Origin of the sequence: Streptomyces sp. Ag82_O1-12 (assembly GCF_900182715.1) — a bacterium.
Lineage (GTDB): Bacteria > Actinomycetota > Actinomycetes > Streptomycetales > Streptomycetaceae > Streptomyces > Streptomyces massasporeus.
Window position 1 is genome coordinate 7,434,479 of sequence record NZ_FXUW01000001.1, and the last position, 55,684, is coordinate 7,490,162.

Annotated in this window: 58 protein-coding genes, 1 pseudogene and 1 riboswitch (1 of these 60 only partly in view); of the genes and pseudogenes, 40 read left to right on the forward strand and 19 right to left on the reverse strand. The window is 71.4% G+C overall.

Features of this window, described 5'->3' with window-relative positions:
* Positions 1-99 precede the first annotated feature (99 nt).
* The 8 genes from QOL88_RS33825 to QOL88_RS33860 all read right to left on the reverse strand — a co-directional run bounded on the left by QOL88_RS33825 (position 100) and on the right by QOL88_RS33860 (position 4,905).
* Positions 100-204 (reverse strand): VOC family protein, encoded by a 105-nt coding sequence (locus tag QOL88_RS33825; protein WP_218892926.1) that lies wholly within the window; start codon positions 202-204, stop codon positions 100-102.
* A gap of 120 nt (positions 205-324) precedes the next feature.
* Complete coding sequence (locus tag QOL88_RS33830) at positions 325-711, reverse strand: nuclear transport factor 2 family protein (RefSeq protein WP_097222038.1); 387 nt, start codon at positions 709-711, stop codon at positions 325-327.
* Positions 712-892: 181 nt separating this feature from the next.
* A complete protein-coding gene (locus QOL88_RS33835) occupies positions 893-1,327 on the reverse strand; it encodes a VOC family protein (RefSeq protein WP_097222039.1) in 435 nt (144 codons plus the stop codon).
* Positions 1,328-1,368: 41 nt separating this feature from the next.
* Positions 1,369-2,112 (reverse strand): SDR family oxidoreductase, encoded by a 744-nt coding sequence (locus QOL88_RS33840; protein WP_097222040.1) that lies wholly within the window; start codon positions 2,110-2,112, stop codon positions 1,369-1,371.
* 82 nt (positions 2,113-2,194) lie between these two features.
* A complete protein-coding gene (locus QOL88_RS33845) occupies positions 2,195-3,304 on the reverse strand; it encodes an NADH:flavin oxidoreductase/NADH oxidase (protein WP_097222041.1) in 1,110 nt (369 codons plus the stop codon).
* A 64-nt stretch (positions 3,305-3,368) separates the two neighbouring features.
* Complete coding sequence (locus QOL88_RS33850; protein ID WP_097222042.1) at positions 3,369-3,803, reverse strand: SRPBCC family protein; 435 nt, start codon at positions 3,801-3,803, stop codon at positions 3,369-3,371.
* Positions 3,803-4,204, reverse strand: a complete 402-nt coding sequence (locus tag QOL88_RS33855; RefSeq protein WP_097222043.1) for a RidA family protein — start codon at positions 4,202-4,204, stop codon at positions 3,803-3,805. The genes QOL88_RS33850 and QOL88_RS33855 overlap by 1 nt, the downstream gene beginning before the upstream one ends.
* A gap of 50 nt (positions 4,205-4,254) precedes the next feature.
* Positions 4,255-4,905, reverse strand: a complete 651-nt coding sequence (locus tag QOL88_RS33860) for an NAD(P)H-binding protein (protein WP_097222044.1) — start codon at positions 4,903-4,905, stop codon at positions 4,255-4,257.
* 94 nt (positions 4,906-4,999) lie between these two features.
* Between QOL88_RS33860 and QOL88_RS33865 the strand changes: the two genes are divergently transcribed.
* Positions 5,000-5,683, forward strand: coding sequence for a GntR family transcriptional regulator (locus tag QOL88_RS33865; protein WP_097222045.1), 684 nt, complete (start codon positions 5,000-5,002; stop codon positions 5,681-5,683).
* Between the two features lie 348 nt (positions 5,684-6,031).
* Positions 6,032-6,175 (forward strand): annotated as a pseudogene (locus tag QOL88_RS33870) (DJ-1/PfpI family protein); the annotation flags it as partial.
* On the opposite strand, the gene QOL88_RS33875 reads toward QOL88_RS33870, so the two are convergent.
* Positions 6,162-6,917 carry an enoyl-CoA hydratase/isomerase family protein gene (locus QOL88_RS33875; RefSeq protein WP_097222046.1) on the reverse strand — a complete coding sequence of 252 codons (756 nt, stop codon included), beginning with the start codon at positions 6,915-6,917 and terminating at the stop codon, positions 6,162-6,164. The pseudogene QOL88_RS33870 and the gene QOL88_RS33875 overlap by 14 nt on opposite strands.
* 218 nt (positions 6,918-7,135) lie before the next feature.
* On the opposite strand from QOL88_RS33875, the gene QOL88_RS33880 reads away from it, so the two are divergent.
* Positions 7,136-7,642: an ATP-binding protein gene (locus QOL88_RS33880; protein WP_097222047.1), complete on the forward strand. Its 507-nt coding sequence runs from the start codon at positions 7,136-7,138 to the stop codon at positions 7,640-7,642.
* A gap of 24 nt (positions 7,643-7,666) precedes the next feature.
* Here the strand turns inward: QOL88_RS33880 and idi are convergent, their stop codons facing one another.
* The 3 genes from idi to galE form a co-directional block, all read right to left on the reverse strand.
* A complete protein-coding gene (gene idi, locus QOL88_RS33885; RefSeq protein WP_097222048.1) occupies positions 7,667-8,260 on the reverse strand; it encodes an isopentenyl-diphosphate Delta-isomerase in 594 nt (197 codons plus the stop codon).
* A 290-nt stretch (positions 8,261-8,550) separates the two neighbouring features.
* Positions 8,551-9,486, reverse strand: a complete 936-nt coding sequence (locus tag QOL88_RS33890; RefSeq protein ID WP_097222049.1) for a cation diffusion facilitator family transporter — start codon at positions 9,484-9,486, stop codon at positions 8,551-8,553.
* A gap of 146 nt (positions 9,487-9,632) precedes the next feature.
* A complete protein-coding gene (galE, locus tag QOL88_RS33895; protein ID WP_097222050.1) occupies positions 9,633-10,604 on the reverse strand; it encodes a UDP-glucose 4-epimerase GalE in 972 nt (323 codons plus the stop codon).
* A 279-nt stretch (positions 10,605-10,883) separates the two neighbouring features.
* Between galE and QOL88_RS33900 the strand changes: the two genes are divergently transcribed.
* The 20 genes from QOL88_RS33900 (at position 10,884) to QOL88_RS33990 (ending at position 32,257) form a co-directional block, all read left to right on the forward strand.
* Positions 10,884-12,698: a DUF5941 domain-containing protein gene (locus tag QOL88_RS33900; RefSeq protein ID WP_097222051.1), complete on the forward strand. Its 1,815-nt coding sequence runs from the start codon at positions 10,884-10,886 to the stop codon at positions 12,696-12,698.
* Positions 12,695-13,447, forward strand: coding sequence for a phosphocholine cytidylyltransferase family protein (locus QOL88_RS33905; RefSeq protein WP_097222052.1), 753 nt, complete (start codon positions 12,695-12,697; stop codon positions 13,445-13,447). The genes QOL88_RS33900 and QOL88_RS33905 overlap by 4 nt, the downstream gene beginning before the upstream one ends.
* Positions 13,435-14,496, forward strand: coding sequence for an iron-containing alcohol dehydrogenase family protein (locus tag QOL88_RS33910; RefSeq protein WP_097222053.1), 1,062 nt, complete (start codon positions 13,435-13,437; stop codon positions 14,494-14,496). Before QOL88_RS33905 ends, QOL88_RS33910 begins: the two co-directional genes overlap by 13 nt.
* Entirely contained in the window at positions 14,474-15,253 is a 780-nt protein-coding gene (locus QOL88_RS33915) for a CDP-alcohol phosphatidyltransferase family protein (RefSeq protein ID WP_078885076.1), read from the forward strand. The genes QOL88_RS33910 and QOL88_RS33915 overlap by 23 nt, the downstream gene beginning before the upstream one ends.
* A 5-nt stretch (positions 15,254-15,258) precedes the next feature.
* Positions 15,259-16,131 carry a glycosyltransferase family 2 protein gene (locus QOL88_RS33920; RefSeq protein ID WP_097222054.1) on the forward strand — a complete coding sequence of 291 codons (873 nt, stop codon included), beginning with the start codon at positions 15,259-15,261 and terminating at the stop codon, positions 16,129-16,131.
* A gap of 106 nt (positions 16,132-16,237) precedes the next feature.
* Entirely contained in the window at positions 16,238-17,167 is a 930-nt protein-coding gene (locus QOL88_RS33925) for an ABC transporter permease (RefSeq protein WP_097222055.1), read from the forward strand.
* Positions 17,160-17,939 (forward strand): ABC transporter ATP-binding protein, encoded by a 780-nt coding sequence (locus QOL88_RS33930; protein WP_097222056.1) that lies wholly within the window; start codon positions 17,160-17,162, stop codon positions 17,937-17,939. Before QOL88_RS33925 ends, QOL88_RS33930 begins: the two co-directional genes overlap by 8 nt.
* A 360-nt stretch (positions 17,940-18,299) precedes the next feature.
* Positions 18,300-19,202, forward strand: coding sequence for a squalene synthase HpnC (hpnC, locus tag QOL88_RS33935; protein ID WP_097222057.1), 903 nt, complete (start codon positions 18,300-18,302; stop codon positions 19,200-19,202).
* On the forward strand, positions 19,199-20,149 hold the full coding sequence (gene hpnD, locus QOL88_RS33940; protein WP_097222058.1) for a presqualene diphosphate synthase HpnD: 951 nt from the start codon (positions 19,199-19,201) through the stop codon (positions 20,147-20,149). Before hpnC ends, hpnD begins: the two co-directional genes overlap by 4 nt.
* 191 nt (positions 20,150-20,340) lie before the next feature.
* Positions 20,341-20,493, forward strand: a complete 153-nt coding sequence (locus QOL88_RS39025; RefSeq protein ID WP_373559359.1) for a DUF6380 family protein — start codon at positions 20,341-20,343, stop codon at positions 20,491-20,493.
* Complete coding sequence (gene hpnE / locus QOL88_RS33945; RefSeq protein ID WP_097222059.1) at positions 20,490-21,902, forward strand: hydroxysqualene dehydroxylase HpnE; 1,413 nt, start codon at positions 20,490-20,492, stop codon at positions 21,900-21,902. The genes QOL88_RS39025 and hpnE overlap by 4 nt, the downstream gene beginning before the upstream one ends.
* 65 nt (positions 21,903-21,967) lie before the next feature.
* Positions 21,968-23,035 (forward strand): polyprenyl synthetase family protein, encoded by a 1,068-nt coding sequence (locus QOL88_RS33950; RefSeq protein ID WP_179879031.1) that lies wholly within the window; start codon positions 21,968-21,970, stop codon positions 23,033-23,035.
* Positions 23,036-23,157: 122 nt separating this feature from the next.
* Positions 23,158-25,215 (forward strand): squalene--hopene cyclase, encoded by a 2,058-nt coding sequence (gene shc, locus QOL88_RS33955; protein WP_097222061.1) that lies wholly within the window; start codon positions 23,158-23,160, stop codon positions 25,213-25,215.
* Positions 25,215-25,856, forward strand: a complete 642-nt coding sequence (locus QOL88_RS33960; RefSeq protein ID WP_097222062.1) for a phosphorylase family protein — start codon at positions 25,215-25,217, stop codon at positions 25,854-25,856. Before shc ends, QOL88_RS33960 begins: the two co-directional genes overlap by 1 nt.
* A gap of 5 nt (positions 25,857-25,861) precedes the next feature.
* Positions 25,862-26,884: an adenosyl-hopene transferase HpnH gene (gene hpnH / locus QOL88_RS33965; protein WP_097222063.1), complete on the forward strand. Its 1,023-nt coding sequence runs from the start codon at positions 25,862-25,864 to the stop codon at positions 26,882-26,884.
* A gap of 5 nt (positions 26,885-26,889) precedes the next feature.
* Positions 26,890-28,047, forward strand: coding sequence for a flavodoxin-dependent (E)-4-hydroxy-3-methylbut-2-enyl-diphosphate synthase (gene ispG / locus QOL88_RS33970; protein ID WP_097222064.1), 1,158 nt, complete (start codon positions 26,890-26,892; stop codon positions 28,045-28,047).
* 27 nt (positions 28,048-28,074) lie between these two features.
* Positions 28,075-29,970, forward strand: a complete 1,896-nt coding sequence (gene dxs / locus QOL88_RS33975; protein WP_097222065.1) for a 1-deoxy-D-xylulose-5-phosphate synthase — start codon at positions 28,075-28,077, stop codon at positions 29,968-29,970.
* Positions 29,967-31,382, forward strand: coding sequence for an aspartate aminotransferase family protein (locus tag QOL88_RS33980; protein WP_097222066.1), 1,416 nt, complete (start codon positions 29,967-29,969; stop codon positions 31,380-31,382). Before dxs ends, QOL88_RS33980 begins: the two co-directional genes overlap by 4 nt.
* A 60-nt stretch (positions 31,383-31,442) precedes the next feature.
* Positions 31,443-32,141 (forward strand): helix-turn-helix domain-containing protein, encoded by a 699-nt coding sequence (locus QOL88_RS33985; RefSeq protein WP_257027969.1) that lies wholly within the window; start codon positions 31,443-31,445, stop codon positions 32,139-32,141.
* Positions 32,138-32,257: a DUF6126 family protein gene (locus QOL88_RS33990; RefSeq protein WP_037820178.1), complete on the forward strand. Its 120-nt coding sequence runs from the start codon at positions 32,138-32,140 to the stop codon at positions 32,255-32,257. Before QOL88_RS33985 ends, QOL88_RS33990 begins: the two co-directional genes overlap by 4 nt.
* 16 nt (positions 32,258-32,273) lie before the next feature.
* Here the strand turns inward: QOL88_RS33990 and QOL88_RS33995 are convergent, their stop codons facing one another.
* A complete protein-coding gene (locus QOL88_RS33995) occupies positions 32,274-33,071 on the reverse strand; it encodes a tyrosine-protein phosphatase (RefSeq protein ID WP_097222067.1) in 798 nt (265 codons plus the stop codon).
* 180 nt (positions 33,072-33,251) lie between these two features.
* On the opposite strand from QOL88_RS33995, the gene QOL88_RS34000 reads away from it, so the two are divergent.
* From QOL88_RS34000 to QOL88_RS34015, 4 genes are all read left to right on the forward strand, one after another.
* Positions 33,252-35,327, forward strand: coding sequence for an alpha-galactosidase (locus tag QOL88_RS34000; protein ID WP_097222068.1), 2,076 nt, complete (start codon positions 33,252-33,254; stop codon positions 35,325-35,327).
* A 308-nt stretch (positions 35,328-35,635) separates the two neighbouring features.
* A riboswitch (cyclic di-AMP (ydaO/yuaA leader) is annotated at positions 35,636-35,797 on the forward strand.
* Positions 35,798-35,801: 4 nt separating this feature from the next.
* Positions 35,802-36,716, forward strand: a complete 915-nt coding sequence (locus tag QOL88_RS34005; RefSeq protein WP_097222069.1) for a M23 family metallopeptidase — start codon at positions 35,802-35,804, stop codon at positions 36,714-36,716.
* A gap of 169 nt (positions 36,717-36,885) precedes the next feature.
* Positions 36,886-37,602, forward strand: a complete 717-nt coding sequence (locus tag QOL88_RS34010; protein WP_097222070.1) for a DUF6250 domain-containing protein — start codon at positions 36,886-36,888, stop codon at positions 37,600-37,602.
* Between the two features lie 145 nt (positions 37,603-37,747).
* The gene (locus QOL88_RS34015) at positions 37,748-38,533 is read left to right on the forward strand and encodes an SGNH/GDSL hydrolase family protein (RefSeq protein ID WP_097222071.1); all 786 of its coding nucleotides are present in this window, start codon (positions 37,748-37,750) and stop codon (positions 38,531-38,533) included.
* Between the two features lie 205 nt (positions 38,534-38,738).
* Here QOL88_RS34015 and QOL88_RS34020 read toward each other — a convergent pair whose 3' ends face one another.
* Together QOL88_RS34020 and QOL88_RS34025 are read right to left on the reverse strand one after the other, a co-directional pair.
* Positions 38,739-39,350: a TetR/AcrR family transcriptional regulator gene (locus QOL88_RS34020; protein WP_097222072.1), complete on the reverse strand. Its 612-nt coding sequence runs from the start codon at positions 39,348-39,350 to the stop codon at positions 38,739-38,741.
* A 96-nt stretch (positions 39,351-39,446) separates the two neighbouring features.
* Positions 39,447-40,625 (reverse strand): Glu/Leu/Phe/Val dehydrogenase dimerization domain-containing protein, encoded by a 1,179-nt coding sequence (locus tag QOL88_RS34025; protein ID WP_097222073.1) that lies wholly within the window; start codon positions 40,623-40,625, stop codon positions 39,447-39,449.
* Between the two features lie 128 nt (positions 40,626-40,753).
* On the opposite strand from QOL88_RS34025, the gene QOL88_RS34030 reads away from it, so the two are divergent.
* From QOL88_RS34030 to QOL88_RS34040, 3 genes are all read left to right on the forward strand, one after another.
* Positions 40,754-41,989 carry an MBL fold metallo-hydrolase gene (locus tag QOL88_RS34030; RefSeq protein ID WP_179879032.1) on the forward strand — a complete coding sequence of 412 codons (1,236 nt, stop codon included), beginning with the start codon at positions 40,754-40,756 and terminating at the stop codon, positions 41,987-41,989.
* 30 nt (positions 41,990-42,019) lie between these two features.
* Positions 42,020-42,169: a hypothetical protein gene (locus QOL88_RS34035; protein WP_373559327.1), complete on the forward strand. Its 150-nt coding sequence runs from the start codon at positions 42,020-42,022 to the stop codon at positions 42,167-42,169.
* Positions 42,170-42,267: 98 nt separating this feature from the next.
* Positions 42,268-42,807, forward strand: a complete 540-nt coding sequence (locus QOL88_RS34040; RefSeq protein ID WP_097222074.1) for a phenolic acid decarboxylase — start codon at positions 42,268-42,270, stop codon at positions 42,805-42,807.
* An 18-nt stretch (positions 42,808-42,825) separates the two neighbouring features.
* On the opposite strand, the gene QOL88_RS34045 is transcribed toward QOL88_RS34040, so the two are convergent.
* The gene (locus QOL88_RS34045) at positions 42,826-43,713 is read right to left on the reverse strand and encodes a helix-turn-helix domain-containing protein (RefSeq protein WP_097222075.1); all 888 of its coding nucleotides are present in this window, start codon (positions 43,711-43,713) and stop codon (positions 42,826-42,828) included.
* A gap of 171 nt (positions 43,714-43,884) precedes the next feature.
* On the opposite strand from QOL88_RS34045, the gene QOL88_RS34050 reads away from it, so the two are divergent.
* The 3 genes from QOL88_RS34050 (at position 43,885) to QOL88_RS34060 (ending at position 46,250) form a co-directional block, all read left to right on the forward strand.
* Complete coding sequence (locus QOL88_RS34050) at positions 43,885-44,475, forward strand: non-oxidative hydroxyarylic acid decarboxylases subunit B (protein ID WP_097222076.1); 591 nt, start codon at positions 43,885-43,887, stop codon at positions 44,473-44,475.
* Between the two features lie 43 nt (positions 44,476-44,518).
* Positions 44,519-45,949 (forward strand): non-oxidative hydroxyarylic acid decarboxylases subunit C, encoded by a 1,431-nt coding sequence (locus QOL88_RS34055; RefSeq protein WP_097222077.1) that lies wholly within the window; start codon positions 44,519-44,521, stop codon positions 45,947-45,949.
* Positions 45,950-46,019: 70 nt separating this feature from the next.
* Positions 46,020-46,250 carry a non-oxidative hydroxyarylic acid decarboxylases subunit D gene (locus QOL88_RS34060; protein WP_097222078.1) on the forward strand — a complete coding sequence of 77 codons (231 nt, stop codon included), beginning with the start codon at positions 46,020-46,022 and terminating at the stop codon, positions 46,248-46,250.
* 175 nt (positions 46,251-46,425) lie between these two features.
* Here the strand turns inward: QOL88_RS34060 and QOL88_RS34065 are convergent, their stop codons facing one another.
* The gene (locus tag QOL88_RS34065) at positions 46,426-46,836 is read right to left on the reverse strand and encodes a hypothetical protein (protein WP_179879033.1); all 411 of its coding nucleotides are present in this window, start codon (positions 46,834-46,836) and stop codon (positions 46,426-46,428) included.
* Positions 46,837-46,895: 59 nt separating this feature from the next.
* Positions 46,896-48,470, reverse strand: a complete 1,575-nt coding sequence (locus QOL88_RS34070) for a carboxylesterase/lipase family protein (protein ID WP_179879034.1) — start codon at positions 48,468-48,470, stop codon at positions 46,896-46,898.
* A gap of 133 nt (positions 48,471-48,603) precedes the next feature.
* On the opposite strand from QOL88_RS34070, the gene QOL88_RS34075 reads away from it, so the two are divergent.
* Positions 48,604-49,197 carry a TetR/AcrR family transcriptional regulator gene (locus tag QOL88_RS34075; RefSeq protein WP_097223306.1) on the forward strand — a complete coding sequence of 198 codons (594 nt, stop codon included), beginning with the start codon at positions 48,604-48,606 and terminating at the stop codon, positions 49,195-49,197.
* A gap of 550 nt (positions 49,198-49,747) precedes the next feature.
* Here the strand turns inward: QOL88_RS34075 and QOL88_RS34080 are convergent.
* Positions 49,748-50,020 (reverse strand): hypothetical protein, encoded by a 273-nt coding sequence (locus QOL88_RS34080; protein WP_097222082.1) that lies wholly within the window; start codon positions 50,018-50,020, stop codon positions 49,748-49,750.
* Positions 50,021-50,185: 165 nt separating this feature from the next.
* Between QOL88_RS34080 and QOL88_RS34085 the strand changes: the two genes are divergently transcribed.
* The 6 genes from QOL88_RS34085 to tdh form a co-directional block, all read left to right on the forward strand.
* Positions 50,186-52,459 (forward strand): ATP-binding protein, encoded by a 2,274-nt coding sequence (locus QOL88_RS34085; RefSeq protein ID WP_097222083.1) that lies wholly within the window; start codon positions 50,186-50,188, stop codon positions 52,457-52,459.
* A 68-nt stretch (positions 52,460-52,527) separates the two neighbouring features.
* Entirely contained in the window at positions 52,528-52,959 is a 432-nt protein-coding gene (locus tag QOL88_RS34090; RefSeq protein ID WP_031135180.1) for a roadblock/LC7 domain-containing protein, read from the forward strand.
* 2 nt (positions 52,960-52,961) lie between these two features.
* Positions 52,962-53,333: a DUF742 domain-containing protein gene (locus QOL88_RS34095; protein ID WP_031107809.1), complete on the forward strand. Its 372-nt coding sequence runs from the start codon at positions 52,962-52,964 to the stop codon at positions 53,331-53,333.
* Positions 53,311-53,940, forward strand: a complete 630-nt coding sequence (locus tag QOL88_RS34100) for a GTP-binding protein (protein ID WP_097222084.1) — start codon at positions 53,311-53,313, stop codon at positions 53,938-53,940. Before QOL88_RS34095 ends, QOL88_RS34100 begins: the two co-directional genes overlap by 23 nt.
* Before the next feature lie 61 nt (positions 53,941-54,001).
* Positions 54,002-54,574, forward strand: a complete 573-nt coding sequence (locus QOL88_RS34105; protein WP_097222085.1) for a GAF domain-containing protein — start codon at positions 54,002-54,004, stop codon at positions 54,572-54,574.
* A gap of 178 nt (positions 54,575-54,752) precedes the next feature.
* Positions 54,753-55,684, forward strand: partial view of an L-threonine 3-dehydrogenase gene (gene tdh / locus QOL88_RS34110; RefSeq protein WP_097222086.1) — the 5' portion only. It continues 97 nt past the right edge of the window; only the first 932 of its 1,029 coding nucleotides appear in the window; the start codon lies at positions 54,753-54,755; its stop codon lies beyond the right edge, outside the window.

Sequence of the window (55,684 nt, forward strand, 5' to 3'; positions counted from 1 at the left end):
CGGGTGGGTGTTTCATGAGCGGCCACCTATGAAGCAGGGGCTGCCCGATGGGATAGGCGGACAGCCCCCCCGAAAGCCCTCCACCGACCACAGAAGATGTCAGGCAGCGAACACTTGGGAGTCGTCGGCGAACGCCTTGAACTCCAGGGTGTTTCCGGCCGGGTCGAGCAGGAACTTCGTCCACTGTTCGCCGGTTTCGCTCACGCTCTGACGGAGCTGAGACGGGTGGGCTGCTGGCCTGGACGGTTCCTTCCACCTCAAGGTCAACTCACGCCACACGTCCACCGCGAGGGGGGAAGCTCATGCCCGCCCGGCCGTGTGCAGCTACGACTTCGGCGCGTCGTTGATGTGGAAGATCTTGCTGACAATGGTCCACGTGCCATCGACTTTCAGCAGGTTGAAGTAGTCGGTGAAGCACAGGCCGGAGACATCGTTGGTATCAACACGCGCGTTGGCTGCGGTGCCGTTCACGTTGATGTAAGCGATCACGGCGCGACCTTCCGGCGAGGGGTGGAAATCCCTGTCGATCCCCTCATAGAGGCCCGTGATCGCACCGCCGGAGAGCTTGCCGTTCTCCACGCCGAAAATCGTCGCCTCTTCGGCGAACGCGGGCTTCATGATCGAGCTGTCGGCCTTGGCTACGCCCTGGTTGTACTTTTCCAGCACTTCGGTGATGGCGATGTGGTCAGCGACATAGGTCGGTTTCGACATGTTGTGTCTCCAGTCTGAGGTTGCGGCGCGCTCGCGCCGGGTTGGTTGAGACGTGGATCAGTGGCAGCGGCGGCCTCTTGGTCGAGAACCGTGCTACGCCTGTCCCGGTACTGAGCCACCAGCCCATCGGCAGCTGGGGTACTGCCAGTTCACGGCCGGGGCGCGCCGCAGGGTCCCGGCGTCATGGCGTGGCGAACACTTGGGAGTCGTCGGCGAACGCCTTGAACTCCAGGGCGTTTCCGGCCGGGTCGAGCAGGAACATCGTCCACTGCTCGCCGGTTGCGCCTGCGAAGCGCACGTAGGGCTCGATGACGAAGGCGGTGTCCGCGGCGCGCAGCCGGTCGGCGAGCCGGTGGAAGGCGTCGATGGTCAGGATCAGCCCGAAGTGCGGTACGGGCACGTCGTGGCCGTCGACCGGGTTGTGTATCTGCTCGGTGCGGGCCGGGGCGAGGTGGGTGACGAACTGGTGGCCGTGCAGGTTCCAGTCCACCCAGGTGTCGGCGCTGCGGCCCTGCTCCAGGCCGAGCGTCTCGCCGTAGAAGCGTCGGGCGGCGTCCAGGTCGTCGACTGGGACCGCGAGGTGGAAGCGGGGAATGGGGGAGGCGAGACCGGACATGGGCCTGGGGTTCCTTCCGTGCGGCGTGGAGTGCCTGGCGCTTACCAGTTCTGGCGGGTGGGGGAGATGATCAGGTCGTTGACGGTGACGTCGGTGGGCTGGTCGAGGGCGTAGACGACGGCGTCGGCGACGCTTTGCGGGCTGATAGCGAGCTCGTTCAGTTCCTGGGCCGCCTTGCGGCCGGCGGGGTCGGTGACCCTGTCGGCCCAGCCGGTGTCGATGACGCCGGGGCTGATGGTGGAGGCCCTGATGCCTTCGCGGACGCCGAGTTCCCGGCGCATGGACTCGGTCATGGCCTGGACGAAGAACTTGGTGGAGCTGTAGACACCGGCGCCGTCTCCGACCTGGTGGCCGGCGACTGAGTCCATGTTGAGGATGTGGCCCGACTTCTGGCGCAGCATGACCGGAAGGACGGCATGGACGCCGTTGAGGTAGCCGCGGATGTTCACGTCGATCATCCGGTTCCAGTCGTCGATCGCGCCGTCCTTCCAGAAGGAGAACAGCATCAGGCCGGCGTTGTTGACCAGGACGTCGATCCGGCCGAACTGCTCGACAGCGAAGTCGGCGAGCGCCTGCATGTCGGCGGTGTCGGCGACGTCGGTGAGCCTGGCGATGGCGGTGCCGCCGGCCTGGTTGATGTCGGCGACGAGCTGGTCGAGGGCTTCCTGGCCGCGGGCGGCGGCGACGATCTTGGCGCCGCGGGCGGCGAGGGCCTTGGCGCTGACCGCGCCGATGCCGGAGGAGGCGCCGGTGATGACGACGACCTTGTCCTGAAGGTGGTTCATGGGGGCCTCCCGATGAGATGGCCCGGCACGTTGAGGCCCTTGTAGGGGCAGCACGGCCGGTAGTGATGAGGCTGCGGGGGTGTCAGCGCTTGCGGCGCTTGACGACGTAGGCGTACTGGTCCGGCCAGGTCGGCTCGGCGCCGAGCGCGAGAGCGGCATGCTGAGGCCAGTAGGGCTTGCGCAGGAGTTCGCGGCCGAGGAAGACCGCGTCGGCCTGCCCGTTCGCGATGATGTCCTCGGCCTGCTGCGGCTCGGTGATGATGCCGACGGCAGCGGTGGGGATGCCGGCCTGGTTGCGGGCCTGGTCCGCGAAGGGCACCTGGTAGTCCGGTCTGGCGACGATCTTCGCGTCGCGGACCATGCCGCCGGTGGACACGTCCAGCAGGTCGACGCCGTGGGCCAGCAACTCCTTGGCGAGGCGGACGGTGTCGTCCCCGGTCCAGCCCTTGCGGGCGTCCTCGGGGTTCTCGGTCAGCCAGTCGGTGGCCGAGGTGCGGAAGAAGACCGGCAGGTCCTCGGGCCACACGGCGCGGACGGCGTCGACGACTTCCAGGGCGAAGCGGATGCGGTTCTCGAAGCTGCCGCCGTAGGCGTCGGTGCGGTGATTGGAGGCCGGGGAGAGGAAGGAGTTGATCAGGTAGCCGTGGGCGCCGTGCACCTCGGCGACCTGGAAGCCGGCGGCCAGGGCGCGGCGGGCGGAGTCGGCGAAGTCGCGGACGAGCTGCTGGATCTCGTCCACGGTGAGCTCGTGGGGGACGGGCAGGCCCTGGTAGGCGACGGGGCTGGGCGCGACGGCCTGCCAGCCGTTCTCGTCCTCGGAAACGTAGCGGTCGGACAGCCAGGGCTTGTCGACGGACGCCTTGCGGCCGGCGTGGGCGAGCTGGATGGCGGGGACGGCGCCGTGGGTCTTGATGGCCTCGGTGATGCGGGTGAACGCTTCCTGCTGGCGGTCGTTCCACAGGCCCAGGTCCCAGGGGCTGATGCGCCCGTCGGGGCGGACGCCGGTGGCCTCGGCCATGACCAGACCGGCGCCACCGGCGGCGCGTGAGGCCAGGTGGGTGAGGTGGAAGTCGGTCGGTGCGCCGGTGTCCGGGCCTTCGGAGGCGGCGGAGTACATGCACATCGGGGACATCCAGACCCGGTTGGGTATCTCCAGGGACCGCAGGGTCAGAGGGGTGAACAGGGAACTCATGCGGGGGGTGCTTCTTTCGTGGTCGGCGATCGATGACAGCGCGGGGGCTGGCTGCCGTCGGAGGTCAGGCGATGACCGTGTGGAGGCCCGCGATGGCCGGGGCGTAGGCCGCTTCGAGGACCGTGGTGGCTTCCTGGGCGGTGGTGCCCTCGGCCGGCTCGAAGGTGGCGTGCCAGCTGAGGAAGGCGCCGCCGGTGTCGGCGACGGGCCGGACGTGCAGCGTCGAGCGGTAGCCGCGGACCGGCAGCGGTGCCTCGACGATCTCGTAACTCAGCTTCCGCTCGGCATCGTCCAGCCCCACGAGCCGTTCCCGGTAAGTGCTGCCGTCCGCACCGGTGAGGAGGCGGACCGCGCCGGGGGTGAGCCCGTCGCCGCCCCCGATGATCTCGCTCGCCCGGATGGCCGGGTGCCAGTCGGGCAGGCCGTTGAACCGCCGGACGACCGCCCATATCGCGTCTGCGGAGCTGGTGAAGACCGAGCTCCAGTACGCCGTGGCCATCAGGCGGGCAGACGGGTGTCGAGGACGAAGTTGGTCTCGATGAGCTGACCGGGGAAGAACAGCGACGCGACGCCGATGGTGCTGCTGGTGGGGCGGTGGTCGCCGAAGTAGGCCAGGTTGGCGGCCGCCATGGCGTTGTTGTACTTCGGCAGGTCCACGATGTACTGGGTCTCCGAGACGACCTGGTTGCGGGTGGCGCCGTAGTGGGCGAGGACCTTCTCGAAGTTGGCGAAGACCTGGGCAGTCTGGGCGTCGAAGTCTCCCGGGTACAGGAAGTTGCCCTCGTCATCGTGGGAGAGCTGGCCCGAGACGTAGATCGTGTGCTCGACCTTGATGGCCTGGGCGAAGCCGAACTCGCGCTCGCCGGAGACGCCGTGGCTGTAGGAATCGATCGCAGTCAAGGTGGCTGTCCTTCTCTGGTGGGGGATGCAGGGGTGAGGGGGCGCCGGGCTCAGGCAGCCAGGCGGGCGACCGCGTCCGCGACGGGGGTGTCGCCGGAGGTCAGCTCGACGATGACGCGGCTCAGGCGCGGCTCGTGCAGGGCGGCGTCGATGAACGCGGCGACATCGTCGCGGTGCACGTCGCCGTACTCGACAGCGGGCCCGGCGGTGACCCGGCCGCTGCCGGGGGTGTCCAGCAGGGTTCCAGGACGGACGATCAGCCAGTCGAGATCCGTGCGCGTCAGGTACACGTCGGCACTCTTCTTGACCTTGATGTAGTGCTCGAAGCCTTCGGACGCTCCCTCGCCGCGCAGGGCGTCGGGGAACACGGAGACGAGGACGAAGCGCGCGACTCCGGCGGCCTGGGCCGCAGCGGCTGCCTTCTCCAGGCCTTTGCCGTCGATGAGCGTGGTCTTGTCCATGCCGGTTCCGTGGGCGCCGGCCGAGAAGACCACTGTGTCGTGCCCGGCGAGCTTGCCCGCGAGCTCGTCTACAGAGTCGGCGATCAGGTCGCCGGTCACCGGCGTCGCACCGGTCGCGCGGATCGTGTCGGCCTGGGCCGGGCTGCGGTGCATGCCGGTCACCTCGTCACCGCGCTCGGACAGCAGGCCGGCGAGCCTCCTCCCGACACCTCCGGCGGCACCGATCTGGAACACCTTCATGGAAAACGCCTCTCTCCTGGCTGGACGAACGACCGGCCACTCCAGTTGTCGCAATGTTGACATTGCGACAACGATGGAATGTTAACATCACGACATGGAGAAATCGCAACTCGCAGGAGATCGCGCGGTGGCCCCCGCCCGCCGTCGCGGACTGGCCGACGAGGTCGCCGACCGGATCCGGGAGGCGATCTTCAGCGGTGCATACGCCCCCGGGGCACCGCTGCGAGAGGTCGAACTCTCCGGCGTGCTGCAGGTCAGCAGGGGCCCGGTGCGTGAGGCTCTGCGCGTTTTGGAGCGCGAGGGACTCGTGCACTGCGCCTGGCACCGGGGCACCGTGGTCACGACGCTGTCCGCGGAGGATGTCGCCGAGCTCGACAGCCTGCGCGGCGCGCTTGAGGATCTCGCCGTCCAGCAGGTCATCGCGCACGCCTCGGACGAGGGCCTCGCGGTCATCGAGAAGGCGGCCGGCGTGATGGACCGCACGACGGACCCACACGCCATGGTCCGCCTGGACATCGCCTTCCACGACGCCGTGTTCGCCGCCACCGGCCACCAGCGTCTCGTCGCGGCCTGGGAGACCATCCGCTGCCAGGTCCACCTGTTCCTGCTGACCCGCATCGGCCTCAGCACCGAGGGCTACCTCGACTGCATCCCCCAGGAGCACCACGCACTGGTCGCCGCTCTGCGCGCCCGCGACCCCCAGGCCGCCCTCCCCCTCTTCGCCGCCCACCGCCGCCACGCGGTGGACGTCGTCACCGGCACGTCGAACCCGGCCTGACGACCGGCCCGCCACCATCTGGACACCGCCCAGCGCTGGTGAAGCCTGCTCGTCATCGCCTGCCCCGGCAACCATGGCCATGTGCGACGGCAGCCGGTCACAGGTGGCCACCGCGTACTGCCGGCGCAGCTCGACCGGTCCGTCGCTTCAGCAAGCCGCGCGCACAGACGAAGCGATCCCGCACCGCGCAGGACCGCATCAGGCCAGGCGCACGCCAGACCGGCCGGCAGGGTCCGCCGGTGTGCGCGACCGTGGTATTGCAGCGACAGGCCCCAGGTCGAGGCGCTTGTCCATGTCCAGTCGGAAGGTGCCGTACAGCTCACTCAACACGTTGAACTTGACAGAGAAATCGCGGGCGACGACCACGCGCGGCTCGTCCAGCTCGCCACCGAGTACGACCCGCAGCCGCCCTACGACGCCGGTTCACCCGAGAAGGCCCCCGCGCACCTCGTGGAGCTCCTCCGCGAGCACTCCGGCGTCACCCTGACGTAGGCACGCGCCAGCCGAACCTCGGCTGCCGGCGCTCCAGGAACGCGGCGACGCCCTCCGCGGTGTCGCCGCTCCCGCGCGCCTGCCCGGCCCAGTGCGCGTCCCGGTCCGTACGCCCGTCCGCGAACTCCTTGGCCGCCGCCTGCGTCAGCTGCGAACGCGACACCAGCACCCGGGTGAACTCCGTGACCCGCTTGCCGAGTTCACCCTCCGGCAGCACCTCGTCCACCAGCCCGGTACGCAGCGCCCGCTGCGCGTCGATCAACTCCCCGGAGAACAGCAGGTACTTGGCGGCGGCCGGCCCCACCAGGGACACCAGCCGCCGGGTGGAGGACGCCGGGTACACGATGCCGAGCTTCGCGGGCGTCACACCGAACAGCGTTCCCTCCTCGGCGAAGCGCAGATCACAGGCCGCCGCCAGCTGCGCCCCGCCGCCCACGCAGTGCCCCCGGATCGCGGCCAGCGTCGGCTTCGGGAACGCGGCCAGCGCCTCCTCGGCCCGCACGGCCAGCCCCTGCGCCTCCTCCGGCGAGCCCCGCAGCGTCGAGATGTCGGCCCCGGCGCAGAACGTCCGGCCCTCACCGGTCAGCACCAGCGCCCGCACCTCCGGGTCCCCCGCGAGCTCCTCCAGCAGTGGGGGGAGGGAGCGCCACATCGCGGCCGTCATGGCGTTGCGCTTCTCGGGATGACGTATGACGACCGTCGCGACCGAGTCGGTCACGCGGTGCTCCAGCTGCGGCTCCATGCGCCGGATGCTATCCGCACGCCAAACCCGTACAACCCGAATAGTTCGCCAAGACGGCACAACAGGGACAGGACCAGTCCCACAACTGACCGTGTCATACGCCAACGGTCAGAAGCGCTCGATACTTGCTGACTTCTGTTCAGTCCCGGGGTGCGAGGCGCATCGTTACCAACACTCGAGGTGTGGCGACAATCGAGCGCGAGGGTGGCGACCGGACGATGGACGACGACGGGCGTGGGTTCGGTCCGCGCCCAGGGGGCGGCGCGGCGCCCCTCGGACCCGGGCCCGCGGATCCGCTGCCGTACGAAGGGGTCTGGAGGTTCACCGCTCCGGCGGTCGAGGCCTCGGTCCCCCAGGCGCGGCACGCCGTACGGGACCTGCTGCTGCGTCAGGGTGTGCCGGTCTCGGACGACCTGGCCCAGGGACTGCTGCTGATCGTCTCGGAGCTGGTGACGAACGCCGTGAAACACGCGGCGGTGCTGTCGCCGACGATTGCCGTCGAGCTGGCCGTCGGCGCCGAGTGGCTCCGGGTGTCCGTGGAGGACAACCATCCGTACCGGCCCACCGCCCTGGAGACCGACCACGGCCGGACCGGCGGGCGCGGACTGCTCCTCGTGCGCGAGGTCACCCGGGAGGCCGGCGGTCTGTGCGAGGTGGAGTACACCGCGAGCGGCGGCAAGGTGATCTGGGCCGCCCTGCCGCTCAAGCCCGCGCGCTTCGCCTGACCCCCCGTTCCGCCGGTGCCGGGATCACCAGCCGGCGGACGGGCCCGTCAGCTCCCTGATCGCCGGCCGGGCGGCGTCCAGGACGGTCATGAACCAGGCCGAGAAGGTGTCCTTGGCGTGCCGCTCCGCCAGCTCCGGCGGGGTCACGAACACCGTCGACGCGACCTCCTCCGAGTCCGGCCGCACCACGGCCTGCACCATGCCGACGAAGAGGTGGTTGTACTCCTGCTCCACCAGACCGGACTCCGGGTCCGGGTGGTTGTAGCGGACCGTGCCCGCCTCGGCCAGCAGGGACGGGGAGGCGCCCAGCTCCTCGAACGTGCGCCGCGCCGCCGCCGCGAAGGGCGCCTCGCCGGGGTAGGGGTGGCCGCAGCAGGTGTTGGACCACACACCGGGGGAGTGGTACTTGCCCAGCGCGCGCTGCTGGAGCAGCAGCCGGCCGTACTCGTCGAAGAGGAACACGGAGAACGCGCGGTGCAGCCGGCCGGGCGGCTGGTGGGCGGCGAGCTTCTCCGCGGTGCCGATCGTCACGCCGTCCTCGTCGACCAGTTCCAGCAAAATCGCCTCTGCGGTGCCGTTCGACGGGTTGTGCGTCGCGGTGGCAGGTGTGATCGGCATACCCATCCTTCACATCGGTCTTCGCGCCCCAAGTCTGCCGTACGAATCCGGCACTCCCGGCACTTCGCGGCACGCCCGCATGTCCCGCGCGGTGACGCGGACCGCGGCCGGCACCGGTCCGGCGCCGGGAAAGGGACCCGGTAGATGATCGTGCCCGGCCAGGCGGGCGGAAAATCGTCCCCGCCACGGCTGTGGGGCTCATGACGCGGGCGCACGGCGCAAGGTTGCGTCCCCCGGCGCACTCGCGACCAAGTGCGCCCCACCTGCCTCACACGTCCCGCAAGCCCCCGTCAGTGACAGAGCCGCGCCTCGTGCTCCGCGTGCCCGACCGGTTCCAGCTGGAAGGTGCAGTGCTCCACGTCGAAGTGGTCGCCGAGACAGCCCTGGAGCTCGTGGAGCATCTTCTCGTGGCCTATCGCGTTCAGGGCCTCCGAGCTGACGACCACGTGCGCCGACAGCACGGGCATGCCGGAGGTGATCGTCCAGGCGTGCAAGTCGTGGACGTCCTCCACGCCGTCCGTCGCGAGAATGTGCGAGCGCACCTCCGCCATGTCGACGCCCTGGGGAGCGGCCTCCAGCAGCACCGACAGCGTCTCGCGCAACAGCTTCCACGTTCGGGGCGCGATCATCAGCGCGATCACGAGCGAGGCGATCGGATCGGCGGCCTGCCAGCCCGTGAGCATGATCACCACGGACGCGACGATCACCGTGACCGAACCGAGGGCGTCCGCCGCGACCTCCAGGAACGCGCCGCGCACGTTCAGGCTCTCCTTCTGCCCGCGCATCAGCAGCGACAGCGACACCAGGTTCGCGACCAGGCCGATCACACCGAACAGCAGAGCCAGCCGGCCCTCGGTATCCGCGGGCGTGATGAAGCGCTGGACCGACTCGTAGACGACGTATCCGCCGGCCCCGAGCAGCAGCAGGCAGTTGGCCAGGGCGGCGAGGATCTCGGCCCGGGCGTAGCCGAAGGTGGCCCGCTCGCTGGGCGGACGGTTCGCGAAGTGGATCGCGAGCAGCGCCATGCCGAGGCCCAGGGCGTCCGTCGCCATGTGCGCGGAGTCCGCGACGAGCGCGAGCGAGTCGGCGAGGGTGCCACCGACGATCTGCACGACCACGATGCCGAGCGTGATCGCCAGGGCCGCCCGCAGCCTGCCGCGGTACGCCGAGGTCGCCGTACCGCCGGCCGCGCCGTGCGCGTGCCCGTGATCGTGCCCAGCCCCCATGAGAAGTCAGCCTCCTGTGTCCGCGTGATCGTGCCCGGGCACCCCAGTGAACTACGGGGAGGGGGTATGCGCAACGCGGCACTGAACACCGTTGTCATGTGCCCTGACCTGCGGAAACGATGCGCAGGTCAGGACGGTTCGGCGGGTCAGGAGCCGTGGTGCAGCAGCCAGCCGCGCCAGGCCGACTCGGTCATCTCGCGCACCCCGCGCCGGGCCGTCCAGCCGAGCTCATCGGCCGCCCGGGCGGCCGATGCCACCGCCCGCGGGGCGTCGCCCGGGCGGCGCTCCTCGACGAGCGGGGGCCGGCGGTCGCCCGTGACCTCGCCGATGGCCGTGATGAGCTCGCGGACCGAGACGCCCTCGCCGCGGCCGATGTTGACCGTCAGGTCGCCCGTGATGCCGCCGCCGGCCAGTCGCCGGGCCGCCGCCAGATGGGCCTCGGCCAGGTCGGCGACGTGAATGTAGTCACGGATGCACGTGCCGTCCGGGGTCGGGTAGTCGTCGCCGAAGATCCGGGGCGCCTCGTCGCGCGTCAGCCGGTCGAAGACCATCGGGACGATGTTGAAGACACCCGTGTCCGCGAGCTCCGGCGCGGCGGCGCCCGCCACGTTGAAATAGCGCAGACATACGGTGGAGATCCCGTGCGCCTTTCCCGCCGCCCGCACCAGCCACTCCCCGGCGAGCTTGGTCTCGCCGTAGGGGTTCACCGGCGCGCAGGGTGTGTCCTCCGTGATGAGCTCCACACCCGGGTCGCCGTACACGGCCGCCGACGAGGAGAACACGAAGCGCTCGATCCCTGCCGCGGCGACCGCGTCCAGCAGGGTCACCAGACCGCCGACGTTCTCCCGGTAGTAGCGCGTGGGCTGCGCGACGGACTCGGCGACCTGCTTGCGCGCCGCGAGGTGCACCACACCCGTCACGCCGTGCTCGGCGAGGACCCGCTTCAGCAGCTCCCCGTCCAGCGAGGAACCCCGCACGAGCGGGACCTGTGCCGGGAGCCGCGCGGGCACCCCGGCCGACAGGTCGTCCAGGGCGAGGACGCGCTCCCCGGCCTCGGTCATGGCCCTGGCCACATGTGCTCCGATATAGCCGGCACCGCCGGTGATCAGCCACGTCATGGTCGCCCACCCTATGCGGACACGGTGGCCGCCTGCGCAATGTCCCCGATGTCCGCATAGGAGGGGCACGGTTTGTGGGGCGGCCCCCGGATCCACGATGATGATCGCGGCAAGGGCTTGTGCGAACCACGTCGATCCATCCGCCGAACGGGCGGTGAACGTGGCCCTCCCGGCATCCGATAGCCTCTGCCGACATGCCGCCCGGGAGCCACCGGAGAAGGCGCCCCCACCATGCACATCACCGGCGCGGACGCGTCGGTACCCAGGGAGTGAATTCGGTTGTCGACCGCCATCCTCACCGGCCAGCCGGTCCCCGGATCGTCGATCGAGGCCGACCTGCGATCCCTCGGGTTCGAGCTCCGGACCGCGGCCGACGCCGCCGAGGCCGAGACCCTCCTCGCCGAGGTGCCGGGCGACGAGCGGGTCGCCCTGGTCGACGCCCGCTTCGTGGGGCACGTGCACGCGCTGCGCCTCGGCCTCACCGACCCCCGCTTCCCGCTCGCCGGGATCCCCGGCGCCGTCACGGCCCAGCCCGCCGGGCGCCAGGCCCTGACCCGGGCGATGGCCCGCGAGAACTCCGCGGGCGGCGGCACCACCCTGGTCGCCAGCCTCGCGGACCGCATCCTCACCGCCCTCGACGCCGACGGCACCGGCGTGCACCGCCCCGAGCTGGGCAGCCTGGTGGCCGCCGTCCCCGCCGACCCGCAGGCCCGCAACGAGGCACGTCAGGCGGTGGCGGACGTCGACGACGAGGCCGTGCGCCTGAAGTCGGCCGTGAAGGCCCGCGACGGCTTCTTCACCACCCACTGCATCAGCCCCTACTCCCGCTACATCGCCCGCTGGTGCGCCCGCCGCGGCCTGACCCCCAACCAGGTCACCACCGCCTCGCTGATCACCGCCCTCATAGCGGCGGCCTGCGCGGCCACCGGCACCCGCGGCGGCTTCGTGGCGGCCGGCGTCCTGCTGATCGCGTCGTTCGTGCTGGACTGCACCGACGGCCAGCTCGCCCGCTACTCCCTGCAGTACTCCACGCTCGGCGCCTGGCTGGACGCCACCTTCGACCGGGCCAAGGAGTACGCCTACTACGCGGGCCTCGCCCTCGGAGCGGCCCGCGGCGGGGACGACGTATGGGCCCTCGCCCTCGGCGCCATGGTCCTGCAGACCTGCCGGCACGTCGTGGACTTCTCCTTCAACGAGGCCAACCACGACGCCACCGCCAACACCAGTCCCACCGCCGCCCTCTCCGACAAGCTCGACAGCGTCGGCTGGACGGTCTGGGTGCGGCGGATGATCGTCCTGCCCATCGGCGAGCGCTGGGCGATGATCGCCGTGCTCACGGCGGTCACCACCCCCCGCATCACCTTCTACGCGCTGCTCATCGGCTGCGCCTTCGCCGCGACGTACACCACGGCCGGCCGGGTGCTGCGCTCCCTGACCCGCAAGGCCAGGCGGACCGACCGGGCGGCCGGAGCCCTGGCCGACCTCGCCGACAGCGGCCCCCTCGCCCAGGGTTTCGCGGAGGCGCTCAAGAAGCCCGCCCGCAGGCTGCCGGGCTTCACCGCCCCCGTCATCGCCCTGCTCGGTGGTCTGGCCGTCGTCCTCACCGCGGCGCTGACGGACTTCGGCGGCCCCTGGCCGGTCATCGCGGCCATCGGCTACGCCCTGACCTCGGGCCTCGCCGTCGCCCGCCCCCTCAAGGGCGCCCTCGACTGGCTGGTCCCCCCGGTCTTCCGCGCCGCCGAGTACGGCACCGTCCTGGTCCTGGCGGCCAAGGCGGACGTGAACGGAGCCCTTCCCGCGGCCTTCGGGCTGGTGGCCGCGGTCGCCTACCATCACTACGACACCGTCTACCGCATCCGCGGCGACGCCGGAGCGCCCCCGGCCTGGCTGGTGCGCTCCATCGGAGGGCACGAAGGACGGACGCTGCTCGTCACCGTCCTCGCCGCGCTGCTCACCGCCTCGCAGTTCAAGGTCGCGCTCACGGCACTGGCCGTGGCCGTGGCCCTGGTGGTGCTCGTCGAGAGCATCCGCTTCTGGGTCGCCGCCCACCAGGGTGGCGCACCCGCCGTACACGATGAAGGAGAACCCGCATGATCGGCCTCGTGCTCGCGGCCGGCGCCGGACGGCGTCTGCGCCCCTACACCGACAGCCTCCCCAAGGCACTGGTGCCGGTGGGCCCCGCGGGCATAGAAGGCGAACCCACGGTTCTCGACCTGACCCTCGGCAACTTCGCCGAGATCGGTCTCACCGAGGTCGCGATCATCGTCGGCTACCGCAAGGAGGCCGTGTACGCGCGCAAGGAGGCCCTGGAGCAGAAGTACGGCCTCAAGCTCACCCTCATCGACAACGACAAGGCCGAGGAGTGGAACAACGCCTACTCCCTGTGGTGTGGGCGTGACGCCCTCAAGGACGGGGTGATCCTCGCCAACGGCGACACCGTCCACCCGGTCTCCGTCGAGAAGACGCTGCTCGCCGCCCGTGGCGACGGCAAGAAGATCATCCTCGCCCTCGACACGGTCAAGGACCTCGCGGACGAGGAGATGAAGGTCGTCGTCGCCCCCGAGAAGGGCATGACGAAGATCACCAAGCTGATGGACCCCGCCGAGGCCACCGGCGAGTACATCGGCGTCACCCTCATCGAGGGCGACGCCGCCCCCGAACTCGCCGACGCCCTCAAGGCCGTGTGGGAGACCGACCCGCAGCAGTTCTACGAGCACGGCTACCAGGAACTGGTCAACCGCGGCTTCCGCATCGACGTGGCGCCGATCGGCGACGTCAAGTGGGTGGAGATCGACAACCACGACGATCTCGCCCGCGGACGGGAGATCGCGTGCCAGTACTGACCCGGCTCATCCCCTCGCCGCTCGTCGTCGACATCCGCCCGGGTGCCCTCGACGACCTGGCATGCGTCCTCGCCGACGAGCGCATCTCGCCCTCCGGCCGTCTCGCCGTCGCCGTCAGCGGCGGCTCCGGCGCCAGGCTGCGCGAGCGCATCGCGCCGAGCATGCCCGGCGCCACCTGGTACGAGGTCGGTGGCGGCACCATCGACGACGCGGTCCGGCTGGCGAGCGACATAAAGGCCGGCCACTACGACGCCGTCGTGGGCCTCGGCGGCGGAAAGATCATCGACTGCGCCAAGTTCGCGGCGGCGCGCGTCGGCCTCCCCTTGGTCGCCGTCGCCACCAACCTCGCGCACGACGGCCTGTGCTCGCCGGTCGCCACCCTCGACAACGACGCGGGCCGCGGCTCCTACGGTGTGCCGAACCCGATCGCGGTCGTCATCGACCTCAACGTGATCCGTGAGGCCCCCGTCCGCTTCGTGCGCTCCGGCATCGGCGACGTCATCTCCAACATCTCCGCGGTCGCCGACTGGGAACTCGCCAACCGCGTCAAGGGCGAGAAGGTCGACGGCCTCGCCGCGGCGATGGCCCGCCAGGCCGGCGAGGCGGTGCTCCGGCACCCGGGCGGTGTCGGCGACGACGCCTTCCTGCAAGTGCTGGCCGAGGCACTGGTCCTCACCGGTATCGCCATGTCCGTGTCGGGCGACTCCCGCCCGTCCTCCGGCGCCTGCCACGAGATCAACCACGCCTTCGACCTGCTGTTCCCCAAACGGGCTGCCGCCCACGGCGAGCAGTGCGGACTGGGCGCGGCCTTCGCGATGTACTTGCGCGGCGCCCACGAGGAGTCGGCGTACATGGCCGAGGTGCTGCGCAGGCACGGGCTGCCCGTGCTGGCGGAGGAGATCGGCTTCACGACGGACGAGTTCGTCAAGGCCGTCGAGTTCGCCCCGGAGACCCGCCCCGGCCGTTACACCATCCTCGAACACCTCGACCTGAACACCGAACAGATCAAGGACATCTACGCCGACTATGTCAAGGCCATCGGTAGCTGAACTCCGCCCCGTCGTTCACCCCCCGGGGGTGAAGGACCGGCGCAGCGGTGAGCACTGGATGGGACGCCTCTACATGCGTGAGGTGTCCCTGCGGGTCGACCGTTACCTGGTCAACACCAGGGTCACGCCCAACCAGCTCACCTACCTGATGACCGTCTTCGGTGTGCTCGCGGCCCCGGCACTGCTCGTGCCGGGGATCGCGGGCGCCGTGCTGGGCGTCGTGTGCGTCCAGATGTATCTGCTGCTGGACTGCGTCGACGGTGAGATCGCGCGCTGGAAGAAGCAGTACTCCCTCAACGGCGTCTACCTGGACCGGGTCGGCGCCTACCTCACCGACGCGGCGGTGCTCACCGGCTTCGGCCTGCGCGCCGCCGACGTGTGGGGCAGCGGGCGCATCGACTGGCTGTGGGCCTTCCTAGGCACCCTGGCCGCCCTCGGCGCCATCCTGATCAAGGCGGAGACCGACCTCGTCGGCGTCGCCCGGCACCAGGCCGGCAAGCCCCCGGTCAAGGAGGCCGCCGCCGAGATGCGCTCCTCCGGCATGGCGCTGGCCCGCAAGGCCGCCGCCGCCCTGAACTTCCACCGCCTGATCCTCGGCATCGAGGCGTCCCTGCTGATCCTCGCGCTGGCGATCGTCGACCAGGTCCGCGGCGACCTGTTCTTCTCCCGGCTCGGCGTCGCCGTGCTCGCCGGCATCGCGCTGGTGCAGACCCTGCTGCACCTCGTGTCCATCCTCGCCTCCAGCAGGCTGAAGTGAGCGGCATGAAGGTCGGCGCCGTCATCATCACCATGGGCAACCGGCCCGAGGAGCTGCGCGCCCTGCTCGACTCCGTCGCCAAGCAGGACGGCGACCGCGTCGAGGTGGTCGTCGTCGGCAACGGCTCGCCCGTCCCGGACGTCCCCGAGGGCGTCCGCACCATCGAGCTGCCCGAGAACCTCGGCATCCCCGGCGGCCGCAACGTCGGCATCGAGGCCTTCGGCCCCGCCGGCCGGGACGTCGACGTCCTGCTCTTCCTGGACGACGACGGACTGCTCGCGGGTCACGACACCGCCGAGCTGTGCCGCAAGGCCTTCGACGCCGACCCGAAGCTCGGCATCGTGAGTTTCCGCATAGCCGACCCGGAGACCGGCGTCACCCAGCGCCGCCACGTCCCCCGGCTGCGCGCCGCCGACCCCATGCGCTCCTCGCGCGTGACGACCTTCCTCGGTGGCGCCAACGCCGTCCGCACCCGCGTCTTCGCCGACGTCGGCGGACTCCCGGACGAGTTCTTCTACGCCCACGAGGAGACCGACCTGGCATGGCGGGCCCTCGACGCGGGCTGGATGATCGACTACCGCTCCGACATGGTGCTCTACCACCCGACGACGGCTCCCTCGCGGCACGCGGTCTACCACCGCATGGTCGCCCGCAACCGCGTCTGGCTGGCCCGCCGCAACCTCCCCGCGCCGCTCGTCCCCGTCTACCTCGGCGTGTGGCTGCTGCTCACTCTGGTGCGCCGCCCCTCCCGCAGTGCGCTGCGGGCCTGGTTCGGCGGATTCCGTGAGGGCTGGACCACCTCGTGCGGCCCCCGCCGGCCCATGAAGTGGCGTACGGTGTGGCGGCTGACCCGGCTGGGCCGGCCCCCCGTCATCTGACAAGCTCGTATCCGGGAAAACCCGGGAGCCCCCGGGCCGTACCCTGGCCCCGGCTCATGCCGGACCCGGCACAGGCCGAGCATCTCGAAGACGAAAGTTTCCACTAGTGAGTGAGACAACGCACGACGCCACGGTCGCGATGAGCGCGCCCGCGGCGCCCGACGAGGGCCTCACGGCGAGGGAACTCGCCGCCAAGCACGGGCTCACCGTGAGCGGCGCCCGGCCGACCCTCATCGAGTACGTCCGTCAGCTCTGGGACCGGCGGCACTTCATCCTCGCCTTCTCCCGGGCGAAGCTGACCGCCCAGTACAGCCAGGCCAAGCTCGGCCAGCTGTGGCAGGTGGCCACGCCGCTGCTCAACGCGGCCGTCTACTTCTTCATCTTCGGCCTGCTCCTGGAGGCCGACCGGGGCCTGCCCCGCGAGGTGTACATCCCGTTCCTGGTCACGGGCGTGTTCGTGTTCACCTTCACGCAGAGCTCGGTGATGGCCGGCGTGCGCGCGATCTCCGGCAACCTCGGCCTGGTGCGGGCCCTGCACTTCCCGCGCGCCGCGCTGCCGATCTCCTTCGCGCTGCAACAGCTCCAGCAGCTGCTGTTCTCGATGATCGTGCTGTTCGCCGTCGCGATCGGCTTCGGCCACTACCCGGATCTGTCCTGGCTGCTGATCGTGCCGGTGCTGGTCCTGCAGTTCTGCTTCAACACCGGCCTCGCCCTGATCATGGCCCGGGCGGGCGCCAAGACCCCCGACCTCGCGCAGCTGATGCCGTTCGTGATGCGGACGTGGATGTACGGGTCCGGGGTGATGTTCTCCATCCCGATCTTCCTGGAGGGCAAGCCCCAGTGGATCGCGAACGTCCTGCAGTGGAACCCCGCGGCGATCTACATGGACCTGATGCGCTTCGCCCTCATCGACGAGTACGACTCGACGTACATGCCCGACCACGTCTGGGCGGCCGCGGGCGGCTGGGCCGTGCTGTTCGCCATCGGCGGCTTCGTGTACTTCTGGAAGGCGGAGGAGAGGTACGGCCGTGGCTGAGCAGCAACAGGACGCACGCATTCCCACCGTCGTCGCGGACGACCTCCACATCGTCTACCGCGTCAACGGCGCCAAGACCGGCAAGGGCAGCGCCACCGCCGCCCTCAGCCGCATCATCAAGCGCGGCGAAGAGCGCGGCGTGCGCAAGGTGCACGCCGTGCGCGGTGTCTCCTTCGTGGCGTACCGCGGTGAGGCCATCGGCCTGATCGGCTCCAACGGCTCCGGCAAGTCGACCCTGCTGCGGGCCATCGCCGGACTGCTCCCCGCCGAGCAGGGCAAGGTCTACACCGACGGCCAGCCGTCGTTGCTCGGTGTCAACGCGGCCCTGATGAACGACCTCACCGGCGAACGGAACGTCATATTGGGCGGGCTCGCCATGGGCATGTCCCGCGAGGAGATCAAGGAGCGGTACCAGGAGATCGTCGACTTCTCGGGCATCAACGAGAAGGGCGACTTCATCACCCTGCCCATGCGCACGTACTCCTCCGGCATGGCGGCCCGGCTCCGCTTCTCCATCGCCGCGGCCAAGGACCACGACGTCCTGATGATCGACGAGGCGCTGGCGACGGGCGACCGCAAGTTCCAGAAGCGCTCCGAGGACCGCATCCGGGAGCTGCGCAAGGAAGCCGGCACGGTGTTCCTGGTCAGCCACAACAACAAGTCCATCCGCGACACCTGCGACCGCGTCCTGTGGCTGGAGCGCGGCGAGCTGCGCATGGACGGCCCCACCGACGAGGTGCTCAAGGAGTACGAGAAGTTCACCGGCAAGTAGGCCCGATTCGGACAGGGCCCCGACGGAACTGCTCCGGCGGGGCCCCGCGTCTGCAAAGGAAACGTCAACTCCGGCCCATCTCAGGAATCTTGGGGCCAATCGGTGTGTTCTCGTGATGTGCGGGACACCCTGACGAACCGTGGCGCGTTGTACAACGTAAGCTGTACCGGTCCCGAAACACGGCAATCAGGGCGATAATGCGCGACACCGCCCGTCGTGCCATCGTGCGGACGGCTGGGCGGCGTGTCCGAAATAGTGTGTATTGGGTCGGCAGTGTAGAACGGGAGATGTGACGGCGATGGCTACGGAAACTCCCCAGCTCCACGCAGCACGTGCCGTCCCCGCGCCGGGCAGCCCACGGTGACGGGAACCGGCACGGCCCGCCCCCTCGACGCGGAGCGCGGCACGCTCGACAAGGCCGCCGGCGAGAACTTCCCGGTGGCCCCCTTCTTCCTGCCCCGGGCCTGGCGCACCGACCTCATGGCCGTCTACGGATTCGCCCGTCTGGTCGACGACATCGGCGACGGCGACCTGGCCCCCGGCGGCGTCGACGCCCGCCTGCTCGGTGTGTCCCCGCGGGAGACCGAGGACCGCCTGGTCCTGCTGGACGCGTTCGAGGCCGACCTGCGCCGCGTCTTCGACGCGACCCCGCGCCATCCCCTTTTGCGCCGTCTCCAGCCGACCGTGCGCCGCTGCGCGCTGACCCCCGAGCCGTTCCTCGGCCTGATCGCCGCCAACCGCCAGGACCAGCTGGTCGGCCGCTACGAGACCTACGACGACCTGCTCGCCTACTGCGAGCTCTCCGCCAACCCCGTCGGCCGCCTCGTCCTCGCCGTCACCGGTACCTCGACGCCCGAGCGGATCCGCCGCTCCGACCTGATCTGCACGGCCCTCCAGATCGTCGAGCACCTCCAGGACGTCGCCGAGGACCTCGGCCGCGACCGCGTCTACCTGCCCGCAACCGACATGAAACGCTTCCACGTCCAGGAAGCGGATCTCGCCACGAAATCCGCCGGAGCGTCGGTCCGTGCGCTGATCGCCTACGAAGCGCAAAGGGCCCGGGACCTCCTGAACGAAGGCGCCCCCCTGGTGGGTAGCGTCCAGGGCAGGCTGAAACTGCTGCTCGCGGGGTTCGTGGCGGGAGGAAGGGCGGCCGTCCACGCGATCGCCGCCGCCGAGTACGACGTACTTCCCGGCCCGCCCAAGCCCGGCAAGCTCCGGTTGCTGCGTGAGGTGGGCGTGACTCTGCGAGGAGAGGGGTGATCCGGACCGTGGAGTCGGAACCACACGCGTCCCCACCGGTACTCGCCGCCTACAGCTACTGCGAGGCCGTCACCGGGCGGCAGGCCCGTAACTTCGCCTACGGCATCCGCCTGCTGCCGACGCCGCAGCGCCGCGCGATGTCGGCGCTGTACGCGTTCTCGCGGCGGGTCGACGACATCGGGGACGGCGCGCTCGCCGACGACGTCAAGACGGCCAGGCTGGAGGAGACCCGGGCGCTGCTCACCCGGATCCGCGAGCACGAGGTCGGGGAGGACGACACCGATCCCGTGGCCGTCGCCCTCTCGCACGCGGCCGGGTACTTCCCGATCCCGCTCGGAGGTCTGGACGAGCTCATCGACGGCGTCCTGATGGACGTCCGCGGCGAGACCTACGAGACCTGGGACGACCTGAAGGTCTACTGCCGTTGCGTGGCGGGCGCCATCGGGCGTCTCTCGCTCGGCGTGTTCGGCACGGAACCGGGGGCGCGTGGCGTGGACCGCGCGCCGGAGTATGCCGACACGCTCGGACTCGCGCTCCAGCTCACCAACATCCTCAGAGACGTCCGCGAGGACGCCGTGGACGGGCGGACCTATCTGCCCGCCGACGATCTCGCCAAGTTCGGCTGCTCGTCCGGCTTCAGCGGGCCGCGGCCGCCCGAGGGCTCCGACTTCGCGGGCCTCGTGCACTTCGAAGTGCGACGGGCCCGCGCTCTGTTCGCCGAGGGCTACCGCCTGCTCCCCATGCTCGACCGGCGCAGCGGCGCCTGTGTGGCCGCCATGGCCGGCATCTACCGCCGCCTCCTCGACCGCATCGAACGCGACCCGGAGGCCGTGCTGCGCGGCCGGGTCTCCCTGCCCGGGCGGGAGAAGGCCTACGTCGCCGTGCGCGGCCTGTCGGGTCTCGACGCCCGGCACGTGACCCGACGGACCGTCAGGAGGCGTGCGTGACGACCGAACCGGTCCACACGACCCGAGCCGGGTGCCGGGCTCGCGCATGCCGCTTCCGGGCAGCGCCGGGAAGCGCGGCACCGCGCTCCCCGCAGACCCGCCATGAGACCGGGCCGGGGCCTTCTCCCGTCCGCCGACAGGGGCGGGCCGCGGCCGGCGACGCCCGGCCGGCCGGTTCAGCCCCCGCCTCGGTGGCCGGGCGCGGCCATGACGCCCCTCGCGGCCACGCCGTCGGAGACACGTGGCGGGCAACCCTCCGGCGCGCGGACGCGTCCCTGACGGAGACGGCCGGTCGTGCACCGTTGGAGCAGCACGCTCCGGCCATGGGGGAGGGTTCGCGATGACCCACGGCACACGGCCCGGGGGACCGGCGGCACAGGCGCGGCACACCGTCGTGGTGGGCGGCGGGCTCGCCGGTGTCACCACCGCGCTCGCGCTCGCGGACGCCGGGGTGCGCGTCACCCTGCTGGAGGGCAGGCCGCGGCTCGGCGGTCTGGCCTTCTCCTTCCAGCGCGGCGATCTCACCGTCGACAACGGCCAGCACGTCTACCTGCGCTGCTGCACCGCCTACCGCTGGTTCCTCGACCGCATCGAGGGCGCGGCTCTGGCCCCGCTGCAGGACCGGCTCGACGTACCCGTCCTGGACCTCGCCCGGCCCGAAGGGCGCCGCCTCGGCAGGCTGCGCAGGGACGCCCTGCCCGTGCCGCTGCACCTCGGGCGCAGCCTCGCCTCCTACCCGCACCTGTCGCTCGCCGACCGCGCCAGAGTGGGCCGGGCCGCACTCGCGCTCAAGGGGCTCGACCTCACCGACCCGGCGCTGGACACCCAGGACTTCGGCAGCTGGCTCGCCGCGCACGGCCAGTCGGCACGCGCCGTCGAGGCCCTGTGGGACCTGGTCGGGATCGCCACCCTCAACGCGGTCGCCTCCGACGCCTCCCTGGCGCTCGCCGCGATGGTGTTCAAGACCGGTCTGCTGTCAGACCCGGGCGCGGCCGACATCGGCTGGGCCCGGGTCCCGCTGGGCGACCTGCACGACCGGCTGGCCCGCAAGGCCCTCGACTCCGCGGGTGTCCGCACCGAGCTCCGCACCCGCGTCACCTCTCTCTCCGCGAAGGCGGACGGGCAGTGGACCGTCCAGGTCCCCGGCGAGACGCTGGAGGCCGACGCGGTGGTCCTCGCCGTACCGCAGCGCGAGGCGCACGACCTGCTGCCGGCGGGCGCCCTCGACGCGCCCGAGCGGCTTCTGGAGATCGGCACCGCGCCGATCCTCAACGTCCATGTGGTGTACGACCGCAAGGTCCTGGGCCGGCCGTTCTTCGCCGCCCTGAGCAGCCCCGTGCAGTGGGTCTTCGACCGGACCGACGCGTCCGGGCTGCGCGAGGGCCAGTACCTCGCCCTGTCGCAGTCGGTCGCCCAGGACGAGATCGACGAGCCCGTGGCCGTGCTGCGTGAGCGGTACCTGCCCGAGCTGGAGCGGCTGCTGCCCCTGGCCCGCGGCGCCGACGTGAGGGACTTCTTCGTCACCCGGGAGCGCACCGCCACGTTCGCTCCCACCCCCGGCGTCGGGCGCCTCAGGCCCCACGCCCGCACCAAGGCATCCGGCCTCTACCTGGCCGGAGCGTGGACCGCCACCGGGTGGCCCGCGACCATGGAGAGTGCGGTCCGCAGTGGTGTGAGCGCGGCGGACGCCGTGCTGGGCGCCCTGGGCCGGCCCCGTCCGCAAGCCCTCTTCGAGTTCGAGGAGGCGGCATGATGCCGGCTCAGGCCGGTGCGGCAGGCGGCCCCCGCACCCCCGGTACCGCAACAAGAGGAGAGACTGTGCCCACTGTGCCCCCGGCCTCGAAGACTGCCGAGGCGGTGGACGTGACCGCGCTGCTGGAGCGCGGCCGGACCCTGGCCACTCCGGTACTGAGGGCGGCCGTCGACCGCCTGGCACCTCCCATGGACACTGTTGCCGCCTACCACTTCGGCTGGATCGACGCCCAGGGCAGGCCCGCGGAGGGGGACGGCGGCAAGGCCGTGCGCCCCGCCCTCGCGGTGCTGTCCGCCGAGGTCATGTCGGCCGCCCCCGAGACCGGCATCCCCGGCGCCGTCGCCGTGGAACTCGTCCACAACTTCTCCCTCCTCCACGACGACCTCATGGACGGCGACGAGCAGCGCCGTCACCGCGACACGGTCTGGAAGGTGCACGGCCCCGCCCAGGCCATCCTGGTCGGCGACGCCCTGTTCGCCCTCGCCAACGAGGTACTCCTCGAACTCGGCACCGTCGAGGCCGGCCGCGCCACCCGCCGCCTGACCACCGCCACCCGCGCCCTGATCGACGGCCAGGCCCAGGACATCTCCTACGAGCACCGCGACCGCGTCAGCGTCGAGGAATGCCTGGAGATGGAGGGCAACAAGACCGGCGCCCTGCTCGCCTGCGCCAGCTCCATCGGCGCGGTCCTCGGCGGCGCCGACGACCACACCGCCGACACCCTCGAGAAGTACGGCTACCACCTGGGCCTCGCCTTCCAGGCCGTCGACGACCTGCTCGGCATCTGGGGCGACCCGGTCTCCACCGGCAAGCAGACGTGGAGCGACCTGCGCCAGCGCAAGAAGTCCCTGCCGGTCGTGGCGGCCCTCGCGGCGGGTGGCCCGGCCTCGGAGCGGCTCGGCGAGCTCCTCGCCGCCGACGCCAAGAGCAGCGACTTCGAGAACTTCTCCGAGGAGGAGTTCGCGGCTCGCGCCGCCCTCATCGAGGAGGCCGGCGGTCGCGAGTGGACCGCCGACGAGGCACGCCGTCAGCACACCATCGCCATCGAAGCCCTCGACGCCGTCGACATGCCCGACCGGGTGCGGGAGCAGTTCACGGCCCTCGCGGACTTCGTCGTCGTACGGAAGAGATGATCACTATCGGCCGAATAGCCCTCGCGTAGTCGCCGGCCGGTGCCGCGAGTCATCACGGAGCACCGGCCGACGGCGGACCCACAGCAGCTGCACACCTTGCACCACTGCACGAAGGGGAAGCCATGACAGCGACGACCGACGGAAGCACCGGGGCCCTGCCACCCCGCGCCGCCGCGGCCAGCGACACCGACACGCACACCCCCGGGGCGGCCGGGGTACCGGAAGCCGCCGCACGCGCCGCCCGGCGCGCCACCGACTTCCTGCTCTCCCTCCAGGACGCCGAGGGCTGGTGGAAGGGCGACCTCGAGACCAACGTCACCATGGACGCCGAGGACCTGCTGCTCCGTCAGTTCCTCGGCATCCGCGACGAGAAGACCACGCGGGCCGCCGCCCTCTTCATCCGCGGCGAGCAGGGCGAGGACGGCACCTGGGCCACCTTCTACGGCGGACCGAGCGAACTGTCCGCCACCATCGAGGCGTACGTAGCCCTCCGCCTGGCCGGTGACGCCCCCGACGCCCCGCACATGGCCCGGGCCTCCGCCTGGATCCGCGCGCAGGGCGGCATCGCCGCCGCCCGGGTCTTCACCCGGATCTGGCTGGCCCTGTTCGGCTGGTGGAAGTGGGAGGACCTGCCCGAACTCCCGCCGGAGCTCGTCTTCTTCCCGAAGTGGATGCCGCTCAACATCTACGACTTCGGCTGCTGGGCGCGGCAGACCATCGTCCCGCTGACGATCGTCTCCGCGAAGCGGCCGGTACGCCCCGCACCCTTCCCGCTCGACGAGCTGCACACCGACCCGGACCTTCCCAACCCGCCCAAGCCCCTGGCGCCGCCGTTCAGTTGGGACGGGGCGTTCCAGCGGATGGACAAGGGCCTGCACGCCCTGCGGAAGGTCGCCCCGCGCCGGCTGCGCAGAGCCGCCATGAACAGCGCCGCCCGCTGGATCATCGAGCGACAGGAGAACGACGGCTGCTGGGGCGGCATCCAGCCCCCCGCCGTGTACTCCGTCATCGCCCTGCACCTGCTCGGCTACGACCTCGAACACCCCGTGATGCGCGAAGGGCTGGCGTCCCTGGACCGGTTCGCCGTGTGGCGCGAGGACGGGGCCCGGATGATCGAGGCCTGCCAGTCGCCGGTGTGGGACACCTGCCTGGCCGCGATCGCCCTCGCCGACGCCGGACTGCCCGCCGATCACCCGCAGTTGGTGAAGGCGGCCGACTGGATGCTGGGCGAGGAGATCGTCCGGCCCGGCGACTGGTCAGTGAAGCGGCCCGGACTGCCGCCCGGAGGCTGGGCGTTCGAGTTCCACAACGACAACTACCCCGACATCGACGACACCGCCGAGGTGATCCTCGCGCTGCGCCGGATCGCCCACCACGACCCGGAGCGGCTGGACCGGGCCGCCGCGCGCGGCATGCGCTGGACGCTCGGCATGCAGTCGAAGAACGGCGCCTGGGCCGCCTTCGACGTCGACAACACCAGCCCCTTCCCGAACCGGCTGCCGTTCTGCGACTTCGGCGAGGTCATCGACCCGCCCTCCGCCGACGTCACGGCGCACGTCGTCGAGATGCTCGCGGTCGAGGGACTCGCCCACGACCCGCGCACCCGCCGCGGTATCGAATGGCTGCTGGCCGAGCAGGAACCGGACGGCTCGTGGTTCGGACGCTGGGGCGTGAACTACGTCTACGGCACCGGGTCCGTCGTCCCCGCCCTCGCCGCCGCCGGCATCCCCGCCGCGCACCCGGCGATCCGGCGGGCGGTGGCCTGGCTGGAGTCGGTCCAGAACGACGACGGCGGCTGGGGCGAGGACCTGCGCTCCTACAAGCACGTCAGGGAATGGAGCGGCCGGGGCGCCTCGACCGCCTCGCAGACGGCGTGGGCGCTGATGGCCCTGCTCGCGGCGGGGGAGCGGGAATCCAAGGCCGTCGAACGCGGCGTCGAGTGGCTCGCGGCGACCCAGCGGGCGGACGGCTCCTGGGACGAGCCGTACTTCACGGGGACGGGCTTCCCATGGGACTTCTCGATCAACTACCACCTCTACCGGCAGGTGTTCCCGCTCACCGCGCTCGGTCGCTATCTGCACGGCGAGCCCTTCGCCGAGAAGCCCCGCGGGAGCGGGCAGGCCGGTGCCCTCCCGGGGAGCGGGACCGGCAAGCCGCTCACCGAGGCCCAGGGGAGCTGATGAGGACACAGCCCGCCCCGGTCCCGCTGCTGATCGCCTGCGCGCTCGGCATCGAGCAGTTCGCCCTGCGCGCGGGCGGCCGGGGCGGGGCCGACGGGCCGGTCACGGTCCTGCGGACGGGCATGGGACCGGCCGCCGCCGAGCGGGCCGTCACCCGCGTGCTGGCCGACCCGGCCCTGCGCGACGCCGCCGTCCTGGCCACCGGCTTCTGCGCGGGTCTCGCGCCCGGTATGCACCCCGGCGATCTCGTCGTCGCCGAGGAGACCCGCGACCCGCGTGGCACGACCCCCTGCGTGGGGACCGAGCTGCTGGTCAAGGAGCTGACCCGGGCGCTGCCCGGGCGGACGGTGCACACCGGGCCGCTGACCTGCTCCGACCACGTGGTGCGGGGTCCCGAACGGGCCGCGCTGCGCGCGACCGGCGCGATCGCGGTCGACATGGAGTCCGCCGTCACGCTCCTGAGCGCCGTGCGAGCGGGCGAGCGCCCGGTTGCGGCCGTCCGGGTGGTCGTGGACGCTCCTGAACATGAACTCGTCCGGATCGGCACGGTGCGCGGTGGAATATCAGCTTTCCGTGTTCTTCGTTCCGTCCTTCCCGCTTTCTTCGAATGGCACCGTTCCTTGCTGCTCCCCAGGAGGTGAGCCAGATGGCCATGCCGCTCCGACAGTCCATCAAGGTCGCTACATACTTGGCTGAACAGAAGATCCGCCGACGGGACAAGTTCCCGCTGATCGTCGAGCTGGAGCCGCTGTTCGCCTGCAATCTCAAGTGCGAGGGGTGCGGCAAGATCCAGCATCCGGCCGGGGTGCTCAAGCAGCGGATGCCGGTCGCCCAGGCCGTGGGGGCGGTCATGGAATCCGGCGCCCCGATGGTGTCCATCGCCGGCGGCGAGCCGCTGATGCACCCGCAGATCGACGAGATCGTCCGCCAGCTCGTGGCCAAGCGGAAGTACGTCTTCCTCTGCACCAACGCGATGCTGCTGCGTAAGAAGATGGACAAGTTCACGCCGTCGCCCTACTTCGCCTTCGCGGTGCACATCGACGGCCTGCGCGAGCGGCACGACGAGTCGGTCGCCAAGGAGGGCGTGTTCGACGAGGCCGTGGAGGCGATCAAGGAGGCCAAGCAGCGCGGCTTCCGGGTCACCACCAACTCGACCTTCTTCAACACCGACACCCCGCAGACCATCGTCGAGGTGCTGAACTTCCTCAACGACGACCTCCAGGTCGACGAGATGATGATCTCGCCCGCCTACGCCTACGAGAAGGCCCCCGACCAGGAGCACTTCCTCGGCGTGGAGCAGACCCGCGAGTTGTTCAAGAAGGCCTTCTCCGGCGGCAACCGGCGGCGCTGGCGGCTCAACCACTCCCCGCTCTTCCTGGACTTCCTGGAGGGCAAGGTCGACTTCCCCTGCACCGCGTGGGCGATCCCGAACTACTCGCTCTTCGGCTGGCAGCGCCCCTGCTACCTGATGAGCGACGGGTACGTGCCGACGTACCGGGAGCTGGTCGAGGACACCGACTGGGACAAGTACGGCCGCGGCAAGGACCCGCGCTGCGCCAACTGCATGGCGCACTGCGGCTACGAGCCCACCGCCGTCCTCGCCACCATGGGATCGCTGAAGGAGTCCCTGCGCGCCATGCGCGAGACGGTCTCCGGGAACCGGGAGTAGATGCCATGACCGCCATTTCGCTGGGTGTCCCCGAGGTGCCGGCCCGGCCGATCGCCGAGCGGCGCCTCTCGCGCCGGATCCAGGTCGGTCCGGTGGCCGTCGGGGGCGGGGCCCCGGTGTCGGTGCAGTCGATGACGACGACCCGGACGTCGGACATCGGCGCCACGCTGCAGCAGATCGCGGAGCTGACCGCGTCCGGCTGCCAGATCGTCCGGGTCGCCTGCCCCACGCAGGACGACGCGGACGCCCTGGCGACCATCGCCCGCAAGTCGCAGATCCCGGTGATCGCGGACATCCACTTCCAGCCGAAGTACGTGTTCGCGGCCATCGAGGCAGGCTGCGCGGCCGTCCGCGTCAACCCCGGCAACATCAAGCAGTTCGACGACCGGATCAAGGAGATCGCCCAGGCGGCGAAGGACCACGGCACGCCGATCCGCATCGGCGTCAACGCCGGGTCGCTGGACCGGCGCCTGCTCCAGAAGTACGGCAGGGCGACCCCGGAGGCGCTCGTGGAGAGCGCGCTGTGGGAGGCGTCCCTGTTCGAGGAGCACGGCTTCCGCGACATCAAGATCTCCGTCAAGCACAACGACCCGGTCGTCATGATCGAGGCGTACCGGCAGCTGGCCGAGAGGTGCGACTACCCGTTGCACCTGGGCGTGACGGAGGCCGGGCCCGCCTTCCAGGGCACGATCAAGTCGGCGGTGGCGTTCGGGGCGCTGCTGTCGCGGGGCATCGGCGACACGATTCGGGTGTCGCTGTCCGCGCCGCCGGCCGAGGAGGTCAAGGTCGGCATCCAGATCCTGCAGTCCCTCGGGCTCAAGGAGCGCCGGCTGGAGATCGTGTCGTGCCCGTCCTGCGGGCGCGCCCAGGTCGACGTCTACAAGCTGGCCGAGGAGGTCACGGCCGGGCTCGACGGCATGGAGGTGCCGCTGCGGGTCGCCGTCATGGGGTGTGTGGTCAACGGGCCCGGCGAGGCGCGGGAGGCCGATCTGGGGGTCGCCTCCGGCAACGGCAAGGGGCAGATCTTCGTCAAGGGCGAGGTCATCAAGACCGTCCCCGAGTCCAAGATCGTCGAGACGCTGATCGAAGAGGCGATGAAGATCGCCGAGCAGATGGAGCAGGACGGCGTGGAGTCGGGGGAGCCGGCCGTCACCGTGAGCTGAGCAGCACGGAACCGAAGGGGGCCCGACGTGACGATTCTGGAGAGCATCCGGGGACCACGCGACCTGAAGGCGCTGTCCGAGGCGGAACTGGGGGAACTGTCGGAAGAGATTCGGGAGTTCCTGGTGCACGCGGTCGCCAGGACCGGCGGCCATCTGGGACCCAACCTGGGCGTGGTGGAGCTGACCATCGCCCTGCACCGGGTCTTCGAGTCGCCGGCCGACCGCATCCTGTGGGACACCGGCCACCAGAGCTACGTCCACAAACTCCTGACCGGCCGCCAGGACTTCTCCAAGCTGCGCGGCAAGGGCGGCCTGTCCGGCTACCCCTCGCGCGAGGAGTCCGAGCACGACGTCATCGAGAACAGCCACGCCTCCACCGCCCTCGGCTGGGCCGACGGGCTCGCCAAGGCCCGCCAGGTGCGGGGCGAGAAGGGCCATGTCGTCGCGGTCATCGGCGACGGGGCTCTCACCGGCGGCATGGCCTGGGAGGCCCTGAACAACATCGCGGCCGCCAAGAACCGCCCGCTGATCATCGTCGTCAACGACAACGAACGCTCCTACGCCCCCACCATCGGCGGCCTCGCCAACCACCTCGCGACCCTGCGCACGACCGACGGTTACGAGCGGGTCCTCGCCTGGGGCAAGGACGTCCTCCAGGGCACGCCTCTGGTCGGCGGCACCCTCTACGAGGCCCTGCACGGCGCCAAGAAGGGCTTCAAGGACGCGTTCGCCCCGCAGGGCCTCTTCGAGGACCTGGGCCTGAAGTACGTGGGTCCGATCGACGGGCACGACACCGGGGCCGTGGAGTCCGCGCTGCGGCGCGCCAAGCGCTTCCACGGGCCGGTGCTCGTGCACTGCCTCACGGAGAAGGGCCGCGGCTACGAGCCCGCCCTCGCCCACGAGGAGGACCACTTCCACACCGTCGGCGTGATGGACCCGCTGACCTGCGCACCGCTCTCGCCGTCGGGCGGGCCCTCCTGGACCTCGGTGTTCGGCGAGGAGATCGTCAGGATCGGCGAGGAGCGCGAGGACGTGGTGGCGATCACCGCCGCCATGCTGCGTCCCGTCGGCCTGGGCGCTTTCGCCGAGCGGTTCCCGGACCGGGTCTGGGACGTCGGCATCGCCGAGCAGCACGCGGCCGTGTCCGCGGCCGGCCTGGCGACGGGCGGACTGCACCCGGTCGTCGCCGTCTACGCCACCTTCCTCAACCGGGCCTTCGACCAGCTGCTCATGGACGTGGCCCTGCACCGCTGCGGGGTGACCTTCGTCCTGGACCGGGCCGGGGTCACCGGCGTCGACGGGGCCTCCCACAACGGCATGTGGGACATGTCCGTCCTCCAGGTCGTGCCCGGACTGCGCATCGCCGCGCCGCGCGACGCCGACCAGCTGCGGGCCCAGCTGCGCGAGGCCGTCGCCGTGGACGACGCGCCGACCCTTGTGCGCTTCCCGAAGGAGTCCGTCGGCCCGTCGATCCCGGCGGTCGACCGGGTGGGCGGGCTGGACGTACTGCACCGTTCCCCCGCGCCGCAGGTCCTCCTGGTGGCCGTCGGTGTGATGGCGCCCGTCTGTCTCCAGGCCGCCGAACTGCTCGAAGCGCGCGGCATCGGCTGCACCGTCGTCGACCCCCGCTGGGTCAAGCCCGTCGACCCGGCGCTCCCGGGCCTCGCCGCCGAGCACTGTCTGGTGGCCGTCGTCGAGGACAACAGCCGCGCGGCCGGGGTCGGTTCGGCCGTGGCGCTGGCCCTGGGCGACGCCGACGTCGACGTGCCGGTACGGCGGTTCGGCATCCCCGAGCAGTTCCTCGCCCACGCCAAGCGCGCAGAGGTGCTCGCCGACATCGGCCTGACACCCGTCGAGATCGCCGGACGGATCGGCGCGAGCCTGGCCGTCAAGGAAGAGCTGTCCAAGGAGCCACAGGAATGACAACCGCCGAGTCCGCGTCGGAGTCGTCGCAGGCCGGGGAGTTCGACCTCGGCAAGCTGCTGGCCGAGCGCGGGGCCGAACGCTACGAACTGCACACCCGGTACCTCAACCACCAGCTCCCGCGCATGCTGCACACCATCGGCTTCGACAAGGTCTACGAGCGCGCCGAGGGCGCCTACTTCTGGGACGCGGACGGCAACGACTACCTGGACATGCTCGCCGGGTTCGGGGTGATGGGCCTCGGTCGCCACCACCCCGTGGTGCGCAAGGCGGTGCACGACGTCCTGGACGCCCAGCTCGCCGATCTCACCCGCTTCGACTGCCAGCCGCTGCCGGGCCTGCTGGCGGAGAAGCTGCTCGCGCACAGCCCGCACCTGGACCGGGTGTTCTTCGGCAACAGCGGCACCGAGGCCGTCGAGGGCGCCCTGAAGTTCGCCCGGTTCGTCACCGGCAGGCCCAGGATCCTGTACTGCGCGCACGCCTTCCACGGCCTGACCACCGGTTCCCTCTCCGTGAACGGCGAGTCCGGCTTCCGCGACGGCTTCGCCCCGCTGCTGCCCGACACGGCCGTCCCGCTCGGCGACCTCGACGCGCTGGAGAGGGAGCTGAGGAAGGGCGACGTCGCCGCGCTGATCGTCGAGCCGATCCAGGGCAAGGGCGTCCTCACGGGCCCGCCCGGCTGGCTGCGGGCCGCCCAGGAGCTGCTGCACCGGCACAAGGCGCTGCTCATCGCCGACGAGGTCCAGACCGGCCTCGGCCGGACCGGCGACTTCTACGCCTACCAGCACGAGGACGGCGTCGAACCCGATCTGGTGTGCGTCGCCAAGGCGCTCTCCGGCGGCTATGTGCCGGTCGGGGCCACGATCGGCAAGGACTGGATCTTCAAGAAGGTCTACTCGTCCATGGACCGCGTCCTCGTCCACTCGGCGAGCTTCGGGTCCAACGCGCAGGCCATGGCGGCGGGCCTCGCGGTGCTGTCGGTGATGGAGAACGAGCAGATCGTCGCGAACGTCCGGGCCACCGGGGAGCGGCTCAGATCCCGGCTGGCCGCGCTCACGGACCGGTACGAGATGCTCGCCGAGGTCCGGGGCCGGGGCCTGATGATCGGCATCGAGTTCGGACGCCCCAGGTCGCTGAAGCTGCGCAGCCGCTGGGCCATGCTCCAGGCCGCCCGCAAGGGGCTCTTCGCGCAGATGGTCGTCGTGCCGCTGCTGCAACGGCACCGGATCCTCACCCAGGTCTCCGGCGACCACATGGAGGTGATCAAGTTGATCCCGCCGCTGATCATCGGTGAGCGGGAGGTGGACCGGTTCGTCGACGCCTTCACGGCCGTGATGGACGATGCGCACAACGGCGGGCTGGTGTGGGACTTCGGCAAGACCCTGGTCAAGCAGGCGGTGGCCAACCGGTAGCGGATTTGCCTGAGAGGCAAGAAATTTGCCGGTGAGGCAAAGGTCCGGCTGAATGGAGGCATGAGCCCCTCCGAGACCGAGCGGCCCTCCGGGGCCGGCTCGCCGTCCGAACCCACGTCGCCGTCGGAACCCGCGTCGCCATCCGAACCGGCGTCGCCGTCCGAACCCGCGCCCGGTGCGCTGCCCGCCGTCGCGCCCCAGCTGCGGGCCCTGCGGCGTCAGGCCTCCCTCACCCTGGAGGCCGCGGCCCGCGCCGCCGGGCTGTCGCCCGCCCACCTCTCCCGTCTGGAGACCGGGCAGCGCCAGCCCTCGCTGCCGATGCTGCTCGCGCTCGCCCGGGTCTACGGTACGACCGTCGCCGAACTGCTCGGCGAGACGGTCGCCGGACGGGACGCCGTCATCCGCGCGGCCGACATGGAACCCACGGCGGCCGGCGGCTGGACCTACTGGCAGGCCGGCGCCCCGGGCCGCGGGATGCAGGCCCTGCGGGTCCACGTCCCCCACGGTTCCCAGGGCGACGTCGTACGCGTCCACCCCGGCGAGGAGTGGCTCCATGTGCTGCGCGGCCGGCTGCGGCTGCGCCTCGGGGACACCACGCACCGGCTGGCGGCCGGCGACAGCGCCCACTTCGACTCGCTCACCCCGCACCGGATCGCGGCCGAGGACCACGACGGCGTCGACCTGCTCTTCGTCCACACCCTGCTGCAGAGCCCCACGGCCGCACTGTGCCTGGGCCCCACCCCTGGAGACGCGTCATGAGCGACATGGAGGAGAAGTTCCCCCGCGCCCTGTGGGTGAGGCTGTTCGTCTACCTCATCGCCGGCCACATCTTCGCCGCGTTCGTGTACCTGCTCTTCGCGCTCGGCGCGAAGTAGCCCCTGTCCCGGCCTCTCAGGCGAGGAGCCGCTCGCGCAGCCGCTCCCGGGTCTCCGGGGTGAGGTCCAGCCCCTTCTCCAGGTAGGCGTCGACGCCGCCCCAGGTCTCCTCGATGGTGTCGAAGGCCGCCGTCAGATACTCGGCGCGCGCGTCGAAGAGGGGGCTGAGCAGCTCCATGACCTCGGGGGAGTAGGCCGAGGCGGCGGAGCTGCTGCGGTGCACCTTGTAACGGCGGTGCTTGGCGTTCGACTTCAGGTAGTCCTCGACGATCGCCTCGCGCTCGACGCCCACCGCCAGCAGCGTCACCGCGACCGACAGACCCGCGCGGTCCTTGCCCGCAGCGCAGTGCATCAGCGCGGGGACGCTGTCCTGCGCGAGCGCGTGCAGCACCCGGGAGTGCTCGTCCGTGCGGTGCTTGATGATCGTGCGGTACGAGGCGATCATGCGACCCGCGCCCTTGCCGTCCGACAGGATCTCGCGCAGCTGGTCCAGGTCGCCGTCGCGGACCATCTTCCAGAACTCGGCGCCGTCGGCGGGGTCGCTCAGCGGCAGGTTCACATTGCGCACGCCGGGCAGCGCGACGTCCGGCCCTTCGAGCTTCTGGTCGGCCGCGTTGCGGAAGTCGAAGATCGTGTGCAGGCCCAGAGTCGTCAGGAAGGCGGCGTCCTCCCCGGTCGCATGGGCGAGGTGGCCGCTGCGGAACAGCACTCCCTGGCGCACCCGCCGTCCGTCCACGGTCGGAAGTCCGCCCACATCACGGAAGTTGCGCACTCCGGCCAGCTCGGGCTCGGTCGACGGGACCTGCTGTGTCACGAGGGCTCCTCCCCTTCGGCGCCGCCGCCGCGGCTCGTCGGCGGGCACGACTCGACGATACGACATGCCTGCCTGGGGCAATGAGTTGTCCACAGGGCGTTGCCCGGAGCCCCCGCGGCCCTTGATGATGTTGCCGCCTGGTCGCACCTGGTCGGGCTTGTTCGAATCTGTGAGGGCGCGATGCTGGACATCTCTGAAGACGGTTGTACGTGGGTGCTCTCCGGGCCGGCCAGCAGCTACGCCGTCCATGTCACCGACCGGGACGAGCTGCTGCACCTGCACTGGGGCCCCCGGATCGGCCTCGCCGACGCCGAGGCCCTCGCCGTCCGGCCGCTGCCGGACTACTGGCCCTTCGAGTCCCCGCTCGACGGACGCGAGGAGTACCCGGTCGAGGGCGGACCCCGTTTCGTCCGCCCCGCCCTGTCCGTGCGCGCGGCCGGGCGGCGCGGCACCGAGTGGGTCCATGAGGGGTACGACACCGAGGACGGCGAGCTGCGGCTCCGGTTCCGTGACGGGGACCTCGCCATCACGCTGCACTACCGCATGCGCTCCTCGACGGACGTCGTCGAGCGGTGGGTGACCCTGGCCAACCGCGGGCCGGCCCTCGAACTGCTGCGCGCCGACTCCGCCACCTGGACCCTTCCCGACCGCGACGCCTGGCGGCTGTCCCAGCTGCACGGCCGCTGGGGCGCCGAGTCCCGGCTGACGCGCTCCGGTCTCACCCACGGCGAGAAGGTCATCGGCAGTCGCCGCGGCCACACCTCGCACCAGCACCTGCCGTGGGTCGCCCTCGACACCCACGCCACCGAGGAGCACGGCGAGGTCTACAGCTGCGCCCTCGGCTGGTCCGGGTCGTGGCGCATCGCCGTGGCCCAGCTGCCGGACGCGCGCGTGCAGATCACCGGCGGCGCCGGCCACGACGACTCGGGCCTGCTGACGCTGGGCACGGGGGAGTCGTACACGACCCCCGTCTTCGCCGGGCTCTGGAGCGACGGCGGCTTCGGCGGGGCCAGCCGCGCCTGGCACGCCTACCAGCGGGCGCATGTCGTCCCGGACGCCGAGCGGGACCGGCCGGTGCTGTTCAACTCCTGGGAGGCCACCGAGTTCGACATCTCCGAGGAGCAGCAGCGGGCGCTCGCCGAGCGGGCCGCGGCCATGGGAGTCGAGCTGTTCGTCGTCGACGACGGCTGGTTCGGGGCGCGCACCAGCGACCGGGCCGGGCTCGGCGACTGGACCCCCAACCCCGACCGCTTCCCGGGCGGACTGAAGCCGCTCGCCGACCATGTGCACGGCCTGGGCATGCGGTTCGGGATCTGGGTCGAGCCCGAGATGGTCAATCCGGACAGCGACCTGTACCGCGCGCACCCCGACTGGGTCCAGTACCAACCAGGACGAAAGCGGACGGAATTCCGCAATCAGCTCGTGCTCAACCTCGCCCGCGAGGACGTCCGGGAGTACCTCTGGGAGCAGCTCCACGGGCTTCTCTCCAGCGCTCCCGTCGACTACGTCAAGTGGGACTTCAACCGCTGTTTCACCGACGCCGGCTGGCCGGACGACCCGTACCCGCAGCGGCTGTGGGTCGACCATGTGCACGGCCTGTACGCCCTGCTGGACCGGCTTCGGGCCGCCCACCCGGGCGTGGCCTTCGAGTCCTGCTCGGGCGGCGGCGGCCGGATCGACCTCGGTGTGCTGAGCCGCACGGACCAGGTGTGGACCTCGGACAACACCGACCCGCTCGACCGGCTCGCCATCCAGCACGGCTTCAGTCAGATCCACCCGGCCCGGGTCATGGCCGCCTGGGTCACCGACAGCCCGAACGCCATGCTCAACCAGCGGGCCAGCTCCCTGCGGTTCCGGTTCGTCAGCGCCATGGCCGGGGTGCTCGGCGTCGGCGGCGACCTCACGCGGTGGACGGAGGAGGAGCTCGCCGAGGCGCGGGAGTGGGTGGCGCTCTACAAGGAGATCCGGCCCGTGGTGCAGCGCGGCGACCTGTACCGGCTGCGTCCCCCGGAGGGCGGCGCCAGTGCCGTGCAGTACGTCCTCGGCGACGAGATCGTCGTCCTCGCCTGGCTCCAGGCGCAGCGCTACGGCGAGCCCGTGCCGGCGCTCCTGCTGCGCGGTCTCGACCCGGCATCCTCGTACGAATGCCTCGAAACGGGCGAAGTTCACCGAGGGGCCGTACTGCTGCATCACGGACTTCGCGTCGGCCTGCGCGGGGATCTGGACGCCGCGGTCGTCCGGCTTAAGCGGAAGTAGTCGTTCTGTCCGAATAGGGAGCTTAGGCCGCTAAGGGATAACGTGCCCCGATCGTCAAGGAGATGAGGCCGGGGTGCGTGACCATCGTCATATTCGTGACGATGTGTTGTCGCCATGTTCACGTAATTCTGGCGTTATTCAGGCCCATTGACGAATGGCGGAGATCGGTAATCCACGCTCGGTGACGGCACTTGTGCCGACGCGTCAGGAAAAACACCGTCACGGGCAACCGCAAGCTTGTCCTATTGCGTCGTGGTCGCTTACGTTCCACACCAATCCGGACGGACGCCTAATCCTGCCGCCGCCCGGAGCCCCACACACTGACCCGACGTACGGCAGGAGCGGGGGACCCACAGGTAAGACGCCTGTTCCGGTTCCCGGAACGGCTTGGGGTTAAGTCGCGCCACGGCGCGGCCGGGCATCTCCAGCTCGCACCCGACAGCTCACCTCGCAGGCGACGGAGAGGAATTCGCCATGCCCGCGAAGGGTAAGCACCGCCGCCCCAAGACCCAGCGTTTCACCCGCTCCATCGCCGTCGCCGGAACCGGCGGAGCCGCCCTCGCCCTGCCGCTCATGGGGGCCGCCGGCGCCCACGCCGCCACCCCGCAGTCGGCTCCCGAAAAGGCCGTCCAGTCCGCTCCGGCCGCCGAGAAGAAGGCCGCCGAAAAGGCCAACGGCGCCCGCTCGTACACCGTGAAGGCCGGCGACTACCTCGCGAAGATCGCCGACGACCAGAACGTCGACGGCGGCTGGAAGAAGCTCTACTCGGACAACCGCGACGCCGTCGGTTCCGACCCGTCGCTGATCCACCCGGGCCTGAAGCTGTCGATCGGCAAGAAGGCCGCGGGCGCGCCGAAGGCCTCGGCCCCGGCCGCTCCGAAGGCCTCGGCCCAGAAGTCGTCCGCCGAGGAGTCGGCCCCGAAGGCGGAGACCGCCGCCAAGCCGGCCGCCGCCCAGCCCGCGGCCGAGAGCAACTCCAGTGGCTTCACCCTCCCGGTGGACGGTGCCACCGTCGGCACCCCGTACCACATGTCCGGCAGCATGTGGTCCAGCGGCTACCACACCGGTGTCGACTTCGTCGTCCCGACCGGCACCTCCCTCAAGGCCGTCGGTCCGGGCGAGGTCGTCTCCGCCGGCTGGGGCGGCGCGTACGGCAACCAGGTCGTCATCAAGCTGAACGACGGCCACTACGCCCAGTACGCCCACCTGTCCCAGCTCTCCGTCTCGGCCGGCCAGACCGTGACGGCCGGGCAGCAGGTCGGCCTGTCGGGCGCGACCGGCAACGTGACCGGACCGCACCTGCACTTCGAGATCCGCACCACGCCGGACTACGGCTCCGACGTCGACCCGGTCGCCTTCCTGCGCTCGCACGGCGTCTCCGTCGGCTGACCGACCGCACGACCACCTGCCTGACACGCCTCCGAAGGCCGGACCCCGATCCCCGGGTCCGGCCTTCGGTGTGTCCGCGCCCGGCGCCTCAAGGGATCGACAGGGGGCGGCAGTTGAGACACAGTGATCACATCGTGAATGCAAGCGCTTTCTGAAGGAGCTGTGTCCCGTGCCGACCACCCGCAGAACGTTCGCAGCCCTGGCGACAGGAGCCGCTCTGGCGGCCATCGCCCCGACGGGGAGCGCGAGTGCCGCCCCCGGGCGCCGACGGCTCATCGCTCATGACGACTTCTGCCACGGCCTCACCCAATGGGTGCCCGAACTCCAGGACGGCGGCACGGTCACCGCCTCGCGCGGCGTCCTGGAGATCGACGTGCCGAGCGGTGCGACCGTCTGGTTCAGGCAGCGGCTCGAAGGGCCGTACCTGATCGAGTACACCGCGACCCCCGTCTCCGAGGGCGGGGTCAACGACCGGGTCTCGGACCTCAACAACTTCTGGAACGCGACCGACGTCCGCTCTCCGCACGACCTCTTCGCCACTCCGCGCGGCGGGGCCCTCGACGAGTACGACCACCTCACGACGTACTACGCGGGCTACGGCGCCAACTACAACACCACGACCCGACTGCGCCGCTACGTCGGCGAACCCGGTGTCCGCCCCCTGGTCCTCGACTACACCGAGCCGCTGCTGGTCCCGGGCGAGCCGAACCGGGTCCGGATCGTCTCCGACGGCTCCACGGTCCACTGGTGGAACAACGGCCGGCTCGTCTTCGACTACACCGACCCGCAGCCGTACACGAGTGGGCACTTCGCCTTCCGGACCGTCTGGAGCCATTTCCGGATCAGCGGGTTCCGAGTCTGGCGGCTCACCCGGAAACACCTCTGACGAGCGGTGTATTCCGAAGTTGGCGAACACTTTAGGAGTGGCTTATCTCACCGCCCGTCAACCCCTTCCTACGGTCGCGTAAGTCACATTCGAAGGTGAATCATGAGCTGCTGTGGCAGACGATTCGAAGAGTGACAGCAGAGCAGTGATCGGGTCGTACGTGGCGTTGGGGGACAGCTTCTCCGAGGGCGTCGGCGACCCCGGACCCGACGGGGCGTTCGTCGGCTGGGCGGACCGGTTCGCCGTCCTGCTCGCCGACCGCAGGCCCGAGGGCGACTTCCAGTACACCAATCTCGCCGTACGCGGAAAGCTCCTCGACCAGATCGTGGCGGACCAGGTTCCGCGGGCCGTCGACATGGCCCCGGACCTCGTCTCGTTCTGCGCCGGGGGCAACGACATCATCCGGCCCGGCACCGACCCGGACGAGGTGGCCGAGCGCTTCGAACGGGCGCTGGCCCAGCTCACCGCGGTGTCCGGCACGGTCATGGTGACGACCGGTTTCGACACCCGTGGCGTCCCCGTGCTCAGGCACCTGCGCGGCAAGATCGCCACGTACAACGGACACGTCCGGGCCATCGCCGACCGGTACGGCTGCCCGGTCCTGGACCTGTGGTCCCTGCGCAGCGTGCAGGATCGCAGGGCCTGGGACGCCGACCGGCTGCACCTGTCGCCCGAGGGGCACACGCGCGTGGCGCTGCGCGCGGGCCAGGTGCTCGGCCTCGACGTGCCGGCCGACCCCGAGCAGGCGTGGCCGCCGCTGCCGCCGCGCGGCGCTCTCGACATGCGGCGGGACAACGTCGCCTGGGCCCGGGAGTTCCTGGTGCCGTGGATCGGGCGCCGGCTGCGCGGGGAGTCGTCGGGCGACCATGTGACGGCCAAGGGGGCGCTGTCGCCGGACGACATCAGGATGCGGATCGCGCCGGTGGCGTGAGAGCCGCTCCTGCGCGTGCGGGCCGTGCCGGGGTCCCACCCGGCACGGCCCGCACGCGCAGGAGCCCGGGTTTCCGGGGCGGGCCGGGCGGCCCGGGTGGGCCGGGAATGCCGGGGATGCCGACCGGGCCGGGGATGCCGGGAGCCGCAGGGCCGCTGTCGCCGTATCTGCAGCTGTTCCTGTCCCTGTCCCTGTCGCGACACCGTCAGGACGTCGGCCGCTCCCGCGTCAGGCCCAACTCGCGGGCCAGCGCCTCCTCCACCCACTCCTGCGCCCGCGTTCGCGGCACCGCGCCGGCGTAGGACGTCAGCTGCACGGCGAGACCGTCGAGGAGGGCGGTGAGCCGGAAGGCCGTGCCGGCCGGGTCCGGGCAGCGGAACTCGCCTGCCGCCACGCCCTCCGCGATGACCTCGGCGAGCGCCGCCTTCCACTGCCGGTCGAGGTCCTGGGCGACCTCCCGCAGCACGGGGTCGCGCAGCGCCACCGCCCAGCCCTCGATCCACAGCCGCCAGCCCTTGGCGGGGCCCGCGGGGGCGTACCACCGCACGGCCGACCGCAGCCGGCGCAGCGCAGGTGAACGGCGGCCGAGCAGCTTGCGCAGATGCGCCAGGTCGCCCTCCGCCGCGTGCCGGAACGCGGCGGCGACCAACTGCTCCTTCGTCGAGAAGTGATACAGGACCAGCGCGTTGCTCACGCCGAGCGCCGAGGCCACGTCGGCGATCCTGACCGCCGCCACACCCCGCGCCTCGATCTGCTCGATGGCGGCCCGCAGCAGATCCCCGCGCCGCTGAGCCACACTCAACCGGACTCTCGTCACGCCGTCACCCTACCCACGCGCGTGCGGCCCCTCGACGGGGCGTTTCGGCCTGTCCGGCAGGAACGCGACAGCTGCCGTCGAGGAGGGCGGGCGCCTTCACCGGAACCAGCCGAACCGCTCCGCGATCACCGGCAGCCGGTCCGCCGCGATGGCGTGGGCGGCGGCGCGCGGTGTCGTCCCGTCGGTCTGCGCGCGGTCCAGCATCCGCTCGACCAGCGTCCGCATCGAGCGGCGGGTGTACGCGAACGCCTCCTCGGCGTCGGCGCCGATGTCCCCGAACAGCGTCCACCACCACCAGGCGTTCGTCCCCGAGTTGACCACGACGTCCGGCAGCACGGTCACCCCGCGCGCGGCCAGCAGCGGCTCCGCCTCCGGGTGTACGGGCATGTTGGCGGCCTCCACGACCCAGCGGGCGGTGATCAGCTCCTGGTTCACGGTGTCGATCGCGTACGACACGGCCGCCGGCACCAGCACGTCCGCGTCGGCCGACAGCCAGGCGTCGCCCGGCAGTTCGCGGTCGCCGGGGCGCAGGGCGGAGCGGTCCACCGTGCCGTGGGCGTCCCGCGCGGCGAGCAGTGCCTCGACGTCGAGACCCGCCCGGTTGGCGATAGTGCCCTGGAGGTCGGCGACGGCCACGACCGTGAGCCCCGCGCGCGTGAGGAAGCGCGCCGTGGCCCCGCCCATGGTGCCGAGCCCCTGGAGGGCGACCCGCGTCCCGGTGTACGGCACACCGGCCCGGTCCAGGGCGGCCAGGGCCGCCTCCGCCACACCACACCCGCCGACCAGCTCGTCCAGACCGATGCCGTCGACCTCGACCGCGAACGCGTCCCGCAACCGCCGCCGGGCCTCGGCCTCGTCGTCCAGCAGCGGATAGACGGCCTGGACCGAGGAGACCAGCCCCGCCTCGGCCGCCGCCCGGTCGACCAGGTCCTGGGTGAGCCCCAGGTCCTCGCCCGTCGTCCAGCAGCTCTCTATGTACGGCCGCATCGCGCGCAGGTAGCGCACCAGCAGCGGGTACGCCTCCGGATCCCGGGGGTCGCAGTCGATGCCGCCCTTGGCGCCGCCGAGCGGGACGTAGCGGTTCGCGGGGTCGTAGTGCAGGGCCTCCTTCACGGTCATGCCGCGCGCGAGACCCGCGACCTCGTCCAGGGTGCAGCCCGCGCGCATCCGCAGACCGCCGCTGGAGACTCCGCGCACCAGCCGGTCGACGACCAGGAAGCCCTGCCGACCCGTGAGGTGATCGGTCCAGGTCAGGGACAGCAGGGGGGTGGCCATACGGGCTCCTTCGCCGCCGGGATACTGAATCACCGGTCAGTATCTCCTGCGGTGGGACCCCTGTGCTCCGGTGTTGTCGGAGGGGCCGACCATAATGGAAAGCCTGACCGACTCCACCTGGAGGTACCGTGGCCGGTTTCCGTACCCTGAGCTCCGGGCTCCGCGCGCTCCGGCCCGGGGCGTTCGGCGCGGATCCGAGCGGTGAGCGCATGGCGCGCATCCGCAGATCGCCCCATTTCAAGGACGGGGTCTTCCAGAACCCCGGCGGTCCCGCGCGGACCCGGCCCTCGGGCTCGACCCTGGACTTCGCGAAGGTCTTCTTCGACAAGGACACCCGGCCCCGCCGCACCCCGAAGGGCACCGTCCCGGTGCACTCCACCACCCTCGCCGACATCGCCCGGCCCCCCGCCACCGGTCTGCGGCTGACCTGGATGGGGCACTCCAGCGTCCTCGCCGAGATCGACGGCCGGCGCGTCCTGTTCGACCCCGTGTGGGGCGAGCGCTGCTCCCCCTTCGCCTTCGCCGGACCCAAGCGGCTGCACCCCGCGCCCCTGCCGCTCGCCGCGCTCGGCCCGGTCGACGTCGTGGTGATCTCGCACGATCACTACGACCATCTGGACATGCCCACCATCAAGGCCCTCGCGGGCACGGCCACCCTGTTCGCCGTGCCCCTGGGTGTCGGCGCGCACCTGGAGCACTGGGGCGTCTCCGCCGACCGGCTGCGCGAGCTGGACTGGCACGAGACCACCAAGATCGGCGGCCTCACCCTGACCGCCACCCCGGCCCGGCACTTCTGCGGCCGCGGGCTGCGCAACACCCAGCACACCCTGTGGGCCTCCTGGGTCGTCGCCGGGGACGAGCACCGGATCTACCACAGCGGTGACACCGGTTACTTCGACGGCTTCGAGGAGATCGGCGCAGAACACGGACCGTTCGACGCCACGATGATCCAGATCGGCGCCTACTCCGACTTCTGGCCCAAGAACCACACGGACCGTACGCCGCTGCCGGGCGCGTGGCCGGACATTCACATGTCACCCGCGCAGGGCGTGCAGGCCCATCTTGATCTGCAGGGAGGCGGTCCGGGCGGGGCGCTCCTGCCGATCCACTGGGGGACGTTCAACCTGGCTTTCCACGCGTGGGCGGAGCCGGGGGAGTGGACGAAGGACGCGGCCGAGGAGGCCGGCCAGGCGGTGGCGTTCCCGCGGCCGGGCGAGCCGTTCGAGCCGGCGGGGAAGCTGCCGGTTCAGGCGTGGTGGCGTGAGGCCTCCCAGGCCATCGCTCACCCGTGGCGTCGGACCCGGCCGGCGCAGGCCGCCGCCGAGGCCCCCAAGCACGATCTCGACCTTGCCGGTGATCGATGACAGCGAGGTGAGGATGACCTCGGTCGGATCGTGCGCCTCACACGGCGGCGCCGACTGCACGGCGCCGGGCTCGGCGTCGGCCTGGTCGTCCTCACCGCCGCCGGCACCGGATGGGCCGTCTACGCCAAGCTCGACGGGACCATCACCTCGGACGACGCCGCTGCCGCGGACATCGCATGAACACCCGGCTCCTGCCCGTCCGAATCATCGATGTCCGTCGCGCCGCAGACTGGAGTCGCCGCAGCAGGGCACCACGCACCGTCACAGGAGGTCGGATCATGACAGCCAACGGAGCCCACGAGACCACCGTCGAGGAGCCGGTTCCCCCGCAGGACCTGTCCGGAATCGTCGGCCATCGCTTCCTCTACACCTATGCCAACGGCTGGCAGTACGAGATGTACGTGAAGAACGACCGCACCATCGACTACCGGATCCACTCCGGGATGGTCGGCGGCCGTTGGGTCAAGGACCAGCCGGTCGACCTGGTCCAGCTGGACGACGACAGCTTCAAGGTCTCCTGGGACGAGCCCACCGGCACCTGTGTCGTCGTCAACGTGATGCCGGGCAAGCGTCGGCTGCACGGCGTCATCTTCTTCCCCCGGTGGGTGGCGGACCACGGCGAGCGCACCGTTCTCTACCAGAACGACCATCTCGAGAAGATGCAGGCGCTCCGCGACGCCGGCCCCACGTACCCGGTCCACGTGGTGCCCGAGTTCGCCAGGATCACGCTCTTCGAGTACGTGGGCGCCGACGACGAGCGCGTGATCTCGGTCGCCCCTGGCGACCTCCCGGCAGGCTGGTCCGATCGCTCCGACTGAGCCGGCCACCTCGCCTCGTCAGTCGGGGGCGTTGCGGTACCGGGCGCGGAAGGCGGCCGGGGTCTCCCCGGTGCGGGTGCGGAAGAAGCGGGTGAACGCGGTGGCCTCCGGGAAGCCGAGGCGCTCTCCCACGGCGGAGGTGACGAGGTCGGTGTGCACGAGCAGGCGCCGGGCCTCCAGCAGGACGCGCTCGTCGATGAAGTGCTTGGCGGCGCACCCGGCGGCGGACCGGGTGGCGCGGGTGAGGGTGCGGACGCTGTAGCCCAGCCGCGCCGCGTAGTCCTCCACTCGGTGCGAGCGCGCGAAGTCCCGCTCCACCGCCTGCTGGAACCGCAGGAACGGCTCGCTGCCCCGCTCGTCGCCGCCGTGCCCGCCCCGCTCGTGTGCCAGCCGCAGCAACAGCACGGACAGCAGGTGGCGTACGACCTCGATGTGGGCCTCCAGCGGCAGTTCCGCCAGCCGCCCGTACTCGTCCTCCAGCAGGCCGAGGGTGCGCCGCGGCGCGTCGTCGCGGGGGTGCAGCGGGGCGGTGCGCAGGGCGGGCCGGTCGACGTGGGCCGCCTTCGCGGTGGCCGGATCGAGGATGCCCGACTGGAAGAGGACCACGGTCCCGTCGGCCGCGGTGAGGTCGGACCGGAAGTGGAGGACCTGCCCCGGCCGGACCCACAGCCACGCCCCCGCGGCCAGGGTGTGCTCGACGAAGTCGACGGAGCAGTCGAGCCGCCCGGACCGCACCGCGATCAGGTGGTGGAAGGAGGGACGGACCAGCGCGTACGGGTCCCGGTCGTGGCCATGGTCGCGGGCGGACAAGGCGGCGAGCGAGAGGACCTGCGCTCCCGGCGGCGCTCCCGCGGACGCTTTGAAGTGCAGGTCCTCGATCTCGATGTCTTGTCCGTTTTTGTTCATGGCCTGTCCTCAGGGTACGGCTCCCGAGGGCCGGACCGCACTTAGCGTGGAGTGCGACGGGGCCGCTGGAACGCCGTGCGGGGCGCAAGGACCGGACGTCTGTCCCCCGCGCCCGGCGACCGAAACAGTCCGCACGCGGCCCGTCCCGCCCGAGCGAAGGAGTGGAGCACCGTGCGACTGATCGTGGGGATGACCGGAGCGACGGGCGCCGTGTTCGGCGTCCGGCTCCTGGAACACCTGGCCGAGCTGCCGGACGTGGAGACCCACCTGGTGCTCAGCCGCTGGGCGCGCACCACGATCGAGCTGGAGACCGGCCGCACGGCGGCCGAGGTGAGCGCCCTCGCGGACGTCACGCACCGGCCCGAGGACCAGGGCGCGACCATCTCGTCCGGTTCCTTCCGCACCGACGGCATGGTGATCGTGCCGTGCTCGATGAAGACCCTGGCCGGCATCCGCGCCGGATACGCCGACGGCCTCGTCGGGCGGGCCGCGGACGTCGTGCTCAAGGAACGCCGCCGGCTCGTCCTGGTGCCCCGCGAGACGCCACTGAGCGAGATCCACCTGGAGAACATGCTCCACCTCGCCCGCATGGGCGTGCGGTTGGTGCCGCCCATGCCCGCCTTCTACAACCATCCGCAGTCGGTGGAGGACATCGTCGACCACGTCGTGGCCCGGGTCCTCGACCAGTTCGACCTGCCCGCGCCGGCCGCCAGGCGCTGGCACGGCATGCGCGCGGCCCGCGAGCAGCGCCCCGCCGCCTGAACCCCGGCCCGACACACCCCCGGCACACGAGAGGACCTCATCCATGCCCTACGACGACCTGCGCGCCTTCCTGGACACGCTGGACAAGGAGGGACAGCTCCTCCGCATCACCGAGGAGGTCATGCCGGAGCCGGACCTGGCCGCGGCGGCCAACGCCACGGGCCGGGTCGGGGAGGGCGCCCCGGCCCTGTGGTTCGACAACGTCGCGGGCTTCACCGACGCCCGGATCGCGATGAACGTGCACGGCTCCTGGGCCAACCACGCCCTCGCCCTCGGGCTGCCCAAGCACACCCCGGTCAAGGAACAGGTGGAGGAGTTCGCCCGTCGCTGGGACGCCTTCCCGGTCCCGCCCGAGCGCCGCGAGGACGCCCCGTGGCGCGCCAACACCCAGGAGGGCGACGACGTCGACCTCTTCTCGGTGCTCCCGCTGTTCCGCCTCAACGACGGTGACGGCGGCTTCTACCTCGACAAGGCGGCCGTGGTTTCCCGCGACCCCGACGACCCGGGCCACTTCGGCAAGCAGAACGTCGGCACCTACCGCCTCCAGGTCATCGCCGGGAACCGGCTCGCCATGCAGCCGGTCCCCGTGCACGACGTCGCCCTCCACCTGCACAGGGCCGAGGAACGGGGCGAGGACCTGCCCATCGCCATCACCCTGGGCAACGACCCGGCCATGACGATCGTCGCCGGCATGCCGATGGCGTACGACCAGAGCGAGTACGAGATGGCCGGTGCCCTGCGCGGCGCCCCCGCCCCGATCGCCACCGCCCCGCTCACCGGCTTCGACGTCCCTTGGGGCTCCGAGGTCGTCATCGAGGGTGTCATCGAGGGCCGCAAGCGCCAGATCGAGGGCCCCTTCGGCGAGTTCACCGGCCACTACTCCGGTGGCCGCCGGATGCCCGTCGTCCGCATCGACCGTGTCTCGTACCGCACGAACCCCGTCTTCGAGTCCCTCTACCTCGGCATGCCCTGGACCGAGTGCGACTACCTCGTCGGACCCAACACCTGCGTCCCCCTGCTCAAGCAGTTGCGCGCCGAGTTCCCCGAGGTCCAGGCCGTCAACGCGATGTACACCCATGGGCTGCTGGCCATCGTCTCCACCAGGAAGCGCTACGGCGGTTTCGCCAAGGCCGTCGCGATGCGCGCCATGACCACCCCGCACGGACTCGGCTACATCTCCACCGTCATCGTCGTCGACGAGGACGTGGACCCCTTCAACCTCCCGCAGGTCATGTGGGCGATGTCCTCGAAGGTCAACCCGTCCGGCGACGTCGTGATCCTGCCCAACCTCTCCGTCGTGGAACTGGCGCCCGCCGCCCAGCCCGCCGGCATCACCAGCAAGATGATCATCGACGCCACCACCCCGGTCACCCCCGACGAGCGCGGCAACTTCGCCACCCCGGTGCAGGACCTGCCCGAGACGAAGGACTGGACCGCCCGGATCCAGCACCTCATGGCCGAGGCCGGCCGCTGACACACGGCCCTCGCCCCGACAGGCCCGACAAACGCAAGCCGCCCGAAAAGCGCGAGAAGGAGAATCCGCCATGCCCACCTGCCCCCGCTGCGCCCACGAGACCGTCGGCACACTCCACTCCTCGCCCGTCCCCGGCGTCTGGGACGTCCTGCAGTGCGGGCGCTGCCTCTACACCTGGCGCACCACCGAACCCGCCCGCCGTACGCGCCGCGACGCCTACCCCGAGGGCTTCCGGCTGACGCCCGAGGACATCGCGAACGCTCCCGAGGTCCCCGCCGTCCCACCCCTGCTCGGGCGGTAGCGCGGCACGTCCTGGTGGACGGCACGCGGAATGCGCCGACCGCACCCGCTGGCACATGTGTGCTGGTCATGGTCGCGGGCTGCTCATGCTGGATCACCGCCCCGGGGCTGCCCTCCTGGTCCGTGGCCGACCTGATCGCGGGGCACTGGAGGCTGCCGGCCCGACTCCCGGCGCTTCAGTCGCGGCGCCACCGGTCGATGCGCTTCTCCCAGGCCCGATCGTCCGTGGTCTCCAGGAAGCCGCGGTGGTTGATGAGCAGGTACACCTCGTCGGCCGCTGCATGGGTGGTGTTGAGGATGAGGGGTTGGCCGGCGTTCAGCAGGCCGCCGAGGAAGCGGCCGTAGAGGTGGGTGAAGCGGGCTTTCGCCGCGGTGATGTCCGCGCGGGTGAGGGTGAGATCGCCGTTGTCGGACCAGCCGGTGAGGACGAGCAGGTCGGGGTGCAGGATGATCCGGCCGCGGCGCTGGAAGAGGGTCTTTTGGCTGATGCCGGCGGCGATCTTCGCCGCTGCTCGCTTCTCGCTCAACTCGTGGGCGGTGGCGCCGATGTAGTCGGCCTCGGCGAGCGGTTCGCCGGTTTCGTTCATGGGGATCCTCCGGAGGGGTTCGTTCGTACGGTCCGCGGTGTGTGTGCGGATCACGGGCGTCAGGAGTTGCGCTCCCAGAAGGCGCAGCGGTGTTCGGCCGCCGCGTCCACGCCGGAGAGCGTGTTCCGAGCCAGCCGCTGGGTGTGCGGGAAGGGCGGCCAGTCGTTGCCGGGCGTGCCGGTTCTGGCGAACGTCGTCCACACGGCGATCATGCGTCGAGAGAGGGCGGCCTGCCCGTCGTCGAGGCGGAGGTCGCCCATGCCGAACAGGTAGGGCAGCTCCGCGCTGTGGTAGGCGCCCAGTGGGAAGTCGGGGTGGAGGTCGGGTGCGGGTGGGTGGCGGTCGGCGAACTCGTAGCTGTAGAGCGGGACATGCCTGGCCATCAGCCGGTCGGCGGCCAGGGTGGGGCACACCCAGCCGCGGTCGGTGCCGACTTCGGCCCAGGCCAGCGGGGGCGTGGCACCGGGCGGGTACGCGCGGGCGATGCGGGCCGCCAGCCGCCGGCCGTAGGTCTCGGTGAGCAGGCGGCGGTAATCCGCTGCGGTCATCGGCCCGTCCAGGGTGAACAGGGCGGCGAACAGTCGGTGTTCGTCACGGGTGTTGCCCTGGAGGACGGGCACGCGGTGGAAGTCTCCGGCGGCGAGGGCGCGGGCCGGCGAGTGGGGCAGGACACTCGTCCCGTAGGCGGGCTGATGGAAGCGCCCGTTGAGGGACAACACGTCCTTGACGGGCTTGGCACGCAGGCACTTCAGGCTGCGGCAGCCCAGAGCGCCGCGGCCCTTGGCGGCCAGCTTGTCCTGGCGGGCGAAGTAGGTGGCGGCGGGGTCGCCGGGCGCAAGCGTGTTCTTGGGCCAGTTCTGCAGGCAGGAGCCGCTTTGGACGACCGCGCGGTGGAACAGCCCTGCGGCCTTGGGCGAGGTGAGCTGGGCGCACACGCTCGCGCCTCCGGAGGACTCGCCCATGAGCGTGACGTTGCCGGGATCACCGCCGACCGCGACCGCGTTGTCCCGTACCCAGCGCAACGCGGCCTGCTGGTCCTGCAGGCCGAAGGCCCCGGAGTCAGGCAGGTCAGGATGGGCGAAGAAGCCCAGGGCGCCCAGGCGCGAGTTGACGGTCACGACCGTGACGTCGCCCTGCCGGGCCATCAGGGTGGCGTCGTACTGGTCCCCTGAGCCCGAGCTGAAAGCCCCGCCGTGCAACCACACCACGACCGGCCGAGGGGCCGCGCGACCCGCTCCATGATCGGGCGTGGTGACGTTGAGGTAGAGGCAGTCCTCCGCGGAGTCCGCCACCTCGGGCTGCGCGCAGGCCGGTCCGGGCTCGGCCGCCGTCCGCGTGCCGGTCCAGGTGGGTGGCGCGTCCGGGGGTCGCCAGCGCAGCTGGCCGACTGGAGGAGCCGCGTAGGGGATGCCCTGGTAGGTGGTGACACCGTCGGCGGTGACCCCCTCCAAGCGGCCCTGACGCGTGCGGGCGATGTCCGGCCGGGCCTCGGGGTGTTGACCGTGGGCACGCCGGCTGTGGGGATGCTGCCCGTCCCTCGCCGGCGCGGTCTGCATCGCGTCCGCCGCGCCCATCACCGCCACGAGGAGGGCCGCGACCAGTACGGCGCCGGAAGTGGAGCGTCGCTTCGGCATGGTCCCGTCCGCCCTCGCCCTCTTGCCGCTGCCGGCGGCCCATGACTTCGTTGCAATACGTTCGTATTGCGAAAGCGACATTAGGGTGATTCGCCCGGGAAGGCAAGCATGAGGAAGAGAGGTGCCCGTCGACGTGCCGAGACAGGTAGACCACAAGGCCCGCCGGGACCAGATCGCCGAGGCGCTGCTGGACATCGTCGCCGACCATGGACTGGAAGCGATCTCCGTGCGGGCCGTGGCGGCGCAGGCGGGCGTCTCGGCCGGGCGCATCCAGCACTACTTCGCCACCAAGGACGAACTGCTCGCCTATGCGATCGAGTACCAGGACTGGCTGGTCCAGCAGCGGTGGAACGAGCAGGCATGGCCCGAGGGCGAGCCCACCCCCCGGGAGGCGCTGCGCTGGGTGCTGCTCGAGACGATCCCCAGGGACGACCGGCGCCGCCGCGAGTGGCTCGTCGGCGTCGCGTACCTCATCCGCATGCTTGCGAACCCCAAGCTGCGAGCCCTCTACGTCGACGGGCTGCCCCGCCTCTACCGGCTCCTCGCCGACCTCGTCCGCACGGCCCAGGAAGCCGGCGACATCGCGCCGGACCGCGACCCCGATGTGGAAGCGGAACTGCTCTTCGGCCTCGCCGACTCACAGGGTCCACCCGTCGTCCTCGGCCTGCGCACTCCAGAACAAGCCATCGCTGCCATCGACTACTACCTTGACCATCTGTTCCGGTGACCGCCGGGGACACTCGCGGCCGCCCGCGCGATGGGGGCCGCTGTCGCCCTGCCCGCCCCGGAGCGCTCTTCGAGCCCACACCCGAGGCGGTTCCGTCGGAGCCGTGGTGGCGTGGGGTGGCGCTCGCCTCGGTGGGCGGTCGCGCCGGGGAGACCCTCGCCGAGTCGGCATCAAGACCGCGTCGGACGCGGCAGTCGTGGCCCTGGCCGACACGGTGAGTGACGATGGTCGTGGGGCCGGCAAGGACACCGGGGCCCCCGAGACGCTCCCGGCGGGCCGACCCGGGGCGTACGACGGACGAACGGCGAGGGCCGGGGAGCGAGAGGCTCCCCGGCCCTCGCCGTCTGCGTGTGACCGCTTCTGACCAGGTCGGATCGAGCTCTTTTCATTCTTGGCCGGATATGCCGAGGTGTTATCGGTCTGTCGTACGAGGCCTCATACCAGAGCGGGACGCTCACCGTATGAGTTTGTCAACTGCCCACCGCACATGATGCGCTGGCGACTACTGTCAGTGGCCGTCGGGAAACAGGGCGGATCGAAGCAGGACGGATCAGGGAGCGGGGGCCGGCACGTGCAGGCGCAGGGCGGACGAGGGAGTCGACGCGACGGGGATCCCCGCTGCCCACGCGCCACCGACGCCGGCACGGGCGCGGCCGAGGACACGGGTGCCGGTGCCGACCGCGCGGGCACTGCCGTCGGTGGCGCGGGAACCTCCGTCGGTGGCGCGGGTGTGGCCCGGCCCGGCGAGGGTGCGGCCCGGTTCGGCGAGGGTGTGGCCCGGTTCGGCGCGGGAGCCGTAGGCGCCTCCGGCCCAGGACGGCACACCGGTCCCCGTGGCGTCAGTGGCGCCGGCGTCGGCGGTGGCGTGCGGCAGCCGGGGGAGGCCGGGCGGACGGCCCGGGGCGCGCGCAAGCGGCCGCGCGAACCCGGTCGCACCCCCGCAAGCTCCCCTGGCACCCCGGCCCGACGGACCAGCACGAGGACACCGATGTCTCACCTCCGCGCCCCGGCCACACGCGCAGACCGCCGTGAGGGCGGACGGCACGGGCGGCCCGCCGTCCGCACCGCCCCCGCGCTGCCCGAGACCCACATACGGCCCCAGCTGCTGCGTCTCGCGGTGCTGCCCCCCGTCGCCGTCGCCCTCAGCGGCTGCGCCGCCGTCCTCTTCACCGTCCGGTCCACCGGAACGCGGCCGGGCCTCACCCTGTGGGCCGTGCTCGGCGGCGCGGTCTTCGTGGCCCTCGTCGGCATCGCCGTCGCCGCGGTCGCGGCCAACCGGGCCGCCCGGTCCGTGCACGACCGCATCGGCGTCCTGCGCCGCGGCACCGCACGGCGCGAGGCCGACCTGCGCACCCTCGTCGAGGCGCTGCGCCGCGGCGACGGCCCGCCGCAGCTCACCCCGCAGAGCCGTCACGCGGGTCCTGCCGAGGACGGCGACGACGGCGACGACTTCGACCTCCTCTCCGCCGACCTGTCCCGCGCGCACGACGGCGCCGTCACCGCCGTCGTGCAGGCCTCCCAGCTCTCCAGCCAGGCCGGCAGCGAACAGAAGCTCGAGGTGTTCGTCAACCTCGCCCGGCGGCTGCAGTCCCTGGTGCATCGCGAGATCTCCATCCTCGACGAGCTGGAGAACGAGATGGAGGACCCCGAGCTGCTCAAGGGGCTCTTCCACGTCGACCACCTCGCCACCCGCATCCGCCGCCACGCCGAGAACCTCGCCGTGCTCGGCGGCGCCGTCTCCCGCCGCCAGTGGAGCAACCCGGTCTCCATGACCGAGGTGCTGCGCTCGGCCATCGCCGAGGTCGAGCAGTACTCGCGGGTCAAGCTCGTGCCGCCGATCGACGGGCAGCTGCGCGGCCACGCCGTCGCCGACGTCATCCACCTCCTGGCCGAACTCGTCGAGAACGCCACGGTGTTCTCCGCCCCGCACACCCAGGTCCTGCTGCGGGCCAACCTCGTCACCTCCGGGCTCGCCGTCGAGGTCGAGGACCGCGGGCTCGGCATGCCCCTGGAGGAGCAGACGCGGATGAACGCGCTGCTCGCCGACCCCGACCAGGTGAACGTCGCCCGGCTCCTCGCGGACGGCCGCATCGGCCTGTTCGTCGTATCCCAGCTCGCCCGGCGGCACGGCATCACCGTCCGCCTCCAGACCAACATCTACGGCGGAGTGCAGGCGGTGCTCGTCGTACCGCAGGCGCTTCTCGGAGCCGAGGCGGGGGCGGGAACGCCCGGGGGAGCGGGGCAGCCGGCGGCAGGCGCCCCCGGTGCGGATGGTCCGGCGCTGCCGGCGCGGCCGGACGGGCAGGCCGGTCGGAGCGGTCCGGCCGCCCCGGGCAGGCAGGCCGGGCAGAACGGGCAGGTCACTGCCGGTGCCTGTGGCGCGTCCAGGGGGCTGTCCCCGGTCGTCGACGGCGGTGAGGTCGGGGTCTCGTCCGTGCCGCTTCCCGCGTCCGGAGCAGGGCCGTCGATTCCGCTCACCGCACCCACCGCGTCCCCCTCATCCGCCGCGCCCCGAAGGCACGAGCGGCAAGCCGAACCGGCCCCGGGCGGGAGCTCACCGGACGGCAGGCCCGCGCCCCTGCCCATGCGCGGGGCCCGCCGGGAGCGTCCCACGCCGGCCGAGGCACGGCCCGGTATCAGTCCCGACGACCGGCGGATCCTCGCCGAGAACGTCACCGAGCCGCCGACCCCCCGCAACGGCACCGTCCGCGGCACCATGGGCAAGCCCCAACTGCCCCGTCGCCGCGCCCAGGAGCACATCGTGCCCCAGCTGCGCGACGGCCCGACGCCACGCCAGGACCCCGAGTACCTCGTGGGCCACGACCCCGGCCTGATGGCGGCATTCCAGCGCGGCATCAGCCTCGCGGAGGCCCAGCAGAGCATGGAGGCCGGCAACACGGAGTGGGGTGACACGTCGTCCGCCCACATGGCGTCCACGCACACGGAGTCGGCCCCCATGGCGTCCGCGTACACGGAGTCCCTCCACACGGAGGTCGCCCACATGGACTCCTCCTACACGGACTCCGCCCACACGGAGGTCGCCCACACGGAGGTCGCCCACATGGACTCCTCCTACATGGACTCCGCCCACACGGACCCGGCACCCACGGGTTCCACCCGCAGGGACCCGATGCCCGTCCGCCCGGTCCATCTCGAGGCGCTCCCCTCGGAGCCGTCCCCCTCGAACAGGCCGACGCCCGGGTCCCGTTCCGACCACCGCACGACCACCACCCGGCAGGACGGGAGCGCACCCGCCGGATGACCACCCCCCTTCCCACCCCCACCCCCAGCGCTTCCGCAGACCTTCGTACCCCAAGGAGTCGATCCACCATGGCGAGCGATGCGCCGACCGCCCATGTTTCCGATCTCGACTGGCTGATGAGCGGCCTCGTACAGCGCGTACCGCACACGAGCGCCGCGGTGCTGCTGTCCTGCGACGGCCTCGTGAAATCCGTACACGGTCTCGACCCCGACAGCGCCGACCACATGGCCGCCCTGGCCTCCGGCCTGTACTCCCTCGGCCGCAGCGCCGGTGTCCGCTTCGGCGACGGCGGCGACGTGCGGCAGGTCGTCGTCGAGCTCGCCTCGACCCTGCTGTTCGTCACCACCGCCGGCTCCGGCACCTGCCTGGCCGTGCTCGCCGGCCGCGAGGCCGACGCGGCCGTGCTGGGCTACGAGATGGCGATGCTGGTCAAGAGCGTCCGCCCCTACCTGGTGACCGCTCCCCGGCAGTCCGTCGAATCCCCGGCGATGAGGCCTTGAGAGTGACGGCGGCCGGTGACGGGCCCTGGCTGGACGACGCGGCCGGGCGGCTGGTGCGGCCGTTCACTGTCAGCAACGGCCGCACCCGTCCGTCCGTCGCGCTCGACCTCGTCTCGCAGGTGATGGCCACTGGGGCGACCCCCCTCGGCTATCTCGGCCCCGAGCACGCGCAGGCGCTCGAACGGTGCCGGGTGCCCGTCGCCGTCGCCGAGGTCGCCGCCCATCTCACACTGCCGGTGGCCGTCACCAAGGTGCTGCTGGCGGACCTCGTCGACTGCGGGGCGTTGACCACCAAGCCCCCCGCGTTCCACCACAACCCGACGGACCGGGCCCTTCTGGAGGCAGTGCTCGATGGACTACGACGACAGCTCTGACTACACCGACGGACCGGGCCACGGCGCCGACCCGTTCCCCACCGCGCTGAAGATCCTGGTGGCGGGCGGGTTCGGCGTGGGCAAGACGACCTTCGTCGGCGCGGTCAGCGAGATCGCGCCGCTCAGCACGGAGGAACTGCTCACCACCGTCAGCGCCGCGACCGACAACCTCGACGGCATCGAGAACAAGGTCGAGACGACCGTGGCCATGGACTTCGGCCGCATCACCCTCGACCCGCGACACGTGCTGTACCTGTTCGGTACACCCGGGCAGGAGCGGTTCTGGTTCATGTGGGACGAGTTGTGCGAGGGGGCGCTCGGCGCGGTCATCCTCGCCGACACCCGCCGGCTGCAGGAGTGCTTCGCCGCCGTCGACTTCTTCGAACAGCGCGGCCTCGGCTTCATCATCGCCGTCAACGAGTTCGACGGCGCCCACCGCTACGACCCCGAGGAGGTGCGCGGTGCCCTCGACCTGTCCGATGACGTGCCCGTCGTGTGCTGTGACGCGCGGATCTCCAGCTCCGGGGTCCAGACCCTGCTGACCCTGGTGCGCCACCTCATCGCCCACACCCCGGCCCCCGCGACGGGGTACGGCGCCCACACGTGACCCCCTCACACCCGCCACGGAGGCCATATATGACGCGAGTTCACACCCCGGGAGCACGCCCATGACCTACGACCCGCCGCGCCCGGCCGGTCGTCTGCTGCTCACACCCGAGGACAAGGAGGCCCCCGCCCGCACCCGCCGACTGCGCAGACTGGGCCTGGGGGAGCGCCCCGAACCCGCACTGGACTCCTTCGCGTACCGCCTCGCCGAGTTCACCGGTGCGCCGTACGCCATGGTCAACCTGCCCGACGAGCAGGGGCAGTTCTACGCGGGCCTGCACGTGCCGGCCGTGGCGCCGGTGGTGCGCAGCGACGGCACCAGCCCGCGCCTCAGCCGCGTCTTGCCCCGCGACCACGGCTTCTGCCCCCATGTGGTGGCGCGCCGCAAGGCCCTCGCCCTGGAAGATGTCGGCGACTATCCGCGGTTCGCGGGCAATCCGGTGGTCGACGAGTTCGGCATCCGCTCCTATCTGGGGGCGCCGCTCATCGACGGCACGGGCCTGGTGCTGGGCACCATCAGCGTCGCCGACGTCGAGCCGCGGCCGTGGGGGAAACCGGGCCTGACGGCGATCAAGGAACACGCCGCGCAGCTCGTCGTGGAGCTGGAGAGCCGGGACGGCCTGCCGCCCTACTGAAACCCGGGTTTCGCCCGGGCCCCGGGGCGTGAAGGAAAGCTGCGGCGGCGCTTAAGAAATCCTCGATGGACCGGCGCGCCCGCCGTACGGCAGATTTCAGTGCGATCCCACTCCTCTCCCGGTCCAGGGGTTCCTTCGGCATACCCGGAGCCGGGACGTACCCCCAGGAGCCGTAGCGGTGAAGGCGCTGGTCAAGCAGAAGGCGGAACCCGGGCTGTGGCTCGTGGACGTCCCCGAGCCCACCGTCGGGCCCGGCGACGTACTCATCAAGGTGCTGCGCACCGGAATCTGCGGCACCGACCTGCACATCCGGGCCTGGGACGGCTGGGCCCAGCAGGCGATCAGCACCCCGCTCGTCCTCGGACACGAGTTCGTCGGCGAGGTCGTCGAGACCGGACGCGACGTCACCGACATCGCGATCGGCGACCGCGTCAGCGGCGAGGGCCACCTGGTGTGCGGCAAGTGCCGCAACTGCCTGGCCGGGCGCCGGCACCTGTGCCGGGCGACCGTCGGGCTCGGGGTGGGCCGCGACGGGGCGTTCGCCGAGTACGTCGCCCTGCCCGCCGCCAATGTCTGGGTGCACCGGGTGCCCGTCGACCTCGACGTGGCCGCGATCTTCGACCCGTTCGGCAACGCCGTGCACACCGCGCTGTCCTTCCCGCTCGTCGGCGAGGACGTCCTGATCACCGGCGCGGGACCCATCGGCCTGATGGCCGCCACCGTGGCCAGGCACGCCGGCGCCCGCAACGTCGTGATCACCGACGTCAGCCCGGAGCGGCTGGAGCTGGCCCGCAAGATCGGTGTGAGCCTCGCGCTCGACGTCTCCGGCTCCACCATCGCCGACGGGCAGCGCACGCTCGGGCTGCGCGAGGGTTTCGACATCGGCCTGGAGATGTCCGGCCGCCCCGAGGCCCTGCGCGACATGATCGCCAATATGACGCACGGTGGCCGGATCGCGATGCTCGGCCTGCCCGCGCAGGAGTTCCCCGTCGACTGGGCCCGCGTCGTCACCTCGATGATCACCATCAAGGGCATCTACGGCCGCGAGATGTTCGAGACCTGGTACGCCATGTCGGTCCTGCTGGAGGCCGGCCTGGACCTCGCGCCCGT

Bases quoted from the DNA above. Each gene is read 5' to 3' on its own strand.
- QOL88_RS33830 (WP_097222038.1), bottom strand. From the start codon at position 711: ATGTCGAAACCGACCTATGTCGCTGACCACATCGCCATCACCGAAGTG.
- QOL88_RS33835 (WP_097222039.1), bottom strand. From the start codon at position 1,327: ATGTCCGGTCTCGCCTCCCCCATTCCCCGCTTCCACCTCGCGGTCCCA.
- QOL88_RS33840 (WP_097222040.1), bottom strand. From the start codon at position 2,112: ATGAACCACCTTCAGGACAAGGTCGTCGTCATCACCGGCGCCTCCTCC.
- QOL88_RS33845 (WP_097222041.1), bottom strand. From the start codon at position 3,304: ATGAGTTCCCTGTTCACCCCTCTGACCCTGCGGTCCCTGGAGATACCC.
- QOL88_RS33850 (WP_097222042.1), bottom strand. From the start codon at position 3,803: ATGGCCACGGCGTACTGGAGCTCGGTCTTCACCAGCTCCGCAGACGCG.
- QOL88_RS33860 (WP_097222044.1), bottom strand. From the start codon at position 4,905: ATGAAGGTGTTCCAGATCGGTGCCGCCGGAGGTGTCGGGAGGAGGCTC.
- QOL88_RS33865 (WP_097222045.1), top strand. From the start codon at position 5,000: ATGGAGAAATCGCAACTCGCAGGAGATCGCGCGGTGGCCCCCGCCCGC.
- QOL88_RS33875 (WP_097222046.1), bottom strand. From the start codon at position 6,917: ATGGAGCCGCAGCTGGAGCACCGCGTGACCGACTCGGTCGCGACGGTC.
- QOL88_RS33880 (WP_097222047.1), top strand. From the start codon at position 7,136: ATGGACGACGACGGGCGTGGGTTCGGTCCGCGCCCAGGGGGCGGCGCG.
- idi (WP_097222048.1), bottom strand. From the start codon at position 8,260: ATGCCGATCACACCTGCCACCGCGACGCACAACCCGTCGAACGGCACC.
- QOL88_RS33890 (WP_097222049.1), bottom strand. From the start codon at position 9,486: ATGGGGGCTGGGCACGATCACGGGCACGCGCACGGCGCGGCCGGCGGT.
- galE (WP_097222050.1), bottom strand. From the start codon at position 10,604: ATGACGTGGCTGATCACCGGCGGTGCCGGCTATATCGGAGCACATGTG.
- QOL88_RS33905 (WP_097222052.1), top strand. From the start codon at position 12,695: ATGATCGGCCTCGTGCTCGCGGCCGGCGCCGGACGGCGTCTGCGCCCC.
- QOL88_RS33915 (WP_078885076.1), top strand. From the start codon at position 14,474: ATGTCAAGGCCATCGGTAGCTGAACTCCGCCCCGTCGTTCACCCCCCG.
- QOL88_RS33920 (WP_097222054.1), top strand. From the start codon at position 15,259: ATGAAGGTCGGCGCCGTCATCATCACCATGGGCAACCGGCCCGAGGAG.
- hpnE (WP_097222059.1), top strand. From the start codon at position 20,490: ATGACCCACGGCACACGGCCCGGGGGACCGGCGGCACAGGCGCGGCAC.
- shc (WP_097222061.1), top strand. From the start codon at position 23,158: ATGACAGCGACGACCGACGGAAGCACCGGGGCCCTGCCACCCCGCGCC.
- QOL88_RS33960 (WP_097222062.1), top strand. From the start codon at position 25,215: ATGAGGACACAGCCCGCCCCGGTCCCGCTGCTGATCGCCTGCGCGCTC.
- hpnH (WP_097222063.1), top strand. From the start codon at position 25,862: ATGGCCATGCCGCTCCGACAGTCCATCAAGGTCGCTACATACTTGGCT.
- ispG (WP_097222064.1), top strand. From the start codon at position 26,890: ATGACCGCCATTTCGCTGGGTGTCCCCGAGGTGCCGGCCCGGCCGATC.
- QOL88_RS33980 (WP_097222066.1), top strand. From the start codon at position 29,967: ATGACAACCGCCGAGTCCGCGTCGGAGTCGTCGCAGGCCGGGGAGTTC.
- QOL88_RS33985 (WP_257027969.1), top strand. From the start codon at position 31,443: ATGAGCCCCTCCGAGACCGAGCGGCCCTCCGGGGCCGGCTCGCCGTCC.
- QOL88_RS33990 (WP_037820178.1), top strand. From the start codon at position 32,138: ATGAGCGACATGGAGGAGAAGTTCCCCCGCGCCCTGTGGGTGAGGCTG.
- QOL88_RS34000 (WP_097222068.1), top strand. From the start codon at position 33,252: ATGCTGGACATCTCTGAAGACGGTTGTACGTGGGTGCTCTCCGGGCCG.
- QOL88_RS34005 (WP_097222069.1), top strand. From the start codon at position 35,802: ATGCCCGCGAAGGGTAAGCACCGCCGCCCCAAGACCCAGCGTTTCACC.
- QOL88_RS34025 (WP_097222073.1), bottom strand. From the start codon at position 40,625: ATGGCCACCCCCCTGCTGTCCCTGACCTGGACCGATCACCTCACGGGT.
- QOL88_RS34040 (WP_097222074.1), top strand. From the start codon at position 42,268: ATGACAGCCAACGGAGCCCACGAGACCACCGTCGAGGAGCCGGTTCCC.
- QOL88_RS34045 (WP_097222075.1), bottom strand. From the start codon at position 43,713: ATGAACAAAAACGGACAAGACATCGAGATCGAGGACCTGCACTTCAAA.
- QOL88_RS34055 (WP_097222077.1), top strand. From the start codon at position 44,519: ATGCCCTACGACGACCTGCGCGCCTTCCTGGACACGCTGGACAAGGAG.
- QOL88_RS34060 (WP_097222078.1), top strand. From the start codon at position 46,020: ATGCCCACCTGCCCCCGCTGCGCCCACGAGACCGTCGGCACACTCCAC.
- QOL88_RS34065 (WP_179879033.1), bottom strand. From the start codon at position 46,836: ATGAACGAAACCGGCGAACCGCTCGCCGAGGCCGACTACATCGGCGCC.
- QOL88_RS34070 (WP_179879034.1), bottom strand. From the start codon at position 48,470: ATGCCGAAGCGACGCTCCACTTCCGGCGCCGTACTGGTCGCGGCCCTC.
- QOL88_RS34085 (WP_097222083.1), top strand. From the start codon at position 50,186: ATGTCTCACCTCCGCGCCCCGGCCACACGCGCAGACCGCCGTGAGGGC.
- QOL88_RS34090 (WP_031135180.1), top strand. From the start codon at position 52,528: ATGGCGAGCGATGCGCCGACCGCCCATGTTTCCGATCTCGACTGGCTG.
- QOL88_RS34100 (WP_097222084.1), top strand. From the start codon at position 53,311: ATGGACTACGACGACAGCTCTGACTACACCGACGGACCGGGCCACGGC.
- QOL88_RS34105 (WP_097222085.1), top strand. From the start codon at position 54,002: ATGACCTACGACCCGCCGCGCCCGGCCGGTCGTCTGCTGCTCACACCC.